This window comes from Polaromonas sp. CF318, from assembly GCF_000282655.1.
In the GTDB taxonomy this organism is placed as follows: Bacteria; Pseudomonadota; Gammaproteobacteria; order Burkholderiales; family Burkholderiaceae_C; genus Polaromonas.
This window is the reverse complement of record NZ_AKIV01000144.1, coordinates 1-53,833: the sequence shown is the minus strand read 5'-3', so window position 1 is coordinate 53,833 and position 53,833 is coordinate 1. Positions and strand designations below refer to the sequence as shown.

The following is a 53,833-nucleotide window of genomic DNA, read 5'->3' as shown; positions in this document are numbered from 1 at the left end:
AAGTGCGTGGACGCCGTGGAAGCCGCCACCAAGAAGAAATTCGAAGAAGGCATGGCCCTGGAGCGCGAGTTCTTCATCAACCTGATGTGGACGCCTGAAAGCCGTGCGCTGCGGCATATCTTCATGGCCGAACGCGCCGCCTCCAAGATACCCGACGTGCCGGAAGACACGCCCAAGCGCGAGATCAATTCGGTCGCCGTGATCGGCGCCGGCACCATGGGCGGCGGCATCGCCATGAACTTCCTGAACGCCGGCGTTCCGGTCAAGATCCTCGAGATGAAGCAGGAGGCGCTGGACAAAGGCATCGGCATCATCAAGAAGAACTACGAAGCCCAGGTCAAGAAGGGCAAGCTCAAGCAGGACAAGTACGAGCAGCGCATGAGCCTGCTTAGCACCACGCTGAGCTACGACGACCTGAAGGACGCCGATATGGTGATTGAAGCCGTGTTCGAGGACATGGGCGTCAAGGAAAAGGTCTTTAAAGAACTGGACCGCGTGATGAAACCCGGCGCCATCCTGGCCTCCAACACCTCGACACTGGACGTCAACCAGATCGCCGCCTTCACCAAGCGTCCGCAGGACGTGGTGGGCATGCATTTCTTCAGTCCCGCCAACGTGATGAAGCTGCTCGAAGTGGTGCGCGGCGCCAAGACCGGCAAGGACGTTCTGGCCACCGTGATGGCGGTGGGCAAGAAGATCAAGAAGACGGCGGTGGTTTCCGGCGTGTGCGACGGTTTTATCGGCAACCGCATGATCGAGCAGTACGGCCGCCAGGGCGGTTTCCTGCTCGATGAAGGCTGCACGCCCGAGCAGGTCGACAAGGCCATCGAGAAATTCGGCTTCGCCATGGGACCTTTCCGCATGGGCGACCTGGCCGGCAACGACATCGGCTGGGCCATCCGCAAGCGCCGCTACACCGAAAAACCCGACATGAAGTACAGCAAGACGGCCGACCTGCTGTGCGAAAAAGGCCGCTTCGGCCAGAAGACCGGCGCCGGCTGGTACGACTATGTGCCCGGCAAGCGTGACGCCATCCCCAACGCCGAGGTCGTCAAGATGATCGAGGACCACCGTGCCAGCCTGGGCATCACGCCGCGCAAGATCTCCGACGAAGAAATCGTGCAGCGCCTGGTGTTCTCGCTGGTCAACGAGGCCGCGCACATCCTGGAGGAGGGCATTGCCTCCAAGGCCAGCGACATCGACATGGTCTACATCATGGGCTACGGCTTCCCGGTCTACCGCGGCGGCCCCATGCTGTACGCCGACCAGCTGGGCCTGTTCAACGTGGTGCAAAGCATGAACCGCTTCGCCCAGAACCCGCTGGACGACGCCAAATTCTGGAAGCCCGCACCCCTGCTGGCCAAGCTGGCGGCTGAAGGCAAGACCTTCAACCCGACCGTCTGAACCCAGCGCACCGCCCAGATCAACGCACCCAGATTCCGGAGAATTTCATGAGCTCAGCAGTCATCGTTTCCACCGCACGCACCCCCCTGGCCAAAAGCTGGAAGGGCTCTTTCAACATGACGCACGGCGCCACCCTGGGCGGCCATGCCGTCGAGCACGCGCTCAAGCGCGCCGGCATCGAGGCCGGCGAAGTCGATGACGTGATCATGGGCTGCGCCACGCCGGAAGGCGCGACCGGCGCCAACATCGCGCGGCAGATCGCGCTGCGCGCCGGCTGCCCCGTCACCGTCTCGGGCATGACGGTCAACCGTTTCTGCTCGTCGGGCCTGCAGACCATTGCCCTGGCGGCCCAGCGCGTGATCGCCGGCGAAGCCGACATCTATGTGGCCGGCGGCGTCGAAAGCATCTCCTGCGTGCAGCAGGAAATGAACACCCACATGCTGCAGGAGAACTGGCTGGCCAAGAACAAGCCTGAAATCTACTGGAACATGCTGCAGACGGCCGAGCAGGTCGCCAAGCGCTACAACATCTCGCGCGAACGCATGGACGAATACGGCGCACTGAGCCAGCAAAAGGCCACGGCCGCGCAGGCCGCGGGCCTGTTTGAAGCCGAAATCGCGCCCATCACCGTGACGGCCGGCGTGGCCGACAAGGTCATGGGCCTGACGACCAGGCAGGTCACCGTCAGCAAGGACGAGGGCATTCGCGAAGGCACGACCAAGGAAGGCATCAGCGGCATCAAGCCGGCCATCCCCGGCGGCGTGATCGCGGCCGGCAACGCCAGCCAGTTCTCCGACGGCGGCGGCGCCGTGGTCGTCATGAACGAAACCCTGGCCGAAAAGAAGGGACTCAAACCCCTGGGCCGCTTCCTCGGCTTCGCGGTTGCCGGCTGCGAACCCGACGAGATGGGCATAGGCCCGGTCTTCGCGATCCCCAAGGTGCTGGCCAAACTGGGCCTGAAGATCGACGACATCGACCTCTGGGAACTCAATGAAGCTTTTGCGGTGCAAGTGCTGTACTGCGCCGACAAGCTGGGCATTCCCATGGACAAGCTCAACGTCAACGGCGGCGCGATCGCCGTCGGCCACCCTTACGGTGTAACCGGCCAGCGCCTGACGGGCCACGCGCTGATCGAAGGCAAACGCCGCGGCGCCAAGCGCGTCTGCGTGACTATGTGCATTGGCGGCGGCATGGGCGCGGCCGGTATTTACGAAGTCCTCTAAACCGGGCAAGCACCATGGATGAAACCCTGCTCCTTCAGAAAGGGCGGGTGTTTCCTGCCTTCCCGCCCGCCTGTCAACCGGGGAGCCCGTCATGAGCCTCAGGCCCACGCTGGACTTCCTGCTGTACCACTGGCTGGACGCCGAGTCGCTGAACCGGCGCGCGCGCTTCGCCGACCATTCGCGCGAGACCTTCGACGCGGTCTTCGACACCTGCGAGCGCATCGCGCGCGAGAAATACGCGCCTTTCAACCGCACCGTGGACACACAAGAGCCGCATTTTGACGGCGAAAAAGTCATCCTCCCCCAGGCCACGCACGATGCGCAAAAGGCCTATGCGGCCTCCGGCATGCTCAGCGCCGCGCAGGACTATGAAGTCGGCGGCATGCAGCTGCCCTATACGGTGGAGGCCGCGGCCAACGCCTTTTTTGCCATGGCCTCGGTCAGCATTGGCTCGGGCCTGCTGACCACCGGCAATGCCAACCTGCTGATGGTGCACGGTACCGAGCTGCAAAAGGAAGTTTTCGCCAAGAACGAGTTCTCGGGCCGCTTCTCAGGCACCATGTGCTTGTCTGAACCCCAGGCCGGCTCCTCGCTGAGCGACGTGACCACGCGTGCCGTGCCCGACGGCGAAGGCTTTGAGGCCGACCCGCTGGGCGCGCGCTACCGCCTCAAGGGCAACAAGATGTGGATCTCGGCCGGCGAGCATGAGCTGACCGACAACATCATCCACCTGGTGCTGGCCAAGATACCGGGGCCGGACGGGAAGCTGATCGCCGGCACGCGCGGCATTTCGCTGTTCATCGTGCCCAAGAAGATGGTCAACGCAAAAGGCGAACTCACCGGCGTGCGCAACGACGTGGCGCTGGCGGGGTTGAACCACAAGCTGGGCTGGCGTGGCACGACCAACACGCTGCTCAACTTCGGCGAAGGCAAATACCCGGTGGACGGCCAGGCCGGCGCCGTCGGCTACCTGGTGGGCAAGCCGCATGAAGGCCTGCGCTGCATGTTCCACATGATGAACGAGGCGCGCATAGGCGTGGGCACGGCCGCCACCATGCTGGGCATGGCGGGCTATTACGCCAGCCTGGACTACGCCAAGAACCGTCCGCAGGGCAGGCCGGTGGGCGTGGGCGGCAAGGACGCCTCCCAGCCGCAGATCCGCATCATCGAGCACGCCGACGTCAAACGCATGCTGCTGGCGCAAAAAGCCTACTGCGAAGGCGCGCTGGCGCTGGAGCTGTACTGCGCGCGCCTGGTCGACGAGAACCACACGGCCGAGGCGCAAGCCGCCGACGACGCGCGCCTGCTGCTCGAGGTGCTGACGCCCATCGCCAAAAGCTGGCCCAGCGAGTGGTGCCTGGAGGCCAACTCCCTGGCCATCCAGGTGCACGGCGGCTACGGCTACACGCGCGACTTCCCGGTGGAGCAGTACTGGCGCGACAACCGCCTGAACATGATCCACGAGGGCACGCACGGCATCCAGGCCATGGACCTGCTGGGCCGCAAGGTGCTGATGGAAGGGGGCAGGGGACTACAGTTGCTGGCCGCCCGCATCAACGCCACGATTGAAAAAGCCATACAACGGCCCGAGCTGGCGGTGCACGCCAACGCACTGGGCAAGGCGCTGCAGCATGTGGGCAGCGCCACCAAGGCGGCCTGGGCCACGGGCGAGCCCGGCGAGGCTTTGGCCAATGCGGTACCCTATATGCAGGCCTTCGGCCACACCGTGCTGGCGTGGCTGTGGCTGGACGTGGCCTTGGCCAGCCTTTCATTGCCCCAGGATGCGCCGCATGCGGGACGAATGGGAGCCATGCGCTACTTTTATCATTACGAGTTACCCAAGATCGACGCCTGGCTCAAGGTGGTTGAAAGCCGCGACCTGACCTGCGCCGACCTGCCCGAGGAGGCTTTTTAATGGCATTTTTCAAACCGTCCGCCGACCCTGTGTCCAACAAGAACGTGGCGCGCCTGCAGGCCCTGATCTGGATCCTGATTTACGGCGGGCTGCTGACCCTGGTGCTGGGCCTGTCGGTCCAGCGCACGGACGACGCCATAGGCTGGTCGCTGGTGGTCGTCGGCGGTGTCGTTGCGGCGGTGGGCTTTGTGTTGATCTACGTGCGCTCCCGCATCAACGTGGGGCCGTGAGCTGTGCCTGGGCGGAAGTCGCCGCCACGACAGCAGGGGCTGCAACCGGCGCGATGTTGTGCCAACATGGCGAAGTCCAACACAGCTTGAAAAAATGCAGCCGCGGCTGCCAGATCACCCTTCCTTATCCCATCCCCCCATCCCCGCCCAGGCCGCCCGTGCGGCCCGACGGGAAAGCATGAACAACACTCCAGGAGACCCTCCATGACCCGTACCATCCAGCAACTGTTTGACCTCAAAGGCAAGACCGCCCTCGTGACCGGCGGCTCGCGCGGCCTGGGCCTGCAACTGGCCCAGGCGCTGGGCGAGGCCGGCGCCAAGGTCATCCTGAGCTCGCGCAAGGCCGAAGACCTGATCGAGTCCGCCGCCGAGCTCAAGGCCGCCGGCATAGACGTCGACTGGATCGCCGCCGATTGCTCCAGGGAAGAAGACATACGCGCGCTGGCCGACGAGGCCATCAAGCGTCTGGGCCATGTCGACATCCTGGTCAACAATGCCGGCGCCGCCTGGGGCGCACCCGCCGAGGACCATCCGGTGGAAGCCTGGGACAAGGTCATGAACCTCAACATCCGCGGCTATTTCATCCTGAGCCAGCACATCGCCAAACACAGCATGATCGCGCGCAAGTCCGGCCGCATCATCAACGTGGCCTCCATCGCCGGCCTGGGCGGCAACCCGCGCGAGATGACCACCGTGGCCTACAACACCTCCAAGGGCGCCGTCGTCAATTTCACGCGCGCGCTGGGCTGCGAATGGGGCAAGTACAACATCACCGTCAACGCCATCTGCCCGGGCTTTTTCCCGAGCAAGATGACCGTCGGCACGCTCAAGGCGCTGGGCGAGGAAAAACTCGCCTCGCACGCGCCGCTGGGCCGCCTGGGCGACGACGAGGACTTGAAGGGCCTGTGCGTGCTCTACGCCTCGGATGCCGGCAAACACATCACGGGCCAGTGGCTGGCGGTGGATGGCGGCGTATCAGTAGTAACCGGTGGTTAAGCGGAAATGGGCTGGGAAGAACTGATGGACTTCGGCGCCGATATCCCTTTCGTCAGGCATCTGGGCTTTGAGCTGGAGCTGTTCACGGGCGGCGCCTCGGCCATAGGCTATACGCCCAAACCCGAGCACCTCAACTCTTTTGCCGTGACGCATGGCGGTGCCATCATGACGCTGCTGGACGTGACCATGGCCACGGCGGCGCGCAGCGTGCAGAAAGACGCGGGCGTGGTCACCATTGAAATGAAGACCAGCTTCATGCGGCCGGCGCCCGGCGACGGCGGCCGGCTCACGGCCAAGGGCCGGCTCATGCACCGCACAGCCACCATGGCGTTCACCGAAGCCACGTTATACGATGTACTGGGCCAGGCCTGCGCGCATTCGACCGGCACCTTTAAATACGTCAAACGCAAGCCCGCCGCCGGCCAGGCGGATGCGCCCGGCGGCGCGATTTCCACCGACTGACGCCCCCGCCGCGACCCGAGCGCGGCACACCCTTCACAGGAGACAAGCATGCCCATCAACCAGCAAATCCTTCTCGACAACCGTCCCACCGGCGAGGCCAGCGCGAGCAACTTCATGCTGGTCTCCAGCGACACGCCGCCCCTGCAGGAGGGCCAGGTGCTGGTGCGCCACCACTACCTGAGCCTGGACCCGTACATGCGCGGCCGCATGAACGACAGCAAAAGTTATGCGGCGCCCCAGCCGCTGGGCCAGGTCATGATCGGCGGCACGGCCGGCGAAGTGGTCGAAAGCCGCTCGCCCAAGTTCCAGCCCGGCGACAAGGTCGTCGGCATGGGCGGCTGGCAGGAATACAGCGTGGTCAACGCCGACCAGCCCGGCGCGCTGCGCAAGGTGGACACCACCCATGTGCCGCTGTCGCATTACCTGGGCGCGGTCGGCATGCCCGGCGTCACCGCCTGGTACGGCCTGGTCAAAATCATAGAACCCAAAGCCGGCCAGACCATGGTGGTCAGCGCCGCCACCGGCGCCGTCGGCAGCGCCTTTGCCGCGCTGTCCAAGGCGCGCGGCTGCCGCACGGTCGGCATTGCGGGCGGGCCCGACAAATGCAAATATGCGGTCGATGAACTCGGCTTTGACGCCTGCATCGACTACAAGCCGCACGCCGACGCGGGCTCACTCTCCAAAGCCCTGCGCGACGCCTGCCCCGACGGCATAGACGGCTATTTCGAAAACGTGGGCGGCATGGTGCTGGACGCCGTGCTGTCGCGCATGAACGCTTTCGGCCGCATCGCGCTGTGCGGCATGATCGCCGGCTACGACGGCCGGCCGATGCCGCTGGCCTACCCGGCGCTGATTTTGACCAACCGCCTCAAGCTGCAAGGTTTTATCGTAGCCGAGCACATGGAAGTCTGGCCCGAAGCGCTCAAGGAGCTGGGCACCCTGGTCGGCACTGGCAAGCTGCGGCCGCGTGAAACCGTGGCACAGGGGATTGAGTCGGCGCCCGAAGCCTTCCTCGGATTGCTCAAAGGCAAGAATTTCGGCAAGCAACTGGTCAAACTGATCTAGGCCTGGCCCAGCAGGAGGTTTTCCATGAACCCCACCCATGAGGTCTTCAACCAGCCCGCTCCGTTATCGGACTACAACCTGCTGGCCACCAACCGGCCGCTGCGCGATGCGCTGAAGTTCAATGCGCCGGCACTGGATACGGAGGAGTTGGGCCGGCTGGGCGCCACGCTGGGCAGCAGCGCGATGCAGACCCACGCGCGCCTGGCCAATGTGCATGGGCCGGTGTTGCACAGCCATGACCGCTTTGGGCGGCGCGTCGACCAGGTGGAGTTTCATCCGAGCTACCACGAGCTTATGAAGCTGGCGACCGGGGCCGGCTTGCACGGGACGCCATGGTCTGATGAGGAACCATCGCCACACGTCCGGCGCGCCGCGGGCTTCATGCTGTTCACCGAGCTCGAGCCCTCCATCCTGTGCCCCATCTCCATGAGCTACGCGGCCACGCCCGCGCTGCGTGGCAACACGGCGATTTACGCCGACTGGGGCCCCAAACTGGCCAGCCGCGCTTACGATCCCGAACTCAAGCCCTGGCAGGCCAAGGCCGGCCTCACAATGGGCATGGGCATGACGGAAAAGCAGGGCGGCTCCGACGTGCGGGCCAACACCACGCGGGCCGAGCCCTCAGGACGCGACGGCTGGGGCGAGCGTTATGCCATCACCGGCCACAAGTGGTTTTTCTCGGCGCCCATGTGCGACGCCTTCCTGGTGCTGGCCCAGACAAAGAGCGGCCTCTCCTGCTTCTTCCTGCCGCGTGTGCTGCCCGAAGGTGGCCTCAACGCCATCCGCATCCAGCGCCTGAAGGACAAGCTCGGCAACAAGGCCAATGCCAGCTCCGAAGTGGAATTTGAAGCCGCGCAAGCCTGGCTGGTCGGCGAGGAGGGCCGGGGCATTCCGCAAATCCTCGAGATGGGCACCATGACGCGGCTGGACTGCGCCCTGGGTACCAGCGGCCTGATGCGGCAAGCGCTGGCCCTGGCACTGAACCACACCTCGCAGCGCAAGGCCTTCGGCAAGCTGCTGGTGGAGCAGCCGCTGATGCGCAACGTGCTGGCCGACCTGGCGCTCGAATCCGAAGCCGCCACGGCGCTGGCCATGCGCCTGGCCCGCGCCTTCGACCGCCCGGGCGAGGCCCATGAGGCCGCCATGGCGCGCCTCTTGACGCCGGTGGCCAAGTTCTGGATCTGCAAGCGCGGCAGCCACTTCGCGCAGGAAGCCATGGAATGCCTGGGCGGCAACGGCTATGTGGAGGAGGGCGGCGAAGGCATCATGGCCCGCGTCTACCGCGAAATGCCGCTCAACTCCATCTGGGAGGGTGCGGGCAACATCATGGCGCTGGATTTGCTGCGCGCCCTGCGCAAGGCCGATGCCGTGGCTGCGCTGGCACAGGAGCTGTCCGCCGCCAGGGGCGCGCACCCCGCGCTGGACAAGCTGGCCGCCGCCTTGCCGACGCGCATCGAAGAGATGGCGAGCGAGGTCGAAGCACGCCGCCTGGCGCAGGACGTTGCCCTCGCGGTGCAGGCCGTGCTGCTGCTGCAGACGGCGCCCGCGGCGGTCTTTGGCGCCTTCTGTGATTCACGCCTGGCCGGCAACTGGGGCCAGTCCTTCGGCACGCTGGGCGCGGGCACGGATTTCGATGCCATCATCGCCCGGGCCATGCCCCGCTGAACTTCAAGAGACACAACACATACGGGAGACACCCATGAGCGAACTGATTCTTCACCATTACCCCACGTCGCCCTTCGCCGAAAAAACCCGGCTCATGCTGGGGTACAAAAACCTGGCCTGGAAGTCCGTCATCATCCCGATGATCATGCCCAAGCCCGACGTGGTGGCACTCACCGGCGGCTACCGCAAGACGCCCATACTGCAAATCGGCGCCGACATTTATTGCGACACCGCGCTGATCAGCGACGTGCTCGAGCACTTGCAGCCTGAACCATCCGTGTACCCCGAGCCCAGCAAGGGCTTGGCGCGCACGCTGGCGCACTGGGCCGACAACACGCTGTTCTGGACCTCCATGGCCTACAACAGCCAGCCCAAGGGAATCGCGCAGATTTTTGAAAAAGCACCACCCGAGGCCGCGCGCGCCTTTGGCGAAGACCGCAAGGCCATGAGCTTCGGCATGCCGCGCCTGCGCGCCGGCGACGCCGCGGCGGCCTACAAGTCCTATTTGCGGCGCATCTCCGACATGCTGGACGACAGGCCCTTTTTGCTGGGTGAGGTGCCCTGCATCGCCGACTTCGCGATGTACCACCCGCTGTGGTTCACGCGGGTGCAGACACCGGTGCTCGCGGGCATCCTCAAGCTCACGCCGGCCGTGCTGGACTGGATGGACCGCATGGCCGCCATAGGCCAGGGCAGCTCTGAAAAGCTCGGTTCCGCCGACGCCATCGCGGTGGCCGCCGCCGCCACGCCCGCGCCGCTGCACGATGATGTGTTCCAGGACGAGCACGGCATCCCGCTGGGCACCCTGGTACGGATCACCAGCGAAAGTTTCGGCCCCGAGCCCACCGAAGGCGAGCTGATCGCCGCCACCCGCATGCACTACACGCTGCGCCGCAGCGACCCGCGCGCCGGCACCGTGCATGTGCACTTCCCGCGCATAGGTTATTCGCTGAAAGCCGCCACTCCGGCATGAGCGGCATCATCACCTGGCGCTTTGTCCCTTTCAGCGCGCTGAACACGCTGGAGCTTTACGAACTGCTGCAGCTGCGCAGCGAGGTCTTTGTGCTGGAACAGGCCTGCGCCTTCCAGGATCTGGACGGCGCCGACACCGAGGCCATGCATTTGCTGGGCGTGCGGGACGGCCGGCTCGCCGCTTACGCTCGCTGCTTTGCCGCCGGCGCGAAGTTCGCCGAGGCCAGCATAGGCCGCGTGGTCACCCATGCTTCGGCGCGCGGCGGCGGAATCGGCCATGTGCTGATGAAGGAGGCCGTCGACCGCCTGCAAGCGCACTGGGGGCCGCAGCCCATACGCATAGGCGCCCAGGCGCGGCTGGAGAAGTTCTACAACCAGCACGGCTTTGTGCAGAACGGCGAGCCCTATATCGAAGACGGCATACCGCACATCGAAATGCTGCGGCTTGCCTGAGTTGCCTGAGTGACACCCGTTGTGGCGCGCCTCAGGGACAATTTTCCCATTCACGCTATCAAGGAAGACACGCAATGATCACCGACTTCAAAGGCAAAACCGCGGTGCTGACCGGCGCGGGCTCGGGCTTCGGCCTGGAATGCGCGCGCCTGGGCGCCAAACTCGGCATGAACCTGGTGCTGGTCGACGTGCAGCAGGATGCGCTGGACAAGGCCGAAGCGGAAATGAAGGCCGCCGGCGCCCAGGTGCTGTCCTTCAAGCTCGACGTGGCCAGCGCCGCACAGATGGAGGCCATGGGCCAAGCCGTGTTCGAGCGCTTCGGCGCGCCGCACTTTGTCTTCAACAACGCCGGCGTGGGCGCGGGCGGCCTGATCTGGGAGAACAGCCTCAAGGACTGGGAATGGGTGATGGGCGTCAACGTCATGGGCGTGGTGCACGGCGTGCGCATCTTCACGCCCATGATGCTGGAAGCGGCCGCCAAGGACCCGTCCTGGCAGGGCCACATCGTCAACACCGCCAGCATGGCCGGCCTGCTGAACCCGCCCAATATGGGCGTCTACAACGTCAGCAAGCATGCCGTGGTGTCCTTGAGCGAAACCCTGTACCAGGACCTGGGCCTGGTCACCGACCAGGTCGGTGCCTCGGTGCTGTGCCCCTTCTTTGTGGCCACCGGCATAGGCATGAGCCACCGCAACCGCCCGGCCGAATTGGGCGCGGATAAGCCCACCAAAAGCCAGATGATCCAGCAGGCCATGACCGGCAAGGCCGTGGGCTCCGGCAAGGTCACCGCCGCCGACGTGGCGCAACTGGTCTTCGACGCCATCGCCAGCAACCAGTTCTATATCTACAGCCACCCCAAGGCCATCCACTCGGTGCAGACGCGGCTCGAAGACGTGCTGCAGGCACGCAACCCCACCGACCCCTTTGCCGACAAGCCCGAGATCGGCCAGCAACTGAAAGCCGCCTTGCGCGGCGCCTGATGCGGCGCGCCTGCCTGGCTGTTGCCGGCCTGTTGCTGGCCGGGCTGCCTTGGACCGTGTCGGCCCAGCAGGCGACATGCCCCGACGGCAAAAAGGCCGACGGCGTCGAGCGGGCAGGCAACAGCCGGCATTGCCTCGTCATGCGGACCCTGCAGCCCGCGCTGGCCTCGGCCCGCGTCACGCCCAGGGTGCTGGCGGTCTTCCTGCATGGCGACAACGGTGGGCGCATCGAACTGAAAGCCGACAGTGGCGTGGCCGCCATGCTCGCGGAAAAACTCCAGGCCGTCACGGTGGCGCTGCAAAGGCCGGGCTACCGCAGCGACCTGGGCAGCTCGGACGGCCAGTCCGGCCCGGGTGACGACGACTACACGCCGCAGAACATCGGCATCGTCGCCGATGCGCTGCTCCAACTGCGCAGCCTGAACCCGGGTAAAAAAATACTGCTCGTCGGCCACTCAGGCGGTGCGGCCATGGCGGCGCTGCTGGCCGCTCGTTTCCCCGGCAGCGCCGACGCCTACCTGCTGGCCGCATGTCCTTGCGATGTGCCCGCGTGGCGGCAATGGCGGGCCGATTCGGCGGGCAAGAAGGGCGCCTGGACCAGCCTCTCGCCGCTGGCCGAGGCCGGCAAGGTCCCGCCCGCCACACTGATCAGCCTGGTCGTCGGCAATAAGGACGAAAACACCTTGCCCCTGTTCAGCGAAAGCTACGCCAGGGCTTTGCAGGCCCGCGGCCTCAAGACCCGTGTGACCTATGCGATGAACGCTACCCATGTGTCGGTGCTGCGCTCGCCGGAATTCTTCATGCTGGCGGGGGAATTGGCCGAAATGCTGTTGAAATAGTCCCGCTCGGCTATTCTTGGCCTTTCGTTCACGAACGGCCGCACCATGCCCAAACCATTTCCCTCACTTTTCGCCGCCGCGCTGGCGGCCTGCACCCTGCTGCTGGCCGGCTGCAACGACGCCCCCGAAGCCGCCGCGCAAAAAGCCGCGGCGGCCGCGCCCATTTCAGTCGAAGCCATCGCGGCCGAGGCCAAGGGGTTTATGGCCGGCTCGCAGATGAGCAAGCGCACCGTCTATGTGTTTTTCGACGCGCAGTGCCCGCACTGCGCCGTGCTCTGGGAGTCCGCCAAGCCGCTCAAGTCCCAGGCCAAATTTGTCTGGATCCCCGTCGGCCTTCTCAACGCCGCCAGCACCGCGCAAGGCGCCACCCTGCTGGCCGCCGGCGACCCGGTCGCGGCCATGGATGAACACGAAGCTTCCATGAAAGCAGGGCGGGGCGGCATCAGCGCCGCAAGCAGCATAGACCCGCAAAAAGACGCCGTCGCCAAAAACACCGCCCTCATGACCCGCCTCGGCTTTAGCGCCATCCCCAGCATCGTCGGCACCCATGCACAGACCGGCGCCGTGGTGTCGCAGGAAGGCGCATTGCCAACGGCCGCGCTGGCGGAACTGCTGGGCTTGCAGGTTCCGGCGCAGTAGGCCGGCTTAACCGGCACGCGGCGGGGCAGGGTGCCGGCTCAATGCCCGTTGGCGGCCTGCACATTGGCCAGGGCATTCTCCGTGCCGTTGATGGCGGCCGTCCCCGCCAGCGTGAGGTTCTCGACATTAGCCGTGATCGGCCATTAGCTGCACCTCCCGCGCTGACTGCCATCAACAGCGTTCTGCCTTGGTGCATTCCAGTCATTGGCCCCCAGATTGCAGCGCCATGACCCCGCCAGCCACAAAGCCACGGTCTCTTCATGCGCTTGCTGGATCGCGCTGATGATGTCGTGGTCCTCGATGTTCTCGCCCGGCAGTTTTGCGGATTCACGGTGGCTGAGCTGGCCGCGATGGTCGGGATGGAAGACCTCGCCGAACAGTTCCGCGCTCAGCGGGCTGGGACTCTTGGCCATCTGCCCGTGCCGCCAGTGAGTACCTGCCGCGTTTGCCATGTGCGGCAGGGTTTTGTTGAACAGGTGCTCGCGCATTTTGTTGACCTCCTTCACGGTTTCACGGTGTGGATGTCTTGCGATCTGATGATGGTTTTCAACGCAAGACGGTTGAACCGGTGCGGAGCTTATGCGCTGTGCGTGGAGTTTGCTGGGCTATCGCCACTTCTTTGTCCGCGGGTGGACAAAGTTTCGCGATTTGGGTGATATTCACTTTCTTGCGGGTGTATGGCTGCCATGGCGGCCGGTCTTTGGGGCGGCTCTCACCCCAGCCCTCTCCCAGAGGGAGAGGGAGCAAGATAAGGGAAGGGGGAGAGTGAGGGGGAGAGCAGAGCAGGCGAAGAAGCGCCCGGGACCTAGAACAGCACGCGGCTGCGAATCGTCCCCGGCACTTCGGCCAGCTTGGCCAGGGCCATGTCGGAATGCGCGGCGTCGATGTCGATCACGACGTAGCCGACGGCCTCGTTGGTTTGCAGGTACTGCGAGGCGATGTTGATGCCGTTGCTGGCGAACACCTTGTTGATTTCCGAGAGCACGCCGGGCACGTTGCGGTGAATGTGCAGCAGGCGGTGCTTGCCGGGGTGGGCTGGCAGCGCGACTTCGGGGAAGTTGACGGACGAGGTCGAGGTGCCGTTGTCGCTGTACTTCACGAGTTTTTCGGCGACCTCGATGCCGATGTTTTCCTGGGCTTCCATGGTGGAGCCGCCCACGTGCGGCGTCAGGATCACGTTGTCCAGGCCGCGCAGGGGCGACTCGAAGATGTCCTTGTTGCTGCGCGGCTCGACGGGGAAGACGTCGATCGCGGCGCCCAGCAACTTTTTGTTTTTCAATGCTTGGGCCAGCGGCTCGATCTCGACCACCGTGCCGCGCGAGGCGTTGATCAGCACGCCGCCGGGCTTGATGGCCGCGATCTCGGCCGCGCCTATCATCCACTGCGTGGCCTGGGTTTCGGGCACATGCAGGCTCACCACGTCGGACTGGGCCAGCAAATCCTTGAGCTGGCCCACCTGCCGGGCATTGCCCAGCGGCAGCTTGGTCACCACGTCGAAAAACACGACATGCATGCCCAGGGCCTCGGCCAGCACCGAGAGTTGCGTGCCTATGGAACCGTAGCCGACGATGCCTAAAGTCTTGCCGCGGATTTCATAGGCGTTCTCGGCCGACTTGAGCCAGCCGCCGCGGTGTGCGACCGCGCTTTTTTCGGGTACGCCGCGCAGCAGCAAAATCGCCTCGGCCAGCACCAGTTCGGCCACGGAGCGGGTGTTGGAGTAGGGCGCGTTGAACACCGCGATGCCGCGTTCGCGGGCCGCGACCAGGTCGACCTGGTTGGTGCCTATGCAAAAGCAGCCGACGGCCGCGAGCTTGCCGGCCTGGGCAAACACCTCGGCCGTGAGCTGGGTGCGCGAGCGTATGCCGACAAAGTGCACGTCGGCGATTTTGGCCTTGAGCTCGTCGTCGGGCAGGGCGCCGGACAGGCTTTCGATGTTGGAATAACCTGCGGCCTTGAGAACCTCCACCGCGGAGGGGTGTATGCCCTCCAGCAGCAGGAACTTGATTTTGTGCTTGTCGACCGAGGTTTTAGTCATGGAGGCGGGCGGGCAATGAGTGAATGGCAGGCCAGTATGACGCATGCCAAATACCCATGCTGCGCTGCGTCATTCCAGTACCCGGCCTGTCGGAGGGTAGTCGCGCGACAGCACCTGCTCGTCCGTCAGGTCCTGGCCTTGCCAGATCGTGACTTCCGAGGCGCCCGCGCCCAGGGCCATCTCGTGCAGGGCCCGTATTTCTATTTGGGTGAAGCCACCGGCCGGGTCGCCCTGTGGATGGAAGATCATGCGGGGCGCGGCAGCCAGGACACCGCCTTTGGGCAGCTTCTTCACAAAGGCCTTGAGCACCTGCTGGCCCAGGGTGAAGTCGGACATCAGCGAGCGCGGATGGCTGAAAGGGTTGGTCACCAGCGCCGACTTGCTGGATTTGTACAGGGCCGCGTCGTCGCCGGTGCCCAGCACCTTGGGCTTGGGGCCGCGCGAGATGGCGATTTCGGGCACTTCGGAAACAAAGGCGCCGGTTTTTGCGTTGCGCACCGTCAGGCGCGCAGGCGACAGGCGTATATACAAAGGGGGTTTGAAGAGATTGAACATGACGTGAAAAATTCCGGTGGGCTTCGGCCTTACGAAAACACGGCTTTGAGCGCCGCCAGCAGCCTGGCCCCCGCCAGCTTGAGCCGCGTCTTCAAACGCCGCGCCATGCGCCAGGCCCAGGAGGCCCGGGCCTGCGCCATGACCTTGTCTTTCCAGGCCTTCCAGGGCGTATAAAGCCGCGCGAACCAGGCCATGCGCATCAGCGCGGGCTGCGTCAGCTGGAAAAGGCGGGCCGCCATCGCCGTTCCCGCCAGTTTTGCTGCAAGAATCAAGCCCAGCCCTATGGTGATGTAGCCCTGGCCGAAGAGGTAAAGCGCCAGCAGTTTGATGGGGATCAGCGCTATCACCGGCACGCCGAAGGCCAGCAGCGCGGCCCAGGGCGGCAGGCCGGTGATGAAGCGTTCCAGCCGCCCCCACCAGGGCAGACGGCCCAGCGCCGCGAAGGCGGCGGCCAGCGGCTCCCAGCCCCACTCCTCGAACAGCAGGAACAGGGCTACGGGGGCCAGCAGCAAGCCCCGCAGGATTTTTTTGAGCCTGTTCACGTGGCTTTCACTTCAAAGCGCTGTGGGGTAGGCGCGGCTCCATCCCAACAGCAGCGCGCCGGCAGCCACGGCCCAGGCCAGGGTGGCGGCGGCGAGCATCACCGTGAGTGAGGCGCGGATGCTGAGCCAGTACACCGCAAGCAGGTAAGTCGCATAAGGTATCAGCGACCATAGGCCGAACAGCGCGGTGGCGCGCAGGTCGGCGGCGCTGCGTTCGCTGCCCACCATGTAGTGCGCGATCAGCGCGAAGGTGGGGAACAGCGGCACCAGGCCGGCAATGACAAAGTTGCGCGAGCGCGAAAGCAGGGCGATCAGCAGCACGGCCAGCGCGCCCAGCAGGCATTTGAGGAACAGGGAGATCATGCGAAAGAATGGCGCGCGAGGCGGCAGGAGGGCATGCGGCAGAGTTTAGCGAAGGCCGGGCGCAGGGCTTCAGGCCTGCTTGCGCATGGCAAACACCCGCGCGTCCGACAGGTCCGGCACCACGGCAAAACCGAGGCGCTCGTAAATGGCCAGCGCCGGGTCGTTGTCGCGGTAGACACGCAGCGTGAAGGCGCTGGCGCCGACGGCGTGCGTGGCTTCGGCCATCAGCAGCTCGCACAGCGTGGTCCCCAGGCCCTGGCCGCGCGCCGTGGGCGCCAGGATGATGCGGGCCAGATGGGCCACGCCGGGATCGCGCACCCAGAACTGCCCGAAACCCAGGGCCGGGGCCGCCGGGCCGCGGCTCATCACAAAGCTGTTGGCGCCGGGCTCGGCCAGCAGGCGCGAAAGCCGTGCCGGTTTGAACGGATACTTCAGCTTGGGGCCGGCCCAGCGCAGGCAGGTGTCGGCGTCCCGGACCCAGCCGCCCAGCGCCAGGTAGTCGGCGGCCTCAGGCGCGCGCAGGCTGGGAGGCAGAAAAGAGGGGGAGGGCGCGGACCGGGAATCCATGCCGCCATTGTGCGGCAAGCCCCAATTTTCCTAAACCGGGCACTGCAGGCTCACCGCCTGCAGCGTCTTGCCGGTTTTGGGGTCGAACACCACGAGGTTGACCTGGCGCTCATGGCCTGGGGTGGCAGCAATGCTGCGAAAGACCAGCTTTTGCGGCGTCGCGCCCTGGTTGGGATATTCACCCGCCTGGGTGTATTGGCGCACCACAAAATCGTGCTTGAGGAAGGCGCCGGCGTTTTCGCCGGCCTGCACTTTGGAGTTGTGGCCGTGTTCGGTGATGGTCCAGTAGGCCGCCCACGAAGGCGACAACTGCCGCTCGGCGACCGGTGTCACCACGGCTTCGAACTGGTCGGCGCCCAGCTGTGTCAGCACGATGGCCGCGCGCGCCGGCTCCTTGCCGCCGGGCGGCCTGGGCCCCCAGGCGGGCAGGTCCTTGCCGTTGAGCACGGCCTGCGGGGTGTAGACGCTGCGCAGGCCGTTGCGGGCGGCCACCTCGTGCTGGCGACGGGTATAGGCCGGCGCGGCGAAGCGGTCCACCCAGCCTATGTAGTCCCAATAACCGACGTGAAAGGCCTGCACCACCATGCCCGAGCCCTTGAGCGAGGACAGCCATCTGTCGGCGGGCGGGCAGGAGCTGCAGCCTTCGGAGGTGTAGAGCTCCATCACCGGGGTGACCGCCGGCCCCGATGCGGCGCTGCAGGTGTTTTGCGCGGCGAAGGCGCCGCAGCTGGCGGTCAGCAGGGCGGCGGCGATCCAGGATGAAGGGATGAACATGGGCGTCTCCAATGGCGTTGGGCGGGCACCGCACCCGGAGGGGGTGGATAGCTAGCCTTTGGTCGCGGGACGCCGGGGTTTCTTACACCGCTAAACCCTCATACCAGGGGCATGGTCAGGTGGTCTTTTTGCAGGCTGCTGATGCCGTTGCGTCGTTCCAGTTGATCTTCCAGCTGGCCCACCGTGGCCGCCATGCTGTTGTCCATCTGTTCCAGCCGGGCCATCAAGGCCTGCTGCTGCTGGGCAAAGCGTTCAGCCAGCACGGTGGCCGCTGCGGCCTCGCGGCGCTGCGCGGCCAGCGCCTGCACTTCCAGGTAGCTGCGCAGTTCGGTGAAGCGCGAGGCCTCGGCCTTGTCGGCGAGCTCGCGCTGGGTGTTGAGTTCTCGCGCGTACTTGCGGGTTTCCAGCAGGTGGGTGCTTTGTATATAGAGCGTACTGGCCAGGAAGACCACGGTGGCGATCACCAGCAGCAGCAACATGAGCAGGCCCAGCGACACCTGCACGGTGGTAAAGCCCAGGCTCAGCATGCTCACGCGCGTGAACTCGTCCAGGTTGAGGGCGACAAACCCCGACAGGAGCAGCATGCCCACCACCAGCAATATCGTGCGAATTCGCATATCAGTCTCCCCGGAAAAATGTAAGAAATTGCTTTTCAAGCTCAGGCCATTATGGGAAGGGGCTCCCCAGTTTTCCTGTGGGACAATGCCGACCCTTGGCGTCAGTTTCCAGGTTCGCAAGCCCTGCGCTTGCGGCCACCCCAGTCCCGTTTGTCCGTTTCATCCCCTTCAGCCTTTCCAGCCACTTTTTTCCGATATGCAAAAAATCATCCGCCAGATCGCGGCAGAAATCAAAGTCCAGGAACACCAGATCAAGGCAGCCGTGGAGCTGCTCGACGGCGGCGCCACCGTTCCCTTTATTGCACGCTACCGCAAGGAGGCCACCGGCGGGCTGGACGACATCCAGCTGCGCGAGCTCGAATACCGGCTGGGTTATCTGCGCGAGCTCGAAGAGCGTCGCGAGGCGGTGCTCAAAAGCATCGAAGAGCAGGGCAAGCTCACGCCCGAACTGCGCGCGGCGGTCGAGTTCGCCGCCACCAAGCAGGACCTGGAGGACCTGTACCTGCCCTTCAAGCCCAAGCGCCGCACCAAGGGCCAGATCGCGCGCGAAGCCGGCATAGAGCCACTGGCCGACAAGCTGTTCGCCGACCCATCCCTGGTGCCGGCCGACGAGGCCGCGGCCTTTGTGAAAGCCGAGAAAAACGAAAGCGGCGACGACTTCACCACCGTACAGGCGGTGCTGGACGGCGTGCGCGACATCCTCTCTGAACGCTGGGCCGAAGATGCCGGCCTGGTGCAGTCGCTGCGCAACTGGCTGTGGAGCGAAGGGCTGTTCAGCTCCAAGCTGGTGGCCGGCAAGGATGAGAACAACGCCGACAACAGCAAATTCCGCGACTACTTCGAGTACGACGAGCCGATTGGCCGCGTGCCTTCGCACCGCGCGCTGGCGGTGTTCCGCGGCCGCGCGCTGGAGATCCTGGACGCCAAGCTGCTGCTGCCCGAGCAGGCCGAACCCGGCAAACCCAGCATTGCGGAGGGCAAGATCGCGCTGCACCTGGGCTGGAGCCACAAGGCGCGCCCGGCCGACGACCTGATCCGCAAGGCCGTGGCCTGGACCTGGCGCGTCAAGCTCAGCCTTTCGCTGGAGCGCGACCTGTTCACCCGCCTGCGCGAGGAAGCCGAAAAAGTCGCGATCAAGGTGTTCGCCGACAACCTGCGCGACCTGCTGCTGGCCGCGCCGGCCGGCCCGCGAGTGGTGATGGGCCTGGACCCGGGCATACGCACCGGCGTCAAGGTGGCGGTGGTCGATGCCACCGGCAAGCTGGTGGAAACCGCCACCGTCTACCCGCACGAGCCGCGCAAGGACTGGGAAGGTTCGCTGCACACCCTGGCCAAGCTTTGCGAAAAACACGGCGTGAACCTGATCGCCATCGGCAACGGAACGGCCAGCCGCGAAACCGACAAGCTCGCCGCCGACCTGATCAAGGGCATGGCCAAGGTGGAACAGGTGATTGAAAAAGTCGTGGTCAGCGAGGCCGGCGCCTCGGTCTATTCGGCCAGCGAATTCGCCTCGCAGGAAATGCCCGATGTGGACGTGAGCCTGCGCGGTGCGGCCAGCATCGCGCGCCGCCTGCAGGACCCGCTCGCCGAACTCGTCAAGATAGATCCCAAGTCGATAGGCGTGGGCCAGTACCAGCACGACGTCAACCAGAGCGACCTGGCGCGCAGCCTGGACACTGTGGTCGAGGACTGCGTGAACAGCGTGGGCGTGGACCTGAACACCGCCAGCGTGCCTTTGCTGGCGCGCGTGTCGGGCCTGTCGCAAACCGTGGCCAAGTCGGTGGTGCGCTGGCGCGACGCCAATGGCGCCTTTGCCTCGCGCGCCGATTTGCTCAAGGTGACCGGCCTGGGCGCCAAGACCTTTGAGCAGAGCGCGGGCTTTTTGCGCCTGCGCGGCGGCAGCAACCCGCTGGACATGACCGGCGTGCACCCCGAGACCTACCCTGTGGTCGAAAAAATCATGGCCCACACCGGCAGGCCGGTGGCCGAGCTCATGGGCCGCGCCGAAATGCTCAAGACCCTGAAGCCCGAGCTGTTCGCGAACGAGCAGTTCGGCGTGATCACCGTCAAGGACATCCTGACCGAACTCGAGAAACCCGGCCGCGACCCGCGCCCCGACTTCAAGGTGGCGCGCTTTAACGAGGGCGTGGAAGACATCAAGGACCTCAAGGAAGGCATGACACTGGAAGGCACGGTCAGCAACGTCGCGGCCTTCGGCGCCTTTGTCGACATCGGCGTGCACCAGGACGGCCTGGTCCATGTGAGTCAGCTCGCCAACAAGTTCGTCAACGATGCGCGCGAAGTCGTCAAAACCGGCGATATCGTGAAAGTGCGCGTGACCGAAGTCGACGTGGCGCGCAAGCGCATAGGCCTCACGATGAAGCTGGACGCCGCGCCGGCGCGCCGCGACGGCCCGCGCGACAACCGCTTTGAAAGCGCGCGGCCCGGCGGGCAGGGCCGTGGCGGCAACTACGGTGGCAATTACGGCGGCGGCGGACGCGGCGCGCCGCAACCGGCGGCGGCCACGGCCATGGAATCGGCTTTCAGCAAGCTGGCGGCGCTCAAGAAATAAGCGGCAGGCGCGGCGGTCCCGCAAAGGACAGCCGCGCCGCCGGCTTGATGCTCCAATACGCCCGACAATCCACGCCCCATGAAAGCCCTACGCATCTACGCCGGCCCCAAGGCGCGCCGGCACATTGAACAAAACGGCCTGCAGGCCAAGGACATCGGCGTGGTGCCGGGCGCGGCCGGCGGCCCCAAGGGCCTGATCCTGGGCGCGCTGGACCGTTTTATTTTTGGCGAGTGGCTGGCGCAGACCGACCATCCGGTGCACCTGGTGGGCGCCTCGATAGGCGCCTGGCGCATGGCCACGGCCTGCCTCAAGGACCCGGCGGCAGGTTTCTCGCGGCTGGAAGACGACTACATCCACCAGCATTACGAACTGCAGCCCGGCCAGAAGCGCCCGACGGCGGACAGGGTGAGCGAGCAGTTCGGCGAAAGCCTCAAGGCGTTTTACGGCGGGCGCGTGCACGAAGTGCTGCAGCACCCGCGCTACAAGCTGCACATCGTGACCTCGCGCGGGCGCCACATGCTGGGCCGCGAGCACAAGCTGGCCACACCGCTGGGCTACCTGGGCGCCTTTCTGACCAACAGCCTGCACCGCAAGGCCATGGGCGCCTGGCTGGAGCGCGTGGTGTTTTCCACGCCCGGTGTGAAACTGCCCTTCGCCACCAGCGACTACCGCACGCGTCAGGTCGACCTCAGCGAGGATAACTTCCAGCCTGCGCTGCAGGCCAGCTGCTCGATTCCCTTTGTGCTGCGCTCGGTGCACAACGTGCCGGGCGGCCCGCCCGGCGCCTATTGGGATGGCGGCATCACCGACTACCACCTGCACCTGAACTACGGCGCCAGGGAAATGCAGGGGGAGGGAGGCGCCGGCCTGGTGCTGTATCCGCACTTCCAGAAATCGGTGGTGCCCGGCTGGCTGGACAAAGGCCTCAAGTGGCGCCACAAGGCCACCCATTTCCTGGACAACATGGTGCTGCTGGCGCCCGACCCGGACTGGATCAAGACCCTGCCCAACGCCAAGCTGCCGGACCGCCAGGACTTTGTGCGCTACGGGCCGGATATGCAGGCCAGGGTGAAAGCCTGGAGCGCGGCCACCGCGGCCAGCGCGCAGCTGGCCGAGGAGTGGCAGGAATGGCTGGCGCGGCCTGACCTGGGGCGGGTGGGTGCGCTTTGAGCCTGCTTAGAACACGTGCGCGATACCCGCGTACACCGATTTCGGGCTCTGGCCGACGGCCGAGAGCGCCAGGCCCGGCGAGCTGCCGCCGCCGCCGCTGATGGTGTAGCCGGCGGCGGCCTGGTTGCTGATCCGGGTCGCACCGCCGTAAATCGTGGTCCGCTTGGACAGCGGGTAGTCGTAGCGTACGCCTATGGCCTTGGAGTCCGAATTCGCGGTGGTCTTGTTTTTCAGCTGGCCGTAGGTGGCGATCAGCTTGCCGACGCCCACGGGAGCCGAGGCACCGATCTGGTAGGCATCGAGCGCGGGCGCGCCGGCCATGTCGCCGCGGCGGCGCACAAAGATGGCCGAAGGCTTGATCACCCCGAAATCGTAGGATGCGGCCAAGGCGGTGTACTTGTCGGTGTTGCCGACGAGGTAAATGGTTTTTTCCGTCATGTAGCTGGCTTGCGCCGATAGCGTGCTGCTGCTGTAGCCGGCTGCGATATTGAGCACGTTACCGGTGGACTTGGGTTGGCCGCCCGCGCCGGTCGATTCACCGAAGGCATAAAACACATTGGCCTTGAAACCGCTCCAGGTGGGCGTGGTGTACTGGATGGAGTTGTCGCGGCGCGTGGTGCCGTCGGCGAGCGAGCCGCCGTTGACGCCCACGCCGGGGCCGGCGTAGTAGTTCAGGGCGCCCGACATGGTAAAACCGGTCGGGTCAAAAGCCGCCATGGTGCCGAAGTGCGGCGTGTACTGCCGGCCTATGTTGACGGCGCCGAAGTCGCCGCTCAGGCCCACCGTTGCCAGGCGCTGGAACATATAGGAGGCGCCCGTCGGCACGGTGCTGGTCGGGATGGTGGCGGTGCCGGTGCTGGCGCCCGTGTCCAACAAAATGCCGGCTTCCAGGATGAAGTTGGCCTTCAGGCCGCTGCCCAGGTCTTCCGTGCCGCGAAAGCCGAAGCGCGAGCCCATGGCGCCGCCGCTGGAGATGCGCGTTACCGTGCCGTTGCCCGCGGACGCGAGTTCGAGGAAGGAATCGAGCACGCCATACACCGTGACGGAGCTCTGGGCTTGCACCGCGCAGCTGGCGGCCGACAGCACCGAAAGTGCGAACAATTGGGTTTTCATGATGTCTCCTGATGTTGTTGATCTGGCGTGCTCAGCGACCTGGCGCCCCCGCGGGGCCGTGCGCCCGCAACCCACCGGCGGCCGGTTGCGCGGAAATCGTTAACCACAAGCCGAAGCGTAACGGGATTTTGGTTATAAATAATAAGTAAATAGACTCTTGCCAAGTCGCCCGTTTATGGTTATGAAACGTAACCATATTCCGGGTTTTCGCTTCCCGCCCACCTCGCCGGGTGGCGTCCGGGGGAGGCGCACGGGGACGGGCGCGCAATCGCCATCGCGATGCGGTGGCGCTGATCAGCTCGCTGGGGAGGAGGGCGCCGGTCGCCCGGCTGGGCAGGCCGCTAGAGCGAAGCCGCCAGCATCTCTTCGTATTCGCCCGCGCTGGCAATGCGCGGGTTGGTCTTGTGGCAGTGGTCGGCCAGCGCGCCGGTGATGATCTGCCCGAACTGCCCGCGCTCAACACCCATGGCGGCCAGCCCGGTGGGCAGGCCCAGCCGGGCGTTCATGTCGCGTATCGCCTCAGCGATGTCGCCACCCGAGGCCAGGCCCATGGCGCGCGCCATGCGGTCCAGACGCCTGTCTTTTTGCACCGATTCGGCCCCGGCGTTAAAGCGCACCACGGCCGGCAGGAACATCGCATTGAGCGTGCCGTGGTGCAGGCGCGGGTCCACGCCGCCCAGGCTGTGGCTCAGGCTGTGCACGCAGCCCAGGCCTTTCTGGAAAGCCATGGCGCCCTGCATCGATGCGCTCATCAAATTAAAACGCGCCTCGCGGTCGCTGCCGTCGCGCGTGGCGCGCTCGATGTGGGCCCAGCCTCGTTCCAGGCCGTCCAGCGCGATGCCGTCGGCCGGCGGGTTGAAGGCGGCCGACATATAGGTCTCCATGCAATGCGCGATGGCGTCCATGCCGGTGGCGGCCGTCAGTTTGGCGGGCAGGCCCAGCGTGAGTTCGGGGTCGCAGATCGCGGTTTTGGGCACCAGGTGCCAGGAATGAAAACCCAGCTTGCGGTGATCGTCCACGATGAGGATGGCGCCGCGCGCGACCTCGCTGCCGGTGCCGCTGGTGGTGGGCACGGCGATCAGCGGCGCCACGCGCTCGGTGATCTTCGGGGAGCCGCCTTCGATGGTGGCGTAGGTGGTGAGCGGCCCTTCGTGCGTCGCGGCAATCGCCACGCCCTTGGCGCAGTCGATCGCCGAGCCGCCGCCCACGGCGACCAGGCCGTCGCAGCCGCTGGCCTTATAGAGCTCGGCGGCGGCGCGCACGGCGGCCTCGGTCGGGTTGGACGGCGTCTGGTCGAAGACCGTGACCTGCATGCCGGGCAGGGCGTCCAGCGCTTTTTGCAGAATGCCGGCGGCCTTGACGCCGGGGTCGGTCACGATGAGCGGGCGGGTGATGCCCACACGCTCGCATTCCTGCTTGAGCAGTTTCACGGCGCCGAACTCGAACTGGATCTGGGTGACGTAGTAGATGAAGGCCATGCGGGCTGTCTTTCTGCGTTGTACGATTGGGCTATGCGGGTCCTTGCGCTGACTTTAATGGCTTTCAAGGCCTTTTGCCCCTTTTTGCCCGCATGCCCCGCCCGCCAACCCCTGTTCCCGTCACCTGGGTGATAGCGCCCGCGCCGCCGCCCCACGCCTTCACTGATGCCGCCCAACCCGCAAACCCTGCTGACCCCCGCCATGCGCGACGTGCTGAGCCGCATCGCGCGCGCCAATCGCCCGGCCTTCCATACCCTGACACCCGACCAGGCCCGCGCCGCCTACGCGGCCGGCGCCGATGTGCTCGAAATCCCCAAGCCGGCGCTGGCCCGCGTGGAGGATGTGCACATCCCCGCGCGCGACGGCGAACTGCTGCGCGCGCGGCTGTACGCGCCGTCAGACGCCGTGCTGCCGGTGCTGCTGTTCTTCCACGGCGGCGGCTTCACCGTGGGCAGCGTCGCCACGCACGACATCCTGTGCCGCCAGCTCAGCCTGCTGGCCGGCATCGCCGTGTTGTCGCTGGATTACCGGCTGGCACCGGCGCATCAATTTCCGACGGCGGCCAACGACGCTTGGGACGCGCTGCAATGGCTGGCGACTCATGGCGCTTCACGGGGCCTGGACGCCTCTCGCATGGCCGTGGGCGGGGACAGCGCGGGCGGCACGCTGGCCGCCATGTGCGCGGTGCTGGCGCGCGACGCCGGCCTGCCGCTGGCCCTGCAGCTCTTGATTTACCCGGGCTGCACCGCGCACCAGGACACGGTTTCGCACAAGACCTTCGCCGAGGGTTTTGTGCTCAGCGAAGCCGACATCAGCTGGTTCTTCAGCCAGTATGTGCGCGGACCGGCGGACCGCGACGATTGGCGTTTCGCGCCGCTCAATGCGCCCGACGTGGACGGCGTGGCGCCGGCCTGGGTGGGCCTGGCCGAATGCGACCCGCTGGTGGACGAGGGCGTGATGTATGCCGACAAGCTGCGCGCGGCCGGCGTGGCGGTGGACCTGGAAATTTACCGCGGCGTGACCCACGAATTCATCAAGATGGGCCGCATCATTCCCGAGGCCAGGCGCGCCCATGCCGATGCGGCGGCGGCGCTGCGCGGCGCCTTCAGGCTGGACTGATAAGGAGACGAAACGGATGAAACGACAGGACTTCCGCTTTTTCCATCGCCTGCGCGTGCGCTGGGCCGAGGTGGACATGCAAAAAATCGTGTTCAACGCGCACTACCTGATGTACTTCGACACGGCCATCACCGACTACTGGCGCGCGCTGGCCTTGCCCTATGAAGAGGCCATGGTGCAGCTGGGCGGCGACCTCTATGTCAAAAAGGCCACCCTGGAATACCACGGCTCGGCGCGTTTTGACGAGCAGGTCGACGTGGCGCTCAAGTGCGCGCGCATCGGCAATTCGTCCATGGCGTTTACGGGCGCGATCTTTCGCGGCGACCAGCTGCTGATCAGCTGCGAACTGGTGTATGTGTTCGCCGACCCGGCCTCGCAGACCTCCAAACCAGTGCCCGAGGCCTTGCGCCGTGTGCTGGCAGGCTATGAAGCCGGCGAAGCCATGCTGCAAGTCAAGACCGGCGGCTGGGCCGCGCTGGGCGCGGACGCCGGCAAGGTGCGCACCGCCGTGTTTGTGCAGGAGCAGGGCATTCCCATGGAGATGGAATGGGACGAGGCCGACAGCACGGCCCTGCATGCCGTGGCCTACAACGGCCTGGGGCTGGGCATCGCGACCGGGCGGCTGGTGCACCAGGCGCAGGGCGTGGGCAAGATAGGCCGCATGGCGGTGCACCACGCGCTGCGCGGCTCACGCGTGGGCAGCGACATCCTGCAGGCGCTGATGGCCGCGGCGCGCGAACGTGGCGACCGCGAGGTCATGCTGTATGCCCAGCGCAGCGCCGAGGGCTTTTACCATCGACTGGGCTTCGCTCCGCGCGGCGAGCCCTTTGAGGAGGTCGGCATCCCGCACATAGAGATGGTCAAGGCGCCTTGATCTCGAGTTGCTCGCGGTGTACCGCGGCGGCGGCCAGGCCCTCGCGCCCATGGGTGCGCTCTTCCAGTTCAATATTCCAGTCGCTGTCGGAAGCCGTCGCCAGCAGCACCGTGCTGCAGCGCGTGCCGTAGCCGCGCCCCGGCACTTCCACAAAGGCACTGGAAAGCGCCTCCTCAAGCTCGGGGGGGACACCGGTATGCGGAAGGTCGGCGGGCAAGGCGCGCTGCCGGCTGCCCAGCGCTTTCCACAACAGCTTTTGCAGGCCCTCAGGGCCGTCGCCGCTCTGCAAGGCTGCCGCCAGCACGCGCTTGAGTTCCAGGGTTTTGGGCCATGGCGTGTCCAGCCCGGCGTTGGAAAGGCCATAAAGGCCGGGCGCCAAAGCCTGGGCATGCAAGGCCGGCGCGCCCTCATATTTGTTGGTCACCCAGGTCCAGGCCTTTTGCCGCAGGTCGCCCAGCACCAGGTTAAAGCCGCCAAAGGCCGCGCCCTGGTCTTGCAGGGCGGCCACAAAACCTGCCGCGTCGTCGCTGCTTTCGAGCCAGCGCGTGACCAGTTCACCGCGCGAGCGCGGCGCGGCTTCGGGCTGGGCTTGCCGCACATTGGTCAAAAAAGCAATGCGGCCGGCCGGCGTGATGCCCATCCAGGTGCCGCCGGCGCGCAGGTCGCGGCCCGAGATGATCTCCTGCCCCGAAGCGGTATTCCAGCGCGCCAGCGGCAGCGTGGGCCGCTCCAGGAATTCATCGCGGTTGGCCGCGATCACCAGCGGCCAGCGTGCCGAAGCGCCAATGGCGAACGCAACCAGGCACACGATCAGATATCTTCGAGCAGCGCGTAGGGTAGGGGGAGCAATGTCAGGGCTTCGCCCGAAGCGCTTCCCAGGGTGAGGCGGCCGCCCTCGGCATCGGCCGCCGCGGAAGTCTGCATGGACACAATGGCGTCGAAGCCCCCGGCCGGGTTGGGCGCCGCCGCGGCGACCAGGCCGCAGGGCTGGGAGGCATCGGACGCATGAAACACTTCCTGGCCGACCGCAGGCATTCCGGCGGTGTGGGCCACATAAGCACGCCGCTTGAGCGTGCCGCGAAACTGGCTGCGCGCCACGATTTCCTGGCCGGGGTAGCAGCCTTTCTTGAAGTTCACGCCGCCTACGGATTCGTAATTGAGCATCTGCGGCACAAAAGCCTCGAAGATGGGCTGGGTGATCATGGCAATGCCGGAGCGCACGCCTAGCCATTGCCAGTCGGCCAGGCTGATCTGCCGGCCCTGGGGCGCGGGTGAGCCGGCCGGGGCGCAGCACAGCGCGCGTGCCTGGCCTGCGCCGGGATGCAAAAACACCAGGCTGGTCTCGCCGAGGTCGGCTTTTTCCCAGAGAGCGCCGCTGCGGCCCGCGAGTTGCGCCACGGCGGCGCCGGCCACGCCATACAAAGCGAATTCCGCGCTCGCGTCGCTGAGCTTGGCCTTGGCGCGCAGCACAAACATGGACAGGCGCTTGAGTGTGGCGGGCAGGATGTCGCGGCTGCAGACCAGCAGCAGGTCCGCGCCGCGCTTGAAGACCACAAAGCTGGCCTGCATGCGGCCCTTGGCATTGCAAAAAGCCGCCAGGCGGGCTTCGTGATCGCCCATCAGCGCCACGTCCTGCGTCAGCTGGCCTTGCAGGAAGGTGACGGCGTCGTCGCCCGTGACGCGGATGACGCCCAGGTGCGTCAGTTCGGTGATGCCGGAAAGCGGGTGAGCGGTGCTGGGCAGGGTCATGGGGCGTTCACAGTCGGTGAGAAGATGGGCTGAATTATCATAGGCTTGAGCTTTTGCGTTCTGTACTGAAAAGGTAGCTGGGTTGTGCGTCGTGTCTTTACAAGTCTGTTGATCCTGGTATTTGCCGGCGCCCTGCTGTTGTTCGGTGCGGGCTTGTGGTGGCTGCACGAGCCGATTCCGCTGCGCCTGGCCCCCGGCAGCCAGGTGGTGGACCTGGAAATCGAGCCCGGCACGCCCGCCAGCGGCGTCGCCGAGGTGATTGTGGCCAGCGGCGCCGACGTGCCGGCGGTGTTGCTCCACGCCTGGTTCCGCTTTTCCGGCCAGGCCCGGTTGATCAAGGCCGGCAGCTATGAACTGGTGCCCGGCACCACGCCGCGCAAGCTGCTCAGCATGCTGGTGCGCGGCGAGGAAGCCCTCAAAAGCGTCACGCTGGTCGAGGGCTGGACCTTCAACCAGGTGCGCGCGGCCCTGCAAAAAGCCGAGCAGCTGTCGCCAGACACGCTGAACCTGGCGCCCGAAGCCATCATGGAAAAACTGGGCAAGCCGGGCGTGCACCCCGAGGGCCGTTTCTTCCCCGACACCTACACCTATGCCAAGGGCTCCAGCGACCTGGCCGTGCTCAAACGCGCGGCGCGCGCCATGGACAAGCGCCTGGATGCCGCCTGGTCCCTGCGCAGCCCGGACACCCCGCTGAAAACCCCGGATGAGGCGCTGATCCTGGCCAGCATTGTCGAAAAAGAAACCGGCAAGCCCTCCGACCGGCCGCAGATAGGCGGCGTTTTCAGCAACCGGCTGCGCCTGGGCATGTTGCTGCAAACCGACCCGACCGTGATCTACGGCCTGGGCAGCAAGTTCGACGGCAACCTGCGCAAGCGCGACCTGCTGGCCGACACGCCCTACAACACCTACACCCGCGCCGGCCTGCCGCCCACGCCGATTGCCATGCCGGGCCGGGCCGCGTTGCTCGCGGCAGTGCAGCCGGCGCCCACCAAGGCCATCTACTTTGTGGCGCGCGGTGATGGCAGCAGCCAGTTCAGCGCCAGCCTGGATGAGCACAACCGCGCGGTCAACAAATACATACGAGGTCAGTGACCATGAGCACCAGACCTCTGAGCGGCCTCTTCATCAGCTTCGAAGGCATAGACGGCGCCGGCAAGTCCACGCACATCGCAGGCCTGGCCGAGGCGTTCAAGGCCGAGGGCAGGGCGGTGACGCTGACGCGCGAGCCCGGCGGCACGCCGCTGGCCGAAAAGCTGCGCGCCATGGTGCTCAACGACGCCATGGACCCGCTGACCGAGGCCTTGCTGATCTTCGCGGCCCGGCGCGACCACATCGTCCATGTGATCGCCCCGGCGCTGCTGCGCGGCGAGGTGGTGCTGTGCGACCGTTTCACCGACGCCACCTTTGCCTACCAGGGCGCGGGCCGTGGCTTTGACCTGAAGCTGCTGGCCACGCTGGAGCAATGGGTGCAGTCCGACGAAGGCCTGCTGGGCGACCCGGCCGGCAACACGCCCATGAAACCCGAAGTCGAAACCGTGATCGAGCCGCATTTGACGGTCTGGTTCGACCTGGCGCCTGAAGAAGCCGCTGTGCGCCTGGCCGGTGCGCGCGTGCCCGACAAGTTTGAAGCCCAGCCGCTGGAGTTTTTCCGGCGCGTGGCGCAGGGTTATGCCGACCGGCAGAAAAACCACCCCGAGCGCTTTGCCCGCATAGACGCCGCCAAAAGCCGCGATGAGGTCTGGCAGGCGGTGCGCCAGGTGTTTATGGCCAAAGGCTGGCTGCCATGAGCGACCCCGGCGAAACCCCATCGAGCAACCCGCCGCTGGCGCCCTGGCTGCAAACCCAGCTCGAAAGCCTGCTGGTGCAGCGCGGCCATGCCTGGCTGCTCAGCGGGCCGTCCGGCCTGGGCCAGTTCGAGCTGGCGCTGGCGCTGGCCCGCGCCTGGCTTTGCGAAGAACCCACGCCGCAAGGCGCCTGCGGCCATTGCGGCAGCTGCCATGCGGTCGACGTGCACACCCATGCCGACCTCTGCATGTTGATGCCCGAGACCCTGTCGCTGGCGCTCGGCTGGCCGCTGGACGAAAAAACCCAGGATGAGCTCGACAGCAAAAAACGCAAGCCCAGCAAGGAAATCAAGGTCGACGCCGCGCGCGAGGCCGTGTCCTTCACGCAGTTCACGCGCTCGCGCGGCACGACCAAGGTGGTGCTGGTGTTCCCGGCCGAGCGCATGAACAACGTGACGGCCAACACCCTGCTCAAGACGCTGGAAGAGCCACCGGGTGCGGTCAAATTCATCCTGGCCACCGACGCGGCCCACCAGCTGCTGCCCACCATACGCAGCCGTTGCCTGGGCCACACCATGGTCTGGCCCGATTTTGAGCTGGCGCTGGGCTGGCTGCAGCAGGAAATCAGCCAGGCGGGTGAGGGCGGCAGCGCCAAAAAAGCCGCGTCCGCGCCCAAACCGGCCGACCTGCAAACCCTGCTGGTCGCCTCGGGCGGGCGCCCGGCCGATGCGCTGGCCTGGGCCCAGGATGCGTCAGCCGGCGAAGCGGCCCAGCACTGGCAGGCCCTGCCCAAAGCCATGGCGCGCGGCGACGTGAGCGCCCTGTCGGACTGGGCGCCGGCGCAGGCGGTCGACGCGCTGCAAAAGCTCTGCCACGATGTGCTGGCCGTGCGCATGGGCGCCGCGCCGCGGTTTTTCAGCGCCGCCGACCTGTCCGCCGCAGCCGGCAAGGCGGGCGCCGGGCTGTACGCGCTGGCCAGCTGGTCGCGCGAGCTGGCCAGCATCGCCCGCACCGTGGAACACCCCTACAACCCGGGCCTGATGCTGGAGTCGCTGGTCAGCCGCGCCCGGCTGGCACTCAATGCCAAATAAAGGCCGCCATTCATCGCGCAATTGCGGACACCGCCCCCTTCAAACCGATAAACTAGCGCCATGAGCACAACGCCCCCCGCCAGTTCCCCCGCAGCCGCCGGCGCCCGGCCCAGCGTCGTCCAGCTGGCCATCAAGGAAAAAGCGGCGTTGTACGCCGCCTACATCCCGCTGTTCAAGGAAGGTGGCGTCTTCATTCCCACGGCACGCGACTACAAGCTTGGCGACGACGTCTACGTGCTGCTGACGCTGCCCGAAGACACGCAGCGCTACCCGGTGGCCGGCAAGGTGGCCTGGGTCACGCCCGGCAGGGCGGCCGGCAACCGCACCCAGGGCGTGGGCGTGCGTTTCCCGTCCGACGAAAAATCCCGCCTGCTCAAGATCAAGATCGAAGAAATCCTGGGCGCGCACCTGGCCTCCGACCGGCCCACCCAGACGATTTAAGCGGACCGGCGGCCGCGTCGGCCGCCCGCTTTCCATGCCTTTTGCCCTAGTCCCTCTCTATATAGTGGGACAGCGGCATCCATCCAGAGCCACCGCGGAATGTTCACCGACTCCCACTGCCACTTAAGCTTTCCCGAGCTCCAGGCCCAGCTGCCGCAAATCCGCCAGGCCATGCAGGACGCCAAGGTCGACCGGGCACTGTGCATTTGCACCACCCTGGAAGAATTTGAAACCGTCCACGGCCTGGCCACGAGTTACGACAATTTCTGGGCCACCGTGGGTGTGCACCCCGACAACGAGGACGTGCGTGAGCCCAGCCTGGACGACCTGCTGCAGCGCGCCGCGCTACCCAAGGTGGTCGGCATAGGCGAAACCGGGCTGGACTATTACCGCCTGGGCGAGCGCACCGTGGCCGACATGGAATGGCAGCGCGAGCGCTTTCGGGTGCATATACGTGCGGCCCGCCGGACCGGCAAGCCGCTGGTCATCCACACCCGCAGCGCCTCCGACGACACCATCGCCATCCTCAAGGAGGAGGGCGGTGGCGTAGGGCAGCCCGGCGCTGCCACCGGCGTTTTCCACTGCTTCACCGAAACCCTGGCCGTGGCCCGGGCGGCACTGGACCTCGGGTTTTACATCTCGTTTTCCGGCATCCTGACCTTCAAGAATGCGGCCGATTTGCGCGAAGTGGCGCAATTCGTTCCGCTGGACCGCATGCTGATAGAGACCGACAGCCCCTACCTGGCGCCCATGCCTTACCGCGGCAAAACCAACAACCCGTCTTACGTTCCCTTCGTGGCCAAGCAGATCGCGGAGCTGACGCAGCAGCCACTCCAAACCATTGCCGAGGCCACCAGCCGCAACTTCGAGCGCCTGTTCAGCGGGGTAACAACCTCATGAAAAACCTCATCCAATACTTTAAGAAGGCGATTTACCTTATTGTTATTACTGGATTTTCTGCGGCAAGCGCTGGCTCCTACGAAGACTTCTTCATGGCCATACGGCAGGACAATCCCGCCGTCATCCAGAGCCTGCTGCAGCGCGGTTTTGACCCCAACACCCTGGACCCGACGGGCCAGACCGGCTTGTACCTGGCCTTGCGCGAGCCTTCGCCCAAGGTCGCCGAAGCATTGATCGCCTGGCCCAAGACCGACGTCAACATCCTCAACAGCAAGGAAGAAAGCGCCCTTATGCTGGCCGCGCTCAAGGACCACCAGGCGCTGGCCGAAAAGCTGATCAAGAAGGGCGCCGACGTCAACAAGACCGGCTGGACGCCGCTGCACTATGCCGCCAGCAACGGCAACGTGGCCATCATCAGCCTGCTGCTGGAGAACAGCGCCTATATCGACGCCGAGTCACCCAACGGCACAACCCCGCTGATGATGGCCGCCATGTACGGCACGCCGGCGGCCGTCGAGCTGCTGCTGGAGGAAGGCGCCGACCCCCAGCTCAAGAACCAGCAAGGCCTGACCGCCTTGCAGTTCGCCCAGCGAGCCAACCGCCCGGACGCCGCCGAAGCCATCGCCGCCGCGATCCAGAAGAAACGGCCGGCCGGGCAATGGTGATTGCATCCACTTAGTGCTCAGCCCGGTTTGAGAGTGATGACGCCCAGTCGCCTGGTTGTCTTGTACTGTCTTTATGTTCCACGATGTATATTATGTTAAGTATTATTTGAATCAGCCCAAGACCCTCAAAGAATCCATTTCCCCAAGCGCAAAGCCTCTTCTGCCCCGCGCTCACAGCATCAGCTTGACGCCGAACGCAGCCATCAGCGCCGCGCAGGCGCGGTCTATGGGCCGGCGCAGCGTCATATAGCCTTCGATCACGCGCGGCGTCGAGAACAGGCAGGCGGCCAGGCCGTACCAGAGCAGCGCGTCGAAGAGCACCAAGCCGACCGCCGCGGCGCGAAGCGGCCAGCTGGCATCGGCCGGCACCAGCAGCACGAAGATGCTTCCGAAGTAAGCCAGCGATTTCGGGTTCAGCAGGCCGGTGGCCAGGCCGCGCAACAGCGCCTTGTGCGCCGGCTGCGCCGCCCGTTCGGAGATGGCCACCGTGGGCTTGGGCCCCGCGTGCGAGCGCCACAAGCGCACGGCTATATACAAAAGGTAGGCCGCACCGGCGACCCGGATCGCCGTCTGCAGCGAAGGCATCAGTTCAAAAACCGCCGTCAGGCCGGTGACCGCGATCAGCGCCCACATGGCGCCTGCGGCAGCCAGGCCGGCTGCGATCAGCAAGGCGCCGCGCCGGTCGCGCTCGGCGGCCGCATGCACGACCAGCAGAATGTTGGGGCCCGGGCTGACGATGGCCAGGCTGTCGATCAGGAACAGCGAGAGCAGGACGAGTGCGGTATCCATTGGGGGCATCACCCTTTGTTTCAGGTTTTATTTCATGTTTCCGGCCCGCAGGATGGCATGCCATCTGGTACCTTTGAAGCTCCACAATTGGGTAATTCATAAGGGCCAGAACAGGCATGGAATTTCACATCGACATGCCCGCGGCCGGCTCGCGGGACCGCTTCGCCGCCCTGCACCGCCAGATCCGGGCGGCCATCATCGACGGGCGCCTGGCCGCGGGGGTGCGGCTGCCGACCACGCGTGAACTCGCGGACAGGCTGGGTGTCTCGCGCAACACCGTGCTGGCCGCCTACGAACACCTGGCGACCGAAGGCTATCTGCAGCCGCGCCAACGCGCCGGCACTTTCGTCGCGGGGGCGATACCGCCGCGCGGCCATGCGGCGCCGCCATCAAACCCACCCGGCCCATCCCTGGCCGAGCTGCCCGACGCCTGGCGGCGCGTGGCGCCGTGGTCCGCCGAGGCCATGCCGCCCGGGCCGCGCTTTGACTTTCGCGTGGGCTTGCCGGACCACTCGCAGTTTCCCTGGGATCGCTGGCGCCGCCTGTGCGGCCACGCCCAGCACGACTTCGCGCGCGCGCCCAGGGCTTACACCGACCCCGCCGGCGACCCCCTGCTGCGCGAAGCGATTGCCGGCCATGTGTCCTTGTCGCGCGCGGTGGCCTGCAGCGCCGACGACGTGTTCATCACCTCGGGCGCGCAGCACGCCTTCGCCCTGCTGGCCGACGTGCTGGTCACGCCGCAGGCCACGGTGGTGGCCGTCGAGGACCCGGGTTATGCGCCCTTGCACGCGGCCATGGCGTTTCGCGGCGCGCAGCTGCAGCGTGTGCCGCTCGACAAGGAGGGCCTGCGCGTCGACCGCCTGCCGCCAGAGGCCAGGGTGATCTGCGTGACGCCTTCGCACCAGTTCCCGGTCGGCGCCGCGATGTCCCTGAACCGCCGCGCGCAACTGCTGGCATTCGCGCGGCAGCACCAGGCTGTGGTGATCGAAGACGACTACGACGGCGAGTTCCGCTACGGCGGCCGCCCGCTCGACGCGCTGCACTCGCTGGACGACAGCGGCCTGGTGTTTTATGTCGGCACGTTTTCGAAGGTGATGTTCCCTGCCCTGCGCGCCGGCTTTGTGGTGGCGCCGGCCTGGGCGCGGGAGCGGCTCGCGGCGGCGCTGCACGCCACCCAGGGCGCGCCGCCCCTGTTGACCCAACTGGCGCTGGCCGCTTTCATCCGCGAAGGGCATCTCGCCCGGCACGTGCGGCGCATGCGTCGCCTCTATGCCGGGCGGCGCGACGCCCTGCTGCAGGCGATGGAGCAGCATGCGGAAGGCCTGCTGATACCGCTGCCGTCGGCGGCCGGGCTGCATGTGAGCGCGATGCTGGCACCGCAGTTCGAAGCGTACAAGGTGGCGCGCACGGCCGCCGAGGCGGGGATCGCGGTGGAAGCGCTGGACCGGTCCGGGCTGCGGCGGCTGCGCTACAACGGCCTGACCTTTGGGCTGGGCCTGATCGGCGACGGCGAGGTGACGGCGGGGTTGCGGGCCCTGGTCAAATTATTGGGTTAAACCCGCCCTTGCGGCATGTCCGGCATGACGCCCACATAACGCCCGCGCGGCCGGATCACCTGGGCAACGCCCAGCTGCTCCAGGCTGTGCGCCAGCAGGCCCACGCTGCGGGCTGTCGCGAACAGGGCAAAGGCCGCGTCGGCGGGGAGCCGGTGGTGGGCGACCAGCGCGGCCAGGGCCACGTCGATATTGGGCTGCAGGCCGGTCAGCTGCGTGGCCTGTTCGATAAAGCGCGTGATCATTTTCGAGGGCTCAAACAAGGCCAGCAGCGCGGCGGCGCGCGGGTCGCCGTCCGGGTAGATGTGGTGGCCGAACCCCGGCAAGGCCAGGCCGGTCGACAGGTAATGGTCTATGGCCTTGTTTTCGCCCAGCCGTTCCACCTCGCCGAACAAGGCGTGGACACGGCCGGAGGCGTCACCGTGCAGCGGGCCCGAGAGCGTGGTCAATCCCGCCAGCAGGCAGGCCGGCAATGAGGCGCCTGTCGAAGCCGCAATGCGCGCGGCGAAAGCCGAGCCGGTGAGTTCGTGGTCGGCCAGCAAGACCATGGCCGTGCGCAGCAGGTCGGCCACCTCGGGGGGCTGTTTCCAGCCTTGCGCGAGGCGCTCATGCAGCGGCTTGCCTGCTTGCCGGGCGCCGAAGGAATTGGCCACCAGGCCCACCAGGCGCTGCGCCTCGCCGTGCAGCACCCGCGTCAGGCGCCCGCGCGTCGAGTGCCCTTCGGCCGCCAGGCCGGCCAGGGCGGTGAAGGCCAGCGCCCTCCCCGGCTTGCCGGAGGCCGGTTCAGGCGACGAAAAATCGACCGCCTGTTCGGCATTCCATAAGAGCTGCGCCACATCCTCCAGGGTGGCGGATGCCGACAGGCCGATCAGGTCCCGGCCCCGGTAGTACGGGCGCCCGCGGAAGAAGGCCGTCAGCGCCGTCGGGATGCTGGGTTCCGCACCGAACAGCGTGTTGGCGGCCACGGTCTCGTGCTTGCGGCCGGCCTGTTTTCGCCTGGCCAGGCCCGCCACGTCTTCGGCGCGGTAAAGGCTGCGGCGCGTGTCGGCCGGGTCGGGCGCGACCTCGAGCTTGCCGCGGCTGACATAGGCGTAAACCGTCTGCGGCCGCACACCGAGAAGCTCGCATGCCTCGTTCATTGAAATCCAGGAAGCCATGGTGATGGGAAGCGTTGAAGCGTGAATTTATATTGATTTTATACATCAATATTGACGACATGATCAATTCATTCATACCATGCGTTTCACCTCGCCCCATGAACTGAACCCTCTCCATGAAACCCCGGATCCTCCAACTCAACCCTATCCTGATTCCCGCCATCAACGACAAGCTGGCCTCCCTTTACACCGTGCACAAGCTGTTCGAGCTGGCCGACCCGCAAGCCTGGCTGCGGGAATATGGCGCGTCCATGGACGCCGCCATTACCGGCGGGCACACCGGCATTTCACGGGCCATGCTCGAGCAACTGCCCGGCCTCAAGGTGGTGGCCGTCAACGGCGTCGGCACCGACGCGGTCGACCTGGCCTACTGCCGGGCCCGCGGCCTGCCCGTCACCGCGACCCTGGGTGCGCTGACCGAAGACGTTGCCGATCTGGCCATAGGCCTGCTGATCGCCACTTGCCGCAATCTGTGCGCGGGCGACCGCTTTGTGCGCGAAGGCCAATGGGAGCTGCATCCCCAGCCCAGCGCCCTTCCGCTGGCCCGCCGCTTCAGCGGCATGCGCGTGGGCATCGTCGGCATGGGCCGGGTCGGGCGCGCCGTGGCACAGCGGGCCGCGGCCTTTGCCTGCCCTGTCAGCTACACCGACCTGCAGCCCATCAACGGCGTTGCCCATCCTTATGTGCCTGACCTGCTGGCGCTGGCGCGCGGCTCCGATGCGCTGGTGCTCTGCGCCGCGGCCGACAAGGCCGAAGGCATCATCAATGCCGCCGTGCTTGACGCCTTGGGCCCACGCGGCTTCCTGGTCAACATCGCGCGCGGCCGCCTGGTCAACGAAGCCGACCTGACGGAGGCCCTGGCCGCCGGCCGCATTGCCGGCGCGGGCCTGGACGTCTTTGTCGACGAACCCCGCGTGCCCCAGGCGCTGCGCCAATCCGACGCCGTGACGCTGCAGGCCCACCGTGCCAGCGCCACCTGGGAAACCCGGACCGCCATGGGCGAGATGGTGCTGGACAGCATCGCCCAGGCCCTGGCGGGGCAGCGACCGGCCATGAGCCTGACGACCTAGGCCCCGCTTTCGCCTTTTGCAAACCGATCCTAAAAACAAATGACGGAGACAAGAAATGATCAACAAACCCCTCGCCCTTGCCATGGCTTTCGCCGTGGCCGCCCTCGCCTGCACCGGCACTGGCGCGCAGACCTTTCCCACCCGGCCGGTCACGCTGGTGGTCCCCTTCCCGCCCGGCGGCGGCAGCGACACGGGTGGCCGCATCATTGCCGAGCAGCTGACCAAGCGCTGGGGCCAGCCCGTGATCGTCGACAACAAGGGCGGCGCGGCCGGGCAGATTGGCGCCGACTTCGTGGCCAAGGCGCCGCGTGACGGCTACACCTTGCTGCTGGGCAATATCGGTACGCAGGCCATCAATCCCTCGCTGTATCCCAGGCTGCCCTATGACCCGGATACGGCCTTTGCCCCGGTTTCGCTGGTGGCCGAATTGCCGCTGGCCATGATGGTCAACCCGGCGATCCCCGCGAAGACCGCCGCCGAATTCATTGCGCAGGCCAAGTCCCGGCCCGGCCAGCTGACCTACAGCAGTTCAGGCGCCGGCGGCGCGCCCCACCTCGCGGCCGAGATGTTCAAGGACCAGACCGGCACCTTCATCCTGCATGTGCCCTACCGCGGCGGCGGGCCGGCCATCGCCGACCTCATCGCGGGCCATGTGCAGCTGTCTTTCATGACCGTGCTGGAAGCTTCGGGTCACATCAAGGCCGGCAAACTTCGCGCCCTGGCCGTGACCGGCGACAAGCGCGTCGCCGCCCTGCCCGATGTGCCTACCCTCGCGGAAAGCGCGCTCCCGGGCTTTAACGCGATTTCATGGATAGGTTTGCTGGCGCCCGCGGGCACGCCGCCCGATCTGGTGGAAAAGATCGCCGCCGACGTGCGCGCCGTCATGGCCGATGAAGCGGTCAAGGCGCGTTTCGCCTCGCTGGGGGCCGTGCCGCGCACCACCTCGCCGCAGGAATTCTCAAAACTGATTTCAGCGGACAAAAACCGCTACGCCCAGATCATCCGCAGCCGCAAGATCACCACGCAATAAGGTGAGCGGATCCGAACCTTAAACATGGAGACAAACATGCCGCGCATAACCCTCATCAAGGCCCTTGCCGTTTCAGCCTCGCTGGCGCTGGTCCCGGCCCTGGCCATCGCCCAGGCCTACCCCACGCGCCCCATCAAGATCATCGTGCCCGCGCCGCCCGGCGGCGCCATAGACACCATCGCCCGGGTCGTCGGCGACAAGCTGGCGGCCTCCATGGGGCAGCCGGTGATCGTCGACAACCGGCCCGGCGCCTCCAACAACCTGGGCACCGAAGTCCTCGCCAAGTCCGCGCCCGACGGCTACACCATCGGCATCGTGGGCGGCAGCCACAACACCAACAAGTTCCTGTTCAAAAACCTCGGCTGGGACCCCGAAAAAAGCTTCGAGCCCATCGTCTACACCCACGAGGTTCCGCTGGTGTTTGCCATGTACCCGCAGATTCCGGCCAGGACCCTGCCCGAGTTCGTCGCCTGGATGAAAGCCAACCCGGAGCAGGCCAAGGTCGCCACCTCGGGCCGCGGCAGCGCCCAGGAAATGGCGGCCGAAATGTTCCGCATGGCCAGCGGCGCGCAAATGCTGCTGGTGCCTTACAAGGGCTCTTCGGCCGCCCACCCGGATCTGCTGGCGGGGCGCACCGCGCTGTACATAGACACCATCAGCGCGATCCAGTCGCAGGTCAAGGCCGGCAACGTCCGGGCGCTCGCCGTGTCGACGCGCAAACGAACCCTGTCGCTGCCGGACGTCCCGACGGCCGACGAGCAGGGACTCAAGGGCTATGACGCCAACACCAACGGCGGTTTCCTCGCGCCGGCCGGCACGCCGCCGGCCGTCATCACCCGCCTCAATGCCGAGATAAATGCAGCGCTCAGGCTGCCCGACGTCAGGGCCAGGCTCGAAGCCGCCGGTATAGAAATCCAGGGCGGCACACCCCAGGAATACGCCGCATTGATCAAGTCCGACCTTGCCAAGTGGGCCAAGGTCGTCAAGGCCGCGAACATCCAGGCGGATTGAGCCCGGCCCGCTGAGTTTCTCCCTGTTGTCTCTCCTGTCACTTTGGTGGTGACAACTTCATCCCGCATGACAACTGCGGGATTTTTTTGCCCATGCCGCCGGCATTGCCCTCAGGCCGGCTTGGCCTGCGGCCGCGCCATCGCCGCGTCCCCCGCATAAAACATCCCACCCGACCTGACAAAATTGCCGCCGCCCAGGTGATGGATGGTCTGCAGCTCGCGGTTGTCGTCTCCGAAGCGCCAGTGCCCGTTCTGGAACACACGTTCATCGGCAGCCGCGGCCACGACTTCCGCAAAACAGGTGTCGTAAGCGTCCTCGGTGTGCGGCTCCGGGATCAGCCGGCACTCCAGCCAGGCCGCGCAGCCCTGCTCCAGCAAGGGCATGCCCAGGACCGGACCGTTGCGGGCCTGCAGGCCGTAGTGCGCGAACTTGTCGACCGTGCGGCCGGACTCGCTGCCCACCGCATGCGTCAAAGCGGCCAGGGCGCTGCCCGGAATGCAGATGCCGAAGCCGCCGCTGGCCATGATGAGTTCGCGCGTATAGGTTTTCTTGTCGATCACCACGGAGATACGCGGCGGAACGAACTCCACCGGCATGGACCAGGCGGCCGCCATCACATTGCGCGCCGTGCCGTGCGCGCTGGTCACCAGCACCGTGGGGCCGTGGTTAATCAGCCGGCTCGCGTGCTGGAGGGCGACTTCCCTGAAATGGCTCATGTCACTTGGCAAACAGGTTGTCAAGTGAGGCAAAGGCCTTGAACTCGATGGCGTTGCCGGAGGGGTCCAGGAAAAACATGGTGGCCTGCTCGCCCGGCTCGCCCTTGAAACGCACATAAGGCTCGATGACGAATTTCGTGCCGGCCGCCTTCAGGCGCGCCGCCAGCGTGTCCCACTCGGGCAGCGACAAAATCGCGCCGAAATGGCGCACGGGAACGTTGTGGCCGTCCACCGCGCTGGTCTGGCGATGGCCGCATTCTTCCGGCGCCAGATGGGCCACGATCTGGTGGCCGTAAAAATTGAAATCCACCCATTCATTGGAGCTGCGGCCTTCGGCGCAGCCCAGCAGTTCACCGTAGAACTGGCGCGCCACGGCCAGGTCATGGACGGGGAATGCCAGGTGGAATGGCGGGAGACCCTTGGCGGGTGCGGCGGTGTTGTGTACGGTCATCGTGAGCCTCGAGAAATCGTGAAAGCCCTACTTTAGGGTGATTCATGGAGTTTGAAAAACGATATATATTCAAACTGAGGATCAATAATTTCGATGAATCAAAGCGGGCCTTCATGATCACCGAGCTCAAAACCCTGATCGCGGTCGTGCGCTACGGCGGCTTTTCCGCGGCCGGTGAACAGATCGGCCTGACCCAGTCCGCCGTGAGCAGCCAGATCCAACGGCTGGAGGAATCCCTGGGCTTGGCGCTTTTCGACCGCACACGGCGCTCCGCCGTGCTCAACGAGGCCGGCGCCAGGGTGCTGGCGCGCGCCGAGGAAATTGTGGCGCTGTATTCAAAGCTGGGCGATGCGGGCGGCGATGAGGAGCTCACCGGCACCCTGCGCATAGGCGCCATTGCCTCGGTGCAATCCTCGGTGCTGCCGCGTGCGCTGGCCTCGCTGCGCAAAGACAATCCCAGGCTGCTCGTCAACATCCTCCCCGGCGTTTCCATGAAGCTGATGGACCAGCTCGACAGCGCCGAGATCGACGCGGCCGTCATGATCCGGCCGCCCTTCGGCATCCTGCCCGAGATGAGCTGGCTGCCCTTGATGCACGAACCCTTCAAGCTGCTGGTCCGCCAGGGCACCAAGGGTCGGGACTGGCGCGCGCTGCTCGAGTCCCAGCCCTTTTTGCGCTACGAGCGCACCTCCTTCGGCGGCCGCCTGGTGACCCGTTTCCTGCGCGACAACAAGCTCGCGGTGCGCGACGCCATCGAGCTCGACGAAATCGCCGGCCTCATGAAGCTGGTCGCTGAAGGCCTGGGAGTCGCGCTGGTACCCATGGTCGAGGCCTACCTGCCCCTGCCGCCGGGCGTGCGCGCGATTGACTTGGGCGACAAGACGTTTTACCGCGAGATCGGCATCCTGCGCAAAGGCCCGGGTTCGCGACAGCCTGTGGTCCTGGCCCTGGAAAAGTATCTTCGCGAGGCCATTGCACCCTTGCCGGCCTAGCCGCCCGCGCAGGGTCCCTGTTTCAGGCCTGATCGAGAAGCCGCCTCAGCACGGGCGCGATAAGGAGCACCGCGTAGCCCGCCAGATGCACCGCCGCGAGCGCGCAGATACCAAGTGCCAGGCCGAGCAGGAGCTCGCTGGTGCTGGACACTTTTTCGTGCTCTTCCCCCGGCACGGGGGCCTCGATCACAGGGTGGTGGATTGAAGTGTTCATGCCGCATCATCCGAAAACAACATCATTCATGAGGTCGGGTGATGCCGTGTTTCAGGCTCGGTGGAAAACCTACAGGGAAACCCTCAGTCTTCAAGCATTTCCGGCGTTTCCCTGCGGCGGCCAAAATAGCGCCTGACCTGTCCGGGTTCGCTCCCCACGGCGTAAACGGCCGCGCGCAGTTCGTGCTCGGTGCATTGCAATTCAGCGCACCAGGCCTGCACGACCCGCGGATCAAGCAGGGTGATGCGGTCAATCGCCGCGGCGGTTTCGGGCGCTTGCGAAGCCATCATGGTTCTCCCTTCAGGTGGGACAGTTCATGCTGCCGGAGTGCGCCAGGCCTGTTCCCAGGCCCGGATACATCCTGCTACATGACTCTGCTACCTTTTGGGCTATACCGCATCCCCCAATTAGAGGAGGCGGCCGGAAACGCAAGCTTACGGATTCAGGGGTTCAGCCTGGTTCGGCTGTCCGGCCGGCAGCTCGCGCCGCCGTGGACCGCCGGGACTAAGGCTTACCGTTCAGCGCCGCGGCGGCGCGCACCAGTGCCTTCAAGGCCTTTTCATCGATGGTGTCGCCTTCGTGGATATCGATGGCGCGACGGGTGTTGCCTTCGAGGCTGGAATTGAAGAGGCCTGCCGGGTCCTCAAGCCTGGCACCCTTGGCGAAAGTCATCTTCACGGTGCTTTTGTAGGTCTCGCCGGTGCAGATGATGCCGCCGTGCGACCAGACCGGAACCCCGCGCCATTTGAGCTCCTCGACCACGTCGGGAAGCGCTTGCTGGATGATCTTGCGGATGCGGGCCAGCGTCTCGCCGCGCCAGTCGCCGAGCTCACGGATCTTCAGGTCTATCTGCGCGGAGGCGGAAGCGCCCTCGCTGGCTTTGGCGTCGCTGCTCGTGGCTTTTTTCATGGTGGATATGGCTTTCTTCAGGGTTTTAGCCGATCACATTTTTTCGCCAGGCAATTCGCTGGCCTGCCGGATCCAGGCGGTCAGCTGGGCCTCGTCGAACCGGCCGTCCTCGTGGATGTGGACATAGCGCGTGTCCCGGCTTTTTGACTCGACTGGAGGCAGGGGACGCAAAGAGGCGCCGCGAAAAAAGGCTACTTTGACGTAGTGCGTGAAGCAATGAAAGCTCAGGAACCAACCCTGGTCCGCTACGCCGTAAAACGGCGAGTTCCATTTGACGGCCTTGTGCGCACCGGGCACGGTGCGCATGATCAGCGCGTCCAGGCGCCGCCCGACATCGCTTTTCCAGCCCGGCATGGCCGCGATATAGGCTTGCACCGGCGCGTCGCCCTCGCCTTTGGCGATCTGCGGGTTGCCGCCCGCGAGCAGCACCGGTTTCGCGCGGGTCTTTGTGTCCGTTGCATTCATCTCGGAGCCTCCTTGCAAAGAATGCGCGTGTCAACCCGCCCGCGCCAGCACCTGCTCGAGCTGGCCGAAGAACTGTTGCCAGCCGTGTTTTGCGCCCTGGTAAGCCTGTTCCTGGTCGGTGCGGAAGCCCGCCTGCTCCATGCGCAAACGGGTGCCCGTGCCGGTGGGCGTGAGCGTCCAGGTGACCACGCTCTCCAGGCCGTAGGCGGCCCAGGTGTAGGACAGCGTTTTGTCGGCTTCGACGGTTTTCACCTCGCAGTCGACGGAACCCCAGTCGGCGCTGAGCTTGAAGCCGTGGCCCACAACGGGCTGGAAGTCGTTCTTCATGAGCCATTCCGCGATCAGGTGTGGCTGCGTCAAGGCGCGCCAGATTTTGGCCGGCGGGTAGGGAATCTCCCGTTCAACAACAACGGAGCGTGTTTCGGCGGCGGTTTGGGTCATTGGTCCATCCTTTTCAACAGTGATTCAAGGTCGTCGAAGCGTTCATTCCAGAACGCGCCATAGGTGCTCACCCAGTCGCGCAGCGGCGCGAGCGCCAGCGGCTGGGCGCTGTAATGCGTCTCGCGGCCCTGCTGCCTGTCGTTCACCAGCCTGGCCTGCTTGAGCACGCGCAGGTGTTTGGACACCGCGGGCTGCGACACACCGGCGCGGTCGGTCAAAGCGCGCACGGTCTGCTCCCCGTCGCGGGCTAGGCGTTCAAAGATCGCCCGGCGTGTCGGGTCGGCCAGGGCTTTGAAGACTTCGTTCGCGAGGGCTTGCATGGTCAAATCATAACCAAATGGTTATTTATTCGTCAAGCACCGGCCCGGCCGGTTCAATGGATCAAATGTGAGAAAAGGTGACCGGCGCTTCAGGCCAGGCCGCACCACTGGGCGATGCGGTGTGTCATGTCGCCCCACAGGCCGTAAAGGGCGGCCAGCACCAGCACGCCGCCGCCCGCGCGCACGCCAAGCTCCCCGCCCAGGCCGTTGCCGGCCTGCCGTAATCCGGCCAGCAGCCGCGGCGCGAGCAGCAAGGAGACGCCGCTGCCCAGTGCAAAAGCCGCCATGGCGAGTGCGCCCTGCAGCGCGTCGCCGCCCAGCGAGGCCACCAGCAGCGCCGAATACAGCAGGCTGCAAGGCATAAAGGCCCACAGCGCGCCCACCGAAAACATGCCGCCCCGCGATGCGGCCACCGCACCCAGCCTGGACCAGGCCGAGCGCCCTGCCCGGTCCGCCCAGGCCGGCTGGCTGGCCTTCACCACCAGCATCAGGCCCCAACCCAGCACGGCCAGATGAAACAGCGTCCATACCGGCTTGAACGCGGCGGCGTGTTCCGCCATCCAGGCAAGGCTTTGCACCGCCGCGGCGGCGGCCGCGCCCGCGGTGGAATAGCCCACCAGCCGCCCGGCCTGAAAGAGCAGCGGCGATGGCGGCCGCTGCTTTGTGTCCATGCGGCCCATGTTTCTCAGCCCGCCGCAGGCCGCGCCGCACATCACGGCGCAATGCGGTCCTCCGGCCAGGCCCATCAGCAAGGCCGTGGTGGCAAGCGCGTAGCTCATGGACGCCTAAATAATGCGCGAAAAGCGGCTGCGGTTGAGGTCCGCCTGCAGGTAGCGGTCAAACACCATGGCCACCGCCCTCAAGACGAAACGGCCCTCGGGCGTGACGCGGATGCCGTTGTCGGACAGCACGACCAGGCCGGCGTCTTCCAGTTCGCGCAGGCGTTCGAGCTCCGCCGCGAAATAGCGCTTGAAGTCCAGCATCCAGGCAAGCTCCACCGCTTCAAACCACACCTGGCCCTGGCACATGATGGCCATGATCACCGCGCGCCGCGCCAGGTCGTCCCGGCTCAGTGCCAGGCCGCGCGTGACCGGAAAACGCCCCTGGTCCAGCAGGTCGCAGTACTCCTCCATGGTTTTGGCGTTCTGGCTGTAGCTGGCGCCTACCGCGCCAATGGCCGACACGCCCAGGCCCAGCAGGTCGCGGTCGGGCTGGGTGCTGTAACCCTGGAAGTTGCGGTGCAGCCGGCCCTCGCGGGCGGCCACGGCCAGGGCATCGCCGGCCAGCGCGAAATGGTCCATGCCGATGTACTGGTAGCCCGCGCCCTGCAAACGCGCCATGGCCTCGGCCAGCATGGCGGCCTTGTCCTCGGCCGCCGGCAGCAAGGCCGTCGGGATGTGGCGCTGCGGCTTGAAGCGCTCCGGCAAATGCGCATAGGCATAAAGCGCGATGCGGTCCGGCCTGAGTTCCTCGACCTGGCGTATGGTGCGCGCGAACGAGGTCTGCGTCTGCCGCGGCAGGCCGTAAATCAGGTCGACGTTGATGGACTCAAACCCGAGCGCGCGCGCCTGGGCCACCAGCGCGAACACCTGCTCCGCGGGCTGGACACGGTGCACGGCTTTCTGCACGTCGGGATCGAAATCCTGCACGCCGAAACTCAGGCGGTTAAAACCCAGGGCGGCCAGGGCGGCAAGCCGGGCCTGGTCCACGGTGCGCGGATCCACCTCTATGGACAGCTCCGCGCCGGCCACGATGTCGAAATTGCGCCTGAGCATGTCCATCAGGCGGGCCAGTTCTTCGTCGGAGAGAAAAGTCGGCGTGCCCCCGCCCAGGTGCAGCTGGCTGACGGTCTGGCCGGCGCCCAGGCGCGCCGTGTACAACGCGACTTCGCGCTCCAGGTAGCCCAGGTAGGCGGCCGAGCGCCCATGCTGTTTGGTGATGATCTTGTTGCAGGCGCAGTAGTAGCACAGCGACTCGCAGAACGGGATGTGCACATAGAGCGACAGCGGCGCCGCCGACGCTTCGGCCCGCGAGCGCCTGTCGTCCAGCGCGCGACCGTGGTCGGCGGCGCTAAAGGCCTCGACAAAGCGGTCCGCCGTGGGAAAGGAGGTGTAGCGGGGGCCCGAGATGTCGAAACGCTTGAGGGCCTGGGGTAATACAGCGGACATGGGGTGTTTCAGGAAGTGAGGCCTCCACTGTGCCGCCGGCGCGCCTCGTTTGCATTGATGTGGATCAACGCAGCCCATGGTCTGCGCGGCGCCGCGCGCATGCGGTATGCGGAGGGCTTGACCTGCGTCAAAGCGCGCGCAGGCAGGGCACCTTAAGCTGCGGACTTCCCCATTGCCCCAGGCCCAGGCGCCCCGGCGCCAACCCTTCACCCCTCATGCCCTCCACCTCCTCCACTTCCACCACCCAAGCCCTCACCCCGGCAACGCCCCTTCCCCATCGGAAAATCCTCCGCGCCTGGCTGGCCCCCATCACGGCCAAAAACACCGGCATCGCCCTGGCGCTGTCCATGGCGGACTTTGCGCTGTTCGCCGCCTGCATGGCCGGCGCGGTGCTCGCGCGCCATCCTGCGCTGCAGGTGCTCATGGGCCTGGCGGCCGGCTTCATGATCGCCAGGCTGTTTATCCTGGGCCACGACGCCTGCCACCAGAGCTTTACGCCGCACCGCCGGCTCAACCGCTGGCTGGGCCGGCTGCTGTTCCTGCCCTCGCTCACGCCCTACAGCCTGTGGGACGTGGGGCACAACGTCGTGCACCACGGCTACACCAACCTCAGCGGCTTTGACTTCGTCTGGCAGCCCGCGACCCTGCAAGCCTATGAGCGCATGCCCGCCTGGAAACAATGGCTGGAACGCGCCTACCGCAGCGGCTGGGCGCCCTGGCTCTATTACGCGGTGGAGATCTGGTGGAAGCGGCTTTACTTTCCGTCCAAAGCCGTGATGCCCACCCGGCGCGGCATTTTTGTTGCCGACAGCCTGCTGGTCACCGCCGTCGCCGCGGCCTGGGTCGCGGGCCTGGTGATGGCTGCACCGGCCACCGGCCAATCAGCCGCCTGGCTGCTCGCCGTCGGCTTTTTTCTGCCTTTGCTGGTGTGGAAGGCCTTGATGGGTTTTGTGGTCTATGTGCACCACACGCACACCCGCATCGCCTGGTACGACAACAAAAAAGACTGGTCGGCCGCCAACCCCTTTGTCTCGACCACCGTGCACCTGCGCTTCAACGGCTTTTTCGGCGCGGCGCTGCACCACATCATGGAGCACACCGCGCATCACGTGGACATGGGTGTGCCGCTGTACCGCCTCAAGCAGGCCCAGGCCGTGCTGGAGGCCAGGCTGCCGGGCCACATCGTGGTGCAGCCGTTTTCCTGGCGCTGGTACTTCGGCACGGCGCGCCGCTGCAAGCTCTATGACTTCGAGCGGCGGCAGTGGACGGATTTTTCCGGGAGGCCGACTTCAGAGGCCATGGCCGGCCCGGTTTAGGCCGGGAACAGGTTCTTAATGAACCCGCGCCTCGAAGACGCTCGTGAGCGCCGCGGCATCGAGGATGCGGATATGCCGCTTGTCGACTTCAAGAATGCCCTGCTGCTGGAAGGCCGAGAAGGTGCGGCTCACGGTCTCCAGCTTCATGCCCAGGTAGCTGCCGATTTCGGCGCGCGACATGCGCAGGTGGAACTCGCTGGGCGAGTAGCCGCGCAGTTTGAGCCGCTGCGACAGGTTCAGCAAAAAGGCGGCCAGGCGCTCCTCGGCATTCATGCTGCCCAGCAGCATCATCAGGCTGTGCTCCCTGACGATCTCGCGGCTCATCAGGCGGCTGACGGCCTGCTGCAGGTCGGTGCTGTTCGTCGCCAGGGCGCTGATCTGGTCGTAGGGGATGGTGCAGACCTCGGTGTCCTCAAGCGCCGTGGAGTTGCTGGCATAGGCGCCGTTGGCGATGCCGTCCAGGCCCATCAGTTCACCCGCCATGCGGAAGCCACTGACCTGCTCGCGGCCGTCCGCCAGCGTCAGGCTGGATTTGAAGGTGCCCATGCGCACCGCGTAGATATTGCGGAAGGCCTGGCCCTCATGGTAGAGCGCCTGCCCCGCCTTGACCTTGGTGCGGCTGAAGTGGAGATCGTCCAGGCCGTCCACGTCGGCCGGTTTCATGCCGCAAGGCAGGCACAGGTCGCGCAGGTTGCAGTTTGAACAGTGGGTCGTCAGAGGCGGAATCGCCTTGATCGGCAAGGTCTTGCTGAAATTGAGCGGCTGCGAAGCAGTGCCGGCCGATGGATGGGCTAGTGACATGACGGCTCCTTGAGTTGAGAGGAAAAAACGGGTTGATCGGGATGCTGGGCTTGCGCAAGCCTGGCCACGGCTTTCACCTGGCCGGCGAGGTCATAGAACTCGGCGTGCTTGTCAAGAAAGCGGGCGGCACCGGCGGCCAGGTAGCGTGTGCGGTAGGCCGGCTCGGCGTGGTTGCTCAAGATGATGAAAGGGATGCCCGGCGCGGCCGTGAGGACGGCTCGCAGCACCTGCATGCCCGTGCCCTTCTCGAACTGCACGTCGAGCACCACCACCTCGGGCCGGACTGCCAGGATGCCGGATATCGCCGACTCCGGCGTATCGGCCTGCCCCGCGATTTCCATGCCCTGGTTGAGCAGCATCGCGGTCACCCGGCTGCGGCTCAGCGCCGAATCATCGGCCAGGAAAACCCGGATGGGCGGGGTGGAATGTTGCATGCCCCTACTGTCGCGCAGGCGGCGCATTCGGGACATCGGGCTTTGCTGAAAGCCCGGCTCGGATAACGCTGGTTTGCCAGCGCCTGGGCTCCTAGCCCGGCTCGGAATTTTCCTAGTGCGCCATCAGCACCGGCAGCGTCATGCTTTTGAGCACGGTGCGGGACGCGCCGCCCAGCACCCATTCATGGGCGCGGGTATGGCCGTAACAGCCCATCACCAGCAGGTCCGCCTGCAGGTCGAAGGCGCGCGACAGCAGCAGCTCGCCCAGGTTGTCGGGCTCCGCCGCTTCGTGTTGCCAGCCGGCGCGCACGCCGTGGGCCTTCAGGTAGGAGACGATATTCGGGACTTCACCGGCGGCCGCCGCCGGGTCGGAACCCCAGCTCAGGACATGCACCGCGCCGGCCTTGCGCAGCAGGGGCAGCGCCGCCGTCACGGCGCGCGCGGCCCCGGGGCCGGGCTTCCAGGCGATCACCACAGTGCCCGGCAAGCCGGGTTTCGCCGAGGTATAGGGCAGCACCAGCGCAGGTCGGCCGCTCAGGGCGATCACGGTTTCCGGGAAATCCGCGGGCATCAAGGTGGACCAGCCCTCGCCCGGGCCGTGCTGGCCCAGCACCAGCAGGTCGGCATACAGCGCCTGCTGCGCAAAGGCCGGCACCAGCGGGAACTCATGGACTTCCGCCCAGCTTGCCCGCAACCCCGCGGGCTTGAGTTGCTCAAACACGGAGCGCGCCCGCGCCAGTTCGGTGTCCTGCGTGTTTTCGCGCTTCACGGCCAGGCCGGGAATGCCGGAGGCCACCGGAAGCGCCTCGGAAGCCGAAGGCGAGGCATACAGCGCCGTGATGCCGGCGCCGTGCAGGGCGGCAAGCCGGCCGGCAAATTCAAGGCGCTGCGCGAATTGCGGCGTGGCATCGGCGTGGACCAGCAGTTGTTTGAGTTCGTTGCCCATGGAACACCTCCGGTTCAATCAGGTTGGGATGCCTTGACTGTAGGAAGATTCATCCCCGGCCGTATTGACCCTTGTCAACACAAGGCGCATCCACCGGGATGCCGGCGAGGCTCAGGGGTCCAGCGGCTCGCTCAGCCCATGCTTGAGCGCATAGCGGATCAGCTCGTTCTGGTTTTGCAAGCCCATCTTTTGCATGAGGTTGGTCTTGTGGGTGCTGACGGTCTTGACCGAGAGGTTCAGCCTGGTCCCGATGTCCGTCAGGGAAACGCCGGCTGCCAGCAGCTGCAGCACCTCGAACTCGCGGTTGGACAGGCTTTCGTGCGGCACCGCCTCGCTGCCGGGCATGGCGCCCAACGCGAGCTGCTCGGCCACTTCGGCGCTGATAAAGGCACCGCCCGAGGCCACCTTGCGCAGCGCCTGCTCCAGCTGGGCCGGCGCGCTTTCCTTGGTCAGGTAGCCGCTGGCGCCGTTCTTGATGGCCCGCACCGCATACTGCAGCTCCTGGTGCATGCTCAGCACCAGGATGCGCAGCTGCGGCTTTTCGGCGCGGGCCAGCTTGATCAGTTCCATGCCGCTGCGCCCGGGCATGGACAGGTCCAGCACCAGCACGTCGAAAGCCAGCTCGCGCACGCGCTGCATGACTTCCGTGCCGTTGCCGGCCTCGCCCGCGACCTCCATGTCCGCAATGGACGACACGATGCGTTTGAGCCCCTCGCGCACGATGGCGTGGTCGTCGGCAATCACAATCCTGATCACGTGATGTCTCCTGTTTCCGGTACCGGGATGCTGACGCGGATGCGTGTGCCCCGGCCCGGCACCGTATCGATGTCCACCGTCCCCTGCAGCAGCCGGGCCCGTTCGCGCAGGCCCATCAGGCCCAGCGAACTGGTCTTGCGTGGCGCTTCCAGCGCGAAGCCGGCGCCGTCGTCGGCCACTTCAAGGACCACCGCCGCGCCCGTCCTCTCGATTCGCACCTCGACCCGCGACGCGCCCGCATGCTTGGCCACATTCACCAGCGACTCCTGCACGATGCGGAACACCGCCGTGGCATAGGGTTCGCCCAGCTCGACTTCCTCGTCGAGCGAGAGCCGGCACAACACGCCGTGGCGCTGGCTGAAATTGTGGGTCAGCCACTCGATGGCCGGCACCAGGCCCAGGTCGTCCAGCAGCAGCGGCCGCAAGTCCGACGCGATGCGGCGCGTGGCGGCGACGGTGGTGTCCAGCAGGCCCAGCATGTCGTCGAGCTTGGCCCGCAGGGCCTGCGCATCGCGGGGCATGGCTTCCCGGACCCAGGTGGCGTCCATCTTGATCGCCGTCAGCGACTGCGCGAGCTCGTCATGCAGCTCGCGCGCGATACGGGTTTTCTCGCTTTCGCGGATGGCGTGGGCCGCCGAGGCGAAGGCGCTCAATTCTTCGGCGGCGCGCACGCGTTCGGTCACGTCGCGCAGGATCACGGTGTACAGCTTCCCATGCGCGGTGTCCAGTTGCGAGATCGAGGCCTCCAGCGGGAATTCCTCGCCGCTGGCCCTGAGCCCATACAGCACCGTGCCGTCCCCCATGCGCCGCGAGGTCGTGCCGGTCTGGCCGAAACGCCTGAGCTGCCCGCCGTGCGCGGCCTGGTGCCGCGGCGGGATCAGTCGCGTGAGCGGCTGGCCCAGCATCTCGGGCGTGGGCCAGCCGAAGATTTTTTCGGCGGCCTTGTTGTAGAGGATCACGTTCTGCTCGCTGTCCACGGTGATGATGGCGTCCATGGCCGAGTCCAGCAGGCCCGCCAGCCTCGCGTCCGCGCCTTCAAGCGCCTGCTTGCCCGCCCGGTCGCGGGCCGCATCGCGCCCGGCCACCAGCCAGGCCATGCCGCAGGTGGCGGCGGCCAGCGCCGCGACCAGCGGCAGGCCCGGCAGTGAATGCGGGCTGGATATCAAATGGAGGGCGGCCAGCAGCGCCAGGGTGGCCATCACGGCCAGTACGATGGCCATGGAGCGCCGGCGCCTGGGCACCGCATCGCCAACGTGGGGGAAAAGGGACATGGCGCAGTTCGGGAGTGAGGGCCCGATCTTACCGCCCTGCCCCGTTTCGGACACCGGCGCGCCTGTGCCGCTTTCAGTCCTCACCTGCGGGATCCGCCCGCGTCCGGCGTGAAGCCGCCGGCCCCGCGTCCGGTGCGGGCCCGGTCAGCAGCACGCTCAGCGCGCTGGAGGCCGCGCAGGCGAACCAGAAAACAAAAAACACGGCCGTCTGAAAAGCCAGGCGCGACAACCCGGCCGGTTGCCCGTCCCTGAGCATCTCCTGGGGGTCGAACAGCCCGAACAGCAGCAGCTCCAGCAGGCAGGCCGCCAGGAAGGCCGGCCAGGCAATGCCCAGTATCTTGTTGGCTGACATCACATTGCCTCCTTTTTTTGGGATTGCGGGCCAGCGGGACCGTCAGGGCCGCGCGGCCTTGTCGGGTGTGGCCGCGTGGTTGCGCCCTTCCAGGGCCGGGGCCAGGGCCCTGGGCTGACCCGGCTCGCCGGTGCGCGAGGCCCGCGCCGGCTTCTGGCCGATGATCACGGCGTCCGGGTACTTGACGGCCAGGAAGGTCGTTACCACGCCGGCCGCGACGACCATCACGGGCCCGGAAATCACCAGCCAGACATGGCCGTATTTCCACCAGGGGGCGGTTTGGGTGGGAATGCTTGTCATGAAAGGCCTTTCATCGTGGAACCAGGAACACGGATTTTTCTTCGACATGGGCGCGCCCGCTTTCATCGGCGACGCGGAACGTGATGGGGTGCGAGCCGGCCTCGGCCGAGCCATAGGGAATCTGCAGCCGCACCGCGACCCAGCGCGATTCGGTGGGGCCTACGCCGACTTCGGCCTCCGACGCGACCGCCAGGCCCTCGAGCCCGGCCGCCACGAGGCGATAGCGCTGGGGCTGCTCCGTGGCGTTCATGATCTGCAGGCGGTAGACGTTTTCCAGCTTTCCACCGGCCGCGATGCGCGAGAGCGCCGCGCGGTCGCGCACCACGTCCACCTTCAGCGGCATGCGCGCCACCAGGCTCCACAGCAGCGCCAGGCACAACACGCCCAGCAGCGTGGTGTAGACCAGCACACGCGGGCGCAGCACGCGGCGCAGCATGTGTGAGGCGGTCCATTTCCCGGCCAGCGCGTTCTGGGTGGTGAAGCGGATCAGGCCGCGCGCATAACCCATCTTGTCCATCACGCCGTCGCAGACGTCCACACAGGCCGCGCAGCCTATGCATTCGTACTGCAGGCCCTCGCGGATGTCTATGCCGGTCGGGCAAACCTGCACGCACAGCGTGCAATCGACGCAGGCCCCCAGGGACAAGGCGGCGATGTCGGCATGGCGTGAGCGGGCGCCGCGCGGCTCGCCGCGCGCCGGGTCGTAGCTCACGATCAGCGTGTCCTTGTCGAACATCGCGCTCTGGAATCGCGCATAGGGGCACATGTATTTGCACACCTGCTCGCGCAGGAAGCCGGCATTGCCGTAAGTGGCAAAGCCGTAGAACAGCACCCAGAAGATTTCCCAGCCGCCCATCTTGGTCTGCAGGAACTGCAGGATCAGCTCGCGCGCCGGCACGAAATAGGCGACGAAGGTAAAACCGGTCCACATGGCCACACCTATCCAGAGGATGTGCTTGAACCACTTCTTGACCAGCTTTTCCAGCGAAAACGGCGCACCGTCCAGGCGCAGCCTGGCCGTGCGGTCGCCCTCCACCTTGCGCTCTATCCAGAGGAAGATTTCGGTGTACACCGTCTGCGGGCAGGCAAAGCCGCACCACAGGCGGCCGGCCACCGCCG

Annotated in this window: 61 protein-coding genes (1 of these 61 cut by a window edge); 29 read left to right on the top strand and 32 right to left on the bottom strand. The window is 66.1% G+C overall.

The features are described 5' to 3' along the window. The 13 genes from PMI15_RS22310 to PMI15_RS22250 form a co-directional block, all read left to right on the top strand. On the top strand, positions 1-1,404 hold the 3' portion of the coding sequence (locus PMI15_RS22310; RefSeq protein ID WP_007874497.1) for a 3-hydroxyacyl-CoA dehydrogenase NAD-binding domain-containing protein. It extends 705 nt beyond the left edge of the window; 1,404 of the gene's 2,109 nt are visible here — the last part of the coding sequence; the start codon falls outside the window, past its left edge; the stop codon is at positions 1,402-1,404. A gap of 47 nt (positions 1,405-1,451) precedes the next feature. Beyond that, complete coding sequence (locus PMI15_RS22305; protein ID WP_007874495.1) at positions 1,452-2,627, top strand: acetyl-CoA C-acyltransferase; 1,176 nt, start codon at positions 1,452-1,454, stop codon at positions 2,625-2,627. A gap of 91 nt (positions 2,628-2,718) precedes the next feature. Beyond that, the gene (locus PMI15_RS22300) at positions 2,719-4,542 is read left to right on the top strand and encodes an acyl-CoA dehydrogenase (protein ID WP_007874489.1); all 1,824 of its coding nucleotides are present in this window, start codon (positions 2,719-2,721) and stop codon (positions 4,540-4,542) included. Beyond that, a complete protein-coding gene (locus tag PMI15_RS22295) occupies positions 4,542-4,772 on the top strand; it encodes a hypothetical protein (protein ID WP_007874487.1) in 231 nt (76 codons plus the stop codon). Before PMI15_RS22300 ends, PMI15_RS22295 begins: the two co-directional genes overlap by 1 nt. 204 nt (positions 4,773-4,976) lie before the next feature. Then, positions 4,977-5,768 (top strand): SDR family oxidoreductase, encoded by a 792-nt coding sequence (locus PMI15_RS22290; RefSeq protein ID WP_007874486.1) that lies wholly within the window; start codon positions 4,977-4,979, stop codon positions 5,766-5,768. Positions 5,769-5,774: 6 nt separating this feature from the next. Further along, entirely contained in the window at positions 5,775-6,230 is a 456-nt protein-coding gene (locus PMI15_RS22285; protein WP_007874483.1) for a PaaI family thioesterase, read from the top strand. Positions 6,231-6,278: 48 nt separating this feature from the next. Further along, entirely contained in the window at positions 6,279-7,295 is a 1,017-nt protein-coding gene (locus PMI15_RS22280; RefSeq protein ID WP_007874473.1) for an NADP-dependent oxidoreductase, read from the top strand. A 24-nt stretch (positions 7,296-7,319) separates the two neighbouring features. Continuing rightward, positions 7,320-8,960: an isovaleryl-CoA dehydrogenase gene (locus tag PMI15_RS22275; protein ID WP_007874472.1), complete on the top strand. Its 1,641-nt coding sequence runs from the start codon at positions 7,320-7,322 to the stop codon at positions 8,958-8,960. 34 nt (positions 8,961-8,994) lie between these two features. Next, entirely contained in the window at positions 8,995-9,933 is a 939-nt protein-coding gene (locus PMI15_RS22270) for a glutathione S-transferase family protein (RefSeq protein ID WP_007874471.1), read from the top strand. Then, positions 9,930-10,385 (top strand): GNAT family N-acetyltransferase, encoded by a 456-nt coding sequence (locus PMI15_RS22265; protein ID WP_007874470.1) that lies wholly within the window; start codon positions 9,930-9,932, stop codon positions 10,383-10,385. The genes PMI15_RS22270 and PMI15_RS22265 overlap by 4 nt, the downstream gene beginning before the upstream one ends. A gap of 74 nt (positions 10,386-10,459) precedes the next feature. After that, a complete protein-coding gene (locus PMI15_RS22260) occupies positions 10,460-11,365 on the top strand; it encodes an SDR family oxidoreductase (RefSeq protein ID WP_007874469.1) in 906 nt (301 codons plus the stop codon). Next, positions 11,365-12,204 carry a S9 family peptidase gene (locus tag PMI15_RS22255; protein WP_007874467.1) on the top strand — a complete coding sequence of 280 codons (840 nt, stop codon included), beginning with the start codon at positions 11,365-11,367 and terminating at the stop codon, positions 12,202-12,204. Before PMI15_RS22260 ends, PMI15_RS22255 begins: the two co-directional genes overlap by 1 nt. Positions 12,205-12,249: 45 nt before the next feature. After that, positions 12,250-12,843, top strand: coding sequence for a thioredoxin fold domain-containing protein (locus PMI15_RS22250; RefSeq protein ID WP_007874466.1), 594 nt, complete (start codon positions 12,250-12,252; stop codon positions 12,841-12,843). A 143-nt stretch (positions 12,844-12,986) separates the two neighbouring features. On the opposite strand, the gene PMI15_RS22245 is transcribed toward PMI15_RS22250, so the two are convergent. The 8 genes from PMI15_RS22245 to PMI15_RS22210 form a co-directional block, all read right to left on the bottom strand. Next, positions 12,987-13,349: a hypothetical protein gene (locus tag PMI15_RS22245; protein ID WP_036840697.1), complete on the bottom strand. Its 363-nt coding sequence runs from the start codon at positions 13,347-13,349 to the stop codon at positions 12,987-12,989. Positions 13,350-13,648: 299 nt separating this feature from the next. Continuing rightward, positions 13,649-14,878 carry a phosphoglycerate dehydrogenase gene (serA, locus tag PMI15_RS22240; protein ID WP_007874464.1) on the bottom strand — a complete coding sequence of 410 codons (1,230 nt, stop codon included), beginning with the start codon at positions 14,876-14,878 and terminating at the stop codon, positions 13,649-13,651. Between the two features lie 69 nt (positions 14,879-14,947). Continuing rightward, complete coding sequence (locus PMI15_RS22235; RefSeq protein ID WP_007874463.1) at positions 14,948-15,433, bottom strand: rod shape-determining protein; 486 nt, start codon at positions 15,431-15,433, stop codon at positions 14,948-14,950. Positions 15,434-15,462: 29 nt separating this feature from the next. Further along, entirely contained in the window at positions 15,463-15,975 is a 513-nt protein-coding gene (locus tag PMI15_RS22230) for a hypothetical protein (RefSeq protein WP_007874457.1), read from the bottom strand. A gap of 12 nt (positions 15,976-15,987) precedes the next feature. Then, the gene (locus PMI15_RS22225) at positions 15,988-16,338 is read right to left on the bottom strand and encodes a GlpM family protein (RefSeq protein ID WP_007874455.1); all 351 of its coding nucleotides are present in this window, start codon (positions 16,336-16,338) and stop codon (positions 15,988-15,990) included. Between the two features lie 69 nt (positions 16,339-16,407). Then, positions 16,408-16,905: a GNAT family N-acetyltransferase gene (locus PMI15_RS22220; protein ID WP_007874453.1), complete on the bottom strand. Its 498-nt coding sequence runs from the start codon at positions 16,903-16,905 to the stop codon at positions 16,408-16,410. Positions 16,906-16,935: 30 nt separating this feature from the next. Then, complete coding sequence (locus PMI15_RS22215; protein ID WP_007874452.1) at positions 16,936-17,679, bottom strand: thioredoxin family protein; 744 nt, start codon at positions 17,677-17,679, stop codon at positions 16,936-16,938. 98 nt (positions 17,680-17,777) lie between these two features. Continuing rightward, positions 17,778-18,296: a hypothetical protein gene (locus PMI15_RS22210; protein WP_007874449.1), complete on the bottom strand. Its 519-nt coding sequence runs from the start codon at positions 18,294-18,296 to the stop codon at positions 17,778-17,780. A gap of 196 nt (positions 18,297-18,492) precedes the next feature. On the opposite strand from PMI15_RS22210, the gene PMI15_RS22205 reads away from it, so the two are divergent. Next, entirely contained in the window at positions 18,493-20,868 is a 2,376-nt protein-coding gene (locus tag PMI15_RS22205; RefSeq protein WP_007874447.1) for a Tex family protein, read from the top strand. Between the two features lie 78 nt (positions 20,869-20,946). Continuing rightward, positions 20,947-22,038, top strand: coding sequence for a patatin-like phospholipase family protein (locus PMI15_RS22200; RefSeq protein WP_007874445.1), 1,092 nt, complete (start codon positions 20,947-20,949; stop codon positions 22,036-22,038). Positions 22,039-22,044: 6 nt separating this feature from the next. Here the strand turns inward: PMI15_RS22200 and PMI15_RS22195 are convergent, their stop codons facing one another. Next, a complete protein-coding gene (locus PMI15_RS22195; RefSeq protein ID WP_007874443.1) occupies positions 22,045-23,151 on the bottom strand; it encodes a porin in 1,107 nt (368 codons plus the stop codon). A gap of 341 nt (positions 23,152-23,492) precedes the next feature. Continuing rightward, positions 23,493-24,629, bottom strand: a complete 1,137-nt coding sequence (locus tag PMI15_RS22190; protein ID WP_007874441.1) for an iron-containing alcohol dehydrogenase — start codon at positions 24,627-24,629, stop codon at positions 23,493-23,495. Positions 24,630-24,794: 165 nt separating this feature from the next. Between PMI15_RS22190 and PMI15_RS22185 the strand changes: the two genes are divergently transcribed. Further along, positions 24,795-25,748 (top strand): alpha/beta hydrolase, encoded by a 954-nt coding sequence (locus PMI15_RS22185; protein WP_007874439.1) that lies wholly within the window; start codon positions 24,795-24,797, stop codon positions 25,746-25,748. 16 nt (positions 25,749-25,764) lie between these two features. Continuing rightward, positions 25,765-26,622, top strand: coding sequence for a YbgC/FadM family acyl-CoA thioesterase (locus PMI15_RS22180; protein WP_007874438.1), 858 nt, complete (start codon positions 25,765-25,767; stop codon positions 26,620-26,622). Here the strand turns inward: PMI15_RS22180 and PMI15_RS22175 are convergent. Together PMI15_RS22175 and PMI15_RS22170 are read right to left on the bottom strand one after the other, a co-directional pair. Then, positions 26,609-27,430 (bottom strand): NRDE family protein, encoded by an 822-nt coding sequence (locus PMI15_RS22175; RefSeq protein WP_007874436.1) that lies wholly within the window; start codon positions 27,428-27,430, stop codon positions 26,609-26,611. The genes PMI15_RS22180 and PMI15_RS22175 overlap by 14 nt on opposite strands. A gap of 2 nt (positions 27,431-27,432) precedes the next feature. Beyond that, positions 27,433-28,371, bottom strand: a complete 939-nt coding sequence (locus PMI15_RS22170; protein WP_007874433.1) for a folate-binding protein YgfZ — start codon at positions 28,369-28,371, stop codon at positions 27,433-27,435. 84 nt (positions 28,372-28,455) lie between these two features. On the opposite strand from PMI15_RS22170, the gene mltG reads away from it, so the two are divergent. The 6 genes from mltG (at position 28,456) to PMI15_RS22140 (ending at position 33,252) form a co-directional block, all read left to right on the top strand. Continuing rightward, the gene (mltG, locus tag PMI15_RS22165) at positions 28,456-29,463 is read left to right on the top strand and encodes an endolytic transglycosylase MltG (RefSeq protein ID WP_007874432.1); all 1,008 of its coding nucleotides are present in this window, start codon (positions 28,456-28,458) and stop codon (positions 29,461-29,463) included. 2 nt (positions 29,464-29,465) lie between these two features. Beyond that, the gene (tmk, locus tag PMI15_RS22160) at positions 29,466-30,158 is read left to right on the top strand and encodes a dTMP kinase (RefSeq protein WP_007874430.1); all 693 of its coding nucleotides are present in this window, start codon (positions 29,466-29,468) and stop codon (positions 30,156-30,158) included. Further along, positions 30,155-31,246, top strand: coding sequence for a DNA polymerase III subunit delta' (locus PMI15_RS22155; protein ID WP_007874428.1), 1,092 nt, complete (start codon positions 30,155-30,157; stop codon positions 31,244-31,246). Before tmk ends, PMI15_RS22155 begins: the two co-directional genes overlap by 4 nt. 60 nt (positions 31,247-31,306) lie before the next feature. Continuing rightward, positions 31,307-31,687: a PilZ domain-containing protein gene (locus PMI15_RS22150; protein ID WP_007874426.1), complete on the top strand. Its 381-nt coding sequence runs from the start codon at positions 31,307-31,309 to the stop codon at positions 31,685-31,687. 99 nt (positions 31,688-31,786) lie between these two features. Further along, the gene (locus PMI15_RS22145) at positions 31,787-32,587 is read left to right on the top strand and encodes a TatD family hydrolase (RefSeq protein ID WP_007874425.1); all 801 of its coding nucleotides are present in this window, start codon (positions 31,787-31,789) and stop codon (positions 32,585-32,587) included. After that, the gene (locus tag PMI15_RS22140; protein WP_007874424.1) at positions 32,584-33,252 is read left to right on the top strand and encodes an ankyrin repeat domain-containing protein; all 669 of its coding nucleotides are present in this window, start codon (positions 32,584-32,586) and stop codon (positions 33,250-33,252) included. Before PMI15_RS22145 ends, PMI15_RS22140 begins: the two co-directional genes overlap by 4 nt. Before the next feature lie 171 nt (positions 33,253-33,423). On the opposite strand, the gene PMI15_RS22135 is transcribed toward PMI15_RS22140, so the two are convergent. Then, positions 33,424-34,041: a LysE family transporter gene (locus PMI15_RS22135; protein ID WP_007874423.1), complete on the bottom strand. Its 618-nt coding sequence runs from the start codon at positions 34,039-34,041 to the stop codon at positions 33,424-33,426. A gap of 116 nt (positions 34,042-34,157) precedes the next feature. Between PMI15_RS22135 and PMI15_RS22130 the strand changes: the two genes are divergently transcribed. Further along, the gene (locus tag PMI15_RS22130; RefSeq protein ID WP_007874419.1) at positions 34,158-35,597 is read left to right on the top strand and encodes a PLP-dependent aminotransferase family protein; all 1,440 of its coding nucleotides are present in this window, start codon (positions 34,158-34,160) and stop codon (positions 35,595-35,597) included. On the opposite strand, the gene PMI15_RS22125 is transcribed toward PMI15_RS22130, so the two are convergent. Then, positions 35,594-36,733 (bottom strand): citrate synthase family protein, encoded by a 1,140-nt coding sequence (locus PMI15_RS22125; RefSeq protein ID WP_007874417.1) that lies wholly within the window; start codon positions 36,731-36,733, stop codon positions 35,594-35,596. The genes PMI15_RS22130 and PMI15_RS22125 overlap by 4 nt on opposite strands. Before the next feature lie 134 nt (positions 36,734-36,867). Between PMI15_RS22125 and PMI15_RS22120 the strand changes: the two genes are divergently transcribed. The 3 genes from PMI15_RS22120 to PMI15_RS22110 all read left to right on the top strand — a co-directional run bounded on the left by PMI15_RS22120 (position 36,868) and on the right by PMI15_RS22110 (position 39,862). Continuing rightward, the gene (locus PMI15_RS22120; protein ID WP_007874415.1) at positions 36,868-37,821 is read left to right on the top strand and encodes a 2-hydroxyacid dehydrogenase; all 954 of its coding nucleotides are present in this window, start codon (positions 36,868-36,870) and stop codon (positions 37,819-37,821) included. 82 nt (positions 37,822-37,903) lie between these two features. Further along, positions 37,904-38,851, top strand: coding sequence for a Bug family tripartite tricarboxylate transporter substrate binding protein (locus tag PMI15_RS22115; RefSeq protein ID WP_369751969.1), 948 nt, complete (start codon positions 37,904-37,906; stop codon positions 38,849-38,851). A 36-nt stretch (positions 38,852-38,887) separates the two neighbouring features. Then, positions 38,888-39,862 (top strand): tripartite tricarboxylate transporter substrate binding protein, encoded by a 975-nt coding sequence (locus tag PMI15_RS22110; RefSeq protein ID WP_007874412.1) that lies wholly within the window; start codon positions 38,888-38,890, stop codon positions 39,860-39,862. 110 nt (positions 39,863-39,972) lie between these two features. Here PMI15_RS22110 and PMI15_RS22105 read toward each other — a convergent pair whose 3' ends face one another. Both PMI15_RS22105 and PMI15_RS22100 read right to left on the bottom strand, forming a co-directional pair. Continuing rightward, entirely contained in the window at positions 39,973-40,578 is a 606-nt protein-coding gene (locus PMI15_RS22105) for a flavin reductase family protein (protein ID WP_007874410.1), read from the bottom strand. Position 40,579: 1 nt separating this feature from the next. Then, positions 40,580-41,029 carry a VOC family protein gene (locus tag PMI15_RS22100; protein ID WP_007874408.1) on the bottom strand — a complete coding sequence of 150 codons (450 nt, stop codon included), beginning with the start codon at positions 41,027-41,029 and terminating at the stop codon, positions 40,580-40,582. A gap of 113 nt (positions 41,030-41,142) precedes the next feature. Here PMI15_RS22100 and PMI15_RS22095 point away from each other — a divergent pair, with 113 nt between their 5' ends. Next, positions 41,143-42,021 (top strand): LysR family transcriptional regulator, encoded by an 879-nt coding sequence (locus PMI15_RS22095; RefSeq protein WP_036840709.1) that lies wholly within the window; start codon positions 41,143-41,145, stop codon positions 42,019-42,021. Between the two features lie 22 nt (positions 42,022-42,043). Here the strand turns inward: PMI15_RS22095 and PMI15_RS22090 are convergent, their stop codons facing one another. The 8 genes from PMI15_RS22090 to hemN all read right to left on the bottom strand — a co-directional run bounded on the left by PMI15_RS22090 (position 42,044) and on the right by hemN (position 46,538). Further along, positions 42,044-42,235 (bottom strand): hypothetical protein, encoded by a 192-nt coding sequence (locus PMI15_RS22090; RefSeq protein ID WP_007874405.1) that lies wholly within the window; start codon positions 42,233-42,235, stop codon positions 42,044-42,046. 83 nt (positions 42,236-42,318) lie between these two features. Further along, the gene (locus PMI15_RS22085) at positions 42,319-42,525 is read right to left on the bottom strand and encodes a DUF3606 domain-containing protein (protein WP_036840692.1); all 207 of its coding nucleotides are present in this window, start codon (positions 42,523-42,525) and stop codon (positions 42,319-42,321) included. 214 nt (positions 42,526-42,739) lie between these two features. Beyond that, positions 42,740-43,144: a DUF1801 domain-containing protein gene (locus PMI15_RS22080; RefSeq protein WP_007874401.1), complete on the bottom strand. Its 405-nt coding sequence runs from the start codon at positions 43,142-43,144 to the stop codon at positions 42,740-42,742. 33 nt (positions 43,145-43,177) lie between these two features. After that, positions 43,178-43,609: a DUF1801 domain-containing protein gene (locus tag PMI15_RS22075; RefSeq protein WP_007874399.1), complete on the bottom strand. Its 432-nt coding sequence runs from the start codon at positions 43,607-43,609 to the stop codon at positions 43,178-43,180. A gap of 30 nt (positions 43,610-43,639) precedes the next feature. Next, on the bottom strand, positions 43,640-44,050 hold the full coding sequence (locus tag PMI15_RS22070; RefSeq protein ID WP_007874397.1) for an SRPBCC domain-containing protein: 411 nt from the start codon (positions 44,048-44,050) through the stop codon (positions 43,640-43,642). Then, entirely contained in the window at positions 44,047-44,370 is a 324-nt protein-coding gene (locus tag PMI15_RS22065; RefSeq protein ID WP_007874391.1) for a helix-turn-helix transcriptional regulator, read from the bottom strand. The genes PMI15_RS22070 and PMI15_RS22065 overlap by 4 nt, the downstream gene beginning before the upstream one ends. An 89-nt stretch (positions 44,371-44,459) precedes the next feature. Continuing rightward, positions 44,460-45,149, bottom strand: coding sequence for a sulfite exporter TauE/SafE family protein (locus PMI15_RS22060; protein WP_007874390.1), 690 nt, complete (start codon positions 45,147-45,149; stop codon positions 44,460-44,462). Between the two features lie 6 nt (positions 45,150-45,155). After that, positions 45,156-46,538: an oxygen-independent coproporphyrinogen III oxidase gene (gene hemN / locus PMI15_RS22055; protein WP_007874389.1), complete on the bottom strand. Its 1,383-nt coding sequence runs from the start codon at positions 46,536-46,538 to the stop codon at positions 45,156-45,158. A gap of 215 nt (positions 46,539-46,753) precedes the next feature. Here hemN and PMI15_RS22050 point away from each other — a divergent pair, with 215 nt between their 5' ends. Beyond that, positions 46,754-47,854, top strand: a complete 1,101-nt coding sequence (locus PMI15_RS22050) for a fatty acid desaturase (RefSeq protein ID WP_007874388.1) — start codon at positions 46,754-46,756, stop codon at positions 47,852-47,854. 15 nt (positions 47,855-47,869) lie between these two features. On the opposite strand, the gene PMI15_RS22045 is transcribed toward PMI15_RS22050, so the two are convergent. The 8 genes from PMI15_RS22045 to ccoG form a co-directional block, all read right to left on the bottom strand. Continuing rightward, positions 47,870-48,655 (bottom strand): helix-turn-helix domain-containing protein, encoded by a 786-nt coding sequence (locus PMI15_RS22045; RefSeq protein WP_007874384.1) that lies wholly within the window; start codon positions 48,653-48,655, stop codon positions 47,870-47,872. After that, positions 48,646-49,089 carry a response regulator transcription factor gene (locus PMI15_RS22040; protein ID WP_157214715.1) on the bottom strand — a complete coding sequence of 148 codons (444 nt, stop codon included), beginning with the start codon at positions 49,087-49,089 and terminating at the stop codon, positions 48,646-48,648. Before PMI15_RS22040 ends, PMI15_RS22045 begins: the two co-directional genes overlap by 10 nt. A 112-nt stretch (positions 49,090-49,201) precedes the next feature. Beyond that, positions 49,202-50,035 carry a universal stress protein gene (locus PMI15_RS22035; protein ID WP_007874382.1) on the bottom strand — a complete coding sequence of 278 codons (834 nt, stop codon included), beginning with the start codon at positions 50,033-50,035 and terminating at the stop codon, positions 49,202-49,204. Positions 50,036-50,146: 111 nt separating this feature from the next. Next, positions 50,147-50,791 carry a response regulator transcription factor gene (locus tag PMI15_RS22030; RefSeq protein WP_007874381.1) on the bottom strand — a complete coding sequence of 215 codons (645 nt, stop codon included), beginning with the start codon at positions 50,789-50,791 and terminating at the stop codon, positions 50,147-50,149. Beyond that, positions 50,788-52,062, bottom strand: coding sequence for a PAS domain-containing sensor histidine kinase (locus PMI15_RS22025; protein WP_238541172.1), 1,275 nt, complete (start codon positions 52,060-52,062; stop codon positions 50,788-50,790). Before PMI15_RS22025 ends, PMI15_RS22030 begins: the two co-directional genes overlap by 4 nt. Positions 52,063-52,135: 73 nt before the next feature. Continuing rightward, positions 52,136-52,414, bottom strand: coding sequence for a hypothetical protein (locus PMI15_RS22020; protein WP_007874375.1), 279 nt, complete (start codon positions 52,412-52,414; stop codon positions 52,136-52,138). A 42-nt stretch (positions 52,415-52,456) separates the two neighbouring features. Beyond that, on the bottom strand, positions 52,457-52,714 hold the full coding sequence (locus PMI15_RS22015) for a hypothetical protein (protein ID WP_007874373.1): 258 nt from the start codon (positions 52,712-52,714) through the stop codon (positions 52,457-52,459). A 10-nt stretch (positions 52,715-52,724) separates the two neighbouring features. Then, on the bottom strand, positions 52,725-53,833 hold a 1,109-nt coding region (gene ccoG / locus PMI15_RS22010), incomplete at its 5' end, for a cytochrome c oxidase accessory protein CcoG (protein ID WP_007874371.1).

What these genes read in the sequence shown, in the direction of transcription:
- PMI15_RS22250 (WP_007874466.1), top strand. Translation starts at nt 12,250, where the DNA reads ATGCCCAAACCATTTCCCTCACTTTTCGCCGCCGCGCTGGCGGCCTGC.
- PMI15_RS22150 (WP_007874426.1), top strand. Translation starts at nt 31,307, where the DNA reads ATGAGCACAACGCCCCCCGCCAGTTCCCCCGCAGCCGCCGGCGCCCGG.
- PMI15_RS22290 (WP_007874486.1), top strand. Translation starts at nt 4,977, where the DNA reads ATGACCCGTACCATCCAGCAACTGTTTGACCTCAAAGGCAAGACCGCC.
- PMI15_RS22180 (WP_007874438.1), top strand. Translation starts at nt 25,765, where the DNA reads ATGAAACGACAGGACTTCCGCTTTTTCCATCGCCTGCGCGTGCGCTGG.
- PMI15_RS22115 (WP_369751969.1), top strand. Translation starts at nt 37,904, where the DNA reads ATGGCTTTCGCCGTGGCCGCCCTCGCCTGCACCGGCACTGGCGCGCAG.
- PMI15_RS22200 (WP_007874445.1), top strand. Translation starts at nt 20,947, where the DNA reads ATGAAAGCCCTACGCATCTACGCCGGCCCCAAGGCGCGCCGGCACATT.
- PMI15_RS22060 (WP_007874390.1), bottom strand. Translation starts at nt 45,149, where the DNA reads ATGAGCTACGCGCTTGCCACCACGGCCTTGCTGATGGGCCTGGCCGGA.
- PMI15_RS22155 (WP_007874428.1), top strand. Translation starts at nt 30,155, where the DNA reads ATGAGCGACCCCGGCGAAACCCCATCGAGCAACCCGCCGCTGGCGCCC.
- hemN (WP_007874389.1), bottom strand. Translation starts at nt 46,538, where the DNA reads ATGTCCGCTGTATTACCCCAGGCCCTCAAGCGTTTCGACATCTCGGGC.
- PMI15_RS22105 (WP_007874410.1), bottom strand. Translation starts at nt 40,578, where the DNA reads ATGAGCCATTTCAGGGAAGTCGCCCTCCAGCACGCGAGCCGGCTGATT.
- PMI15_RS22215 (WP_007874452.1), bottom strand. Translation starts at nt 17,679, where the DNA reads ATGTTCATCCCTTCATCCTGGATCGCCGCCGCCCTGCTGACCGCCAGC.
- PMI15_RS22015 (WP_007874373.1), bottom strand. Translation starts at nt 52,714, where the DNA reads ATGACAAGCATTCCCACCCAAACCGCCCCCTGGTGGAAATACGGCCAT.
- PMI15_RS22210 (WP_007874449.1), bottom strand. Translation starts at nt 18,296, where the DNA reads ATGCGAATTCGCACGATATTGCTGGTGGTGGGCATGCTGCTCCTGTCG.
- PMI15_RS22265 (WP_007874470.1), top strand. Translation starts at nt 9,930, where the DNA reads ATGAGCGGCATCATCACCTGGCGCTTTGTCCCTTTCAGCGCGCTGAAC.
- PMI15_RS22305 (WP_007874495.1), top strand. Translation starts at nt 1,452, where the DNA reads ATGAGCTCAGCAGTCATCGTTTCCACCGCACGCACCCCCCTGGCCAAA.
- PMI15_RS22145 (WP_007874425.1), top strand. Translation starts at nt 31,787, where the DNA reads ATGTTCACCGACTCCCACTGCCACTTAAGCTTTCCCGAGCTCCAGGCC.
- PMI15_RS22120 (WP_007874415.1), top strand. Translation starts at nt 36,868, where the DNA reads ATGAAACCCCGGATCCTCCAACTCAACCCTATCCTGATTCCCGCCATC.
- PMI15_RS22110 (WP_007874412.1), top strand. Translation starts at nt 38,888, where the DNA reads ATGCCGCGCATAACCCTCATCAAGGCCCTTGCCGTTTCAGCCTCGCTG.
- PMI15_RS22100 (WP_007874408.1), bottom strand. Translation starts at nt 41,029, where the DNA reads ATGACCGTACACAACACCGCCGCACCCGCCAAGGGTCTCCCGCCATTC.
- PMI15_RS22190 (WP_007874441.1), bottom strand. Translation starts at nt 24,629, where the DNA reads ATGGCCTTCATCTACTACGTCACCCAGATCCAGTTCGAGTTCGGCGCC.
- PMI15_RS22045 (WP_007874384.1), bottom strand. Translation starts at nt 48,655, where the DNA reads ATGTCACTAGCCCATCCATCGGCCGGCACTGCTTCGCAGCCGCTCAAT.
- PMI15_RS22135 (WP_007874423.1), bottom strand. Translation starts at nt 34,041, where the DNA reads ATGGATACCGCACTCGTCCTGCTCTCGCTGTTCCTGATCGACAGCCTG.
- PMI15_RS22125 (WP_007874417.1), bottom strand. Translation starts at nt 36,733, where the DNA reads ATGAACGAGGCATGCGAGCTTCTCGGTGTGCGGCCGCAGACGGTTTAC.
- PMI15_RS22195 (WP_007874443.1), bottom strand. Translation starts at nt 23,151, where the DNA reads ATGAAAACCCAATTGTTCGCACTTTCGGTGCTGTCGGCCGCCAGCTGC.
- tmk (WP_007874430.1), top strand. Translation starts at nt 29,466, where the DNA reads ATGAGCACCAGACCTCTGAGCGGCCTCTTCATCAGCTTCGAAGGCATA.
- PMI15_RS22295 (WP_007874487.1), top strand. Translation starts at nt 4,542, where the DNA reads ATGGCATTTTTCAAACCGTCCGCCGACCCTGTGTCCAACAAGAACGTG.
- PMI15_RS22035 (WP_007874382.1), bottom strand. Translation starts at nt 50,035, where the DNA reads ATGGGCAACGAACTCAAACAACTGCTGGTCCACGCCGATGCCACGCCG.
- PMI15_RS22280 (WP_007874473.1), top strand. Translation starts at nt 6,279, where the DNA reads ATGCCCATCAACCAGCAAATCCTTCTCGACAACCGTCCCACCGGCGAG.
- PMI15_RS22080 (WP_007874401.1), bottom strand. Translation starts at nt 43,144, where the DNA reads ATGAAAAAAGCCACGAGCAGCGACGCCAAAGCCAGCGAGGGCGCTTCC.
- PMI15_RS22140 (WP_007874424.1), top strand. Translation starts at nt 32,584, where the DNA reads ATGAAAAACCTCATCCAATACTTTAAGAAGGCGATTTACCTTATTGTT.
- PMI15_RS22065 (WP_007874391.1), bottom strand. Translation starts at nt 44,370, where the DNA reads ATGCAAGCCCTCGCGAACGAAGTCTTCAAAGCCCTGGCCGACCCGACA.
- PMI15_RS22270 (WP_007874471.1), top strand. Translation starts at nt 8,995, where the DNA reads ATGAGCGAACTGATTCTTCACCATTACCCCACGTCGCCCTTCGCCGAA.
- PMI15_RS22185 (WP_007874439.1), top strand. Translation starts at nt 24,795, where the DNA reads ATGCCGCCCAACCCGCAAACCCTGCTGACCCCCGCCATGCGCGACGTG.
- PMI15_RS22225 (WP_007874455.1), bottom strand. Translation starts at nt 16,338, where the DNA reads ATGATCTCCCTGTTCCTCAAATGCCTGCTGGGCGCGCTGGCCGTGCTG.
- PMI15_RS22130 (WP_007874419.1), top strand. Translation starts at nt 34,158, where the DNA reads ATGGAATTTCACATCGACATGCCCGCGGCCGGCTCGCGGGACCGCTTC.
- PMI15_RS22300 (WP_007874489.1), top strand. Translation starts at nt 2,719, where the DNA reads ATGAGCCTCAGGCCCACGCTGGACTTCCTGCTGTACCACTGGCTGGAC.
- PMI15_RS22170 (WP_007874433.1), bottom strand. Translation starts at nt 28,371, where the DNA reads ATGACCCTGCCCAGCACCGCTCACCCGCTTTCCGGCATCACCGAACTG.
- PMI15_RS22285 (WP_007874483.1), top strand. Translation starts at nt 5,775, where the DNA reads ATGGGCTGGGAAGAACTGATGGACTTCGGCGCCGATATCCCTTTCGTC.
- PMI15_RS22260 (WP_007874469.1), top strand. Translation starts at nt 10,460, where the DNA reads ATGATCACCGACTTCAAAGGCAAAACCGCGGTGCTGACCGGCGCGGGC.
- PMI15_RS22085 (WP_036840692.1), bottom strand. Translation starts at nt 42,525, where the DNA reads ATGATGGCTTCGCAAGCGCCCGAAACCGCCGCGGCGATTGACCGCATC.
- PMI15_RS22040 (WP_157214715.1), bottom strand. Translation starts at nt 49,089, where the DNA reads ATGCAACATTCCACCCCGCCCATCCGGGTTTTCCTGGCCGATGATTCG.
- PMI15_RS22255 (WP_007874467.1), top strand. Translation starts at nt 11,365, where the DNA reads ATGCGGCGCGCCTGCCTGGCTGTTGCCGGCCTGTTGCTGGCCGGGCTG.
- PMI15_RS22235 (WP_007874463.1), bottom strand. Translation starts at nt 15,433, where the DNA reads ATGTTCAATCTCTTCAAACCCCCTTTGTATATACGCCTGTCGCCTGCG.
- PMI15_RS22095 (WP_036840709.1), top strand. Translation starts at nt 41,143, where the DNA reads ATGATCACCGAGCTCAAAACCCTGATCGCGGTCGTGCGCTACGGCGGC.
- PMI15_RS22020 (WP_007874375.1), bottom strand. Translation starts at nt 52,414, where the DNA reads ATGTCAGCCAACAAGATACTGGGCATTGCCTGGCCGGCCTTCCTGGCG.
- PMI15_RS22275 (WP_007874472.1), top strand. Translation starts at nt 7,320, where the DNA reads ATGAACCCCACCCATGAGGTCTTCAACCAGCCCGCTCCGTTATCGGAC.
- PMI15_RS22025 (WP_238541172.1), bottom strand. Translation starts at nt 52,062, where the DNA reads ATGTCCCTTTTCCCCCACGTTGGCGATGCGGTGCCCAGGCGCCGGCGC.
- PMI15_RS22050 (WP_007874388.1), top strand. Translation starts at nt 46,754, where the DNA reads ATGCCCTCCACCTCCTCCACTTCCACCACCCAAGCCCTCACCCCGGCA.
- PMI15_RS22090 (WP_007874405.1), bottom strand. Translation starts at nt 42,235, where the DNA reads ATGAACACTTCAATCCACCACCCTGTGATCGAGGCCCCCGTGCCGGGG.
- PMI15_RS22075 (WP_007874399.1), bottom strand. Translation starts at nt 43,609, where the DNA reads ATGAATGCAACGGACACAAAGACCCGCGCGAAACCGGTGCTGCTCGCG.
- serA (WP_007874464.1), bottom strand. Translation starts at nt 14,878, where the DNA reads ATGACTAAAACCTCGGTCGACAAGCACAAAATCAAGTTCCTGCTGCTG.
- PMI15_RS22070 (WP_007874397.1), bottom strand. Translation starts at nt 44,050, where the DNA reads ATGACCCAAACCGCCGCCGAAACACGCTCCGTTGTTGTTGAACGGGAG.
- PMI15_RS22220 (WP_007874453.1), bottom strand. Translation starts at nt 16,905, where the DNA reads ATGGATTCCCGGTCCGCGCCCTCCCCCTCTTTTCTGCCTCCCAGCCTG.
- PMI15_RS22205 (WP_007874447.1), top strand. Translation starts at nt 18,493, where the DNA reads ATGCAAAAAATCATCCGCCAGATCGCGGCAGAAATCAAAGTCCAGGAA.